This window comes from Streptomyces sp. NPDC037401 (assembly GCF_055602345.1).
On record NZ_JBVJWO010000039.1, the window covers coordinates 1 to 51,446 of the forward strand.

Annotated in this window: 46 protein-coding genes and 2 pseudogenes; 23 read left to right on the forward strand and 25 right to left on the reverse strand. The window is 73.6% G+C overall.

From position 1 onward, the window contains the following. Positions 1–1,262, forward strand: a pseudogene (locus ACZ7H1_RS31240) (hypothetical protein); the annotation flags it as partial. Between the two features lie 9 nt (positions 1,263–1,271). Next, positions 1,272–1,505: a hypothetical protein gene (locus tag ACZ7H1_RS31245; protein ID WP_470791172.1), complete on the forward strand. Its 234-nt coding sequence runs from the start codon at positions 1,272–1,274 to the stop codon at positions 1,503–1,505. 118 nt (positions 1,506–1,623) lie between these two features. On the opposite strand, the gene ACZ7H1_RS31250 is transcribed toward ACZ7H1_RS31245, so the two are convergent. Beyond that, positions 1,624–1,968, reverse strand: coding sequence for a hypothetical protein (locus tag ACZ7H1_RS31250; protein ID WP_470791174.1), 345 nt, complete (start codon positions 1,966–1,968; stop codon positions 1,624–1,626). Beyond that, on the reverse strand, positions 1,961–2,521 hold the full coding sequence (locus ACZ7H1_RS31255; protein WP_470791175.1) for an RNA polymerase sigma factor: 561 nt from the start codon (positions 2,519–2,521) through the stop codon (positions 1,961–1,963). The genes ACZ7H1_RS31250 and ACZ7H1_RS31255 overlap by 8 nt, the downstream gene beginning before the upstream one ends. Before the next feature lie 309 nt (positions 2,522–2,830). On the opposite strand from ACZ7H1_RS31255, the gene ACZ7H1_RS31260 reads away from it, so the two are divergent. Beyond that, positions 2,831–3,457: a TetR/AcrR family transcriptional regulator gene (locus tag ACZ7H1_RS31260; protein ID WP_470791177.1), complete on the forward strand. Its 627-nt coding sequence runs from the start codon at positions 2,831–2,833 to the stop codon at positions 3,455–3,457. A gap of 18 nt (positions 3,458–3,475) precedes the next feature. Continuing rightward, positions 3,476–4,072, forward strand: a complete 597-nt coding sequence (locus tag ACZ7H1_RS31265; RefSeq protein ID WP_470791178.1) for a DUF2867 domain-containing protein — start codon at positions 3,476–3,478, stop codon at positions 4,070–4,072. On the opposite strand, the gene ACZ7H1_RS31270 is transcribed toward ACZ7H1_RS31265, so the two are convergent. After that, the gene (locus ACZ7H1_RS31270; protein WP_470791179.1) at positions 4,059–4,385 is read right to left on the reverse strand and encodes a chromo domain-containing protein; all 327 of its coding nucleotides are present in this window, start codon (positions 4,383–4,385) and stop codon (positions 4,059–4,061) included. The genes ACZ7H1_RS31265 and ACZ7H1_RS31270 overlap by 14 nt on opposite strands. A gap of 128 nt (positions 4,386–4,513) precedes the next feature. Between ACZ7H1_RS31270 and ACZ7H1_RS31275 the strand changes: the two genes are divergently transcribed. The 3 genes from ACZ7H1_RS31275 (at position 4,514) to ACZ7H1_RS31285 (ending at position 8,169) form a co-directional block, all read left to right on the forward strand. Further along, the gene (locus ACZ7H1_RS31275; RefSeq protein WP_470791181.1) at positions 4,514–4,921 is read left to right on the forward strand and encodes a DUF3224 domain-containing protein; all 408 of its coding nucleotides are present in this window, start codon (positions 4,514–4,516) and stop codon (positions 4,919–4,921) included. Positions 4,922–5,224: 303 nt separating this feature from the next. Further along, positions 5,225–6,733: a N,N-dimethylformamidase beta subunit family domain-containing protein gene (locus ACZ7H1_RS31280; protein ID WP_470791183.1), complete on the forward strand. Its 1,509-nt coding sequence runs from the start codon at positions 5,225–5,227 to the stop codon at positions 6,731–6,733. 68 nt (positions 6,734–6,801) lie between these two features. After that, positions 6,802–8,169 (forward strand): LCP family protein, encoded by a 1,368-nt coding sequence (locus tag ACZ7H1_RS31285; RefSeq protein ID WP_470791184.1) that lies wholly within the window; start codon positions 6,802–6,804, stop codon positions 8,167–8,169. 128 nt (positions 8,170–8,297) lie between these two features. On the opposite strand, the gene ACZ7H1_RS31290 is transcribed toward ACZ7H1_RS31285, so the two are convergent. The 3 genes from ACZ7H1_RS31290 to ACZ7H1_RS31300 all read right to left on the reverse strand — a co-directional run bounded on the left by ACZ7H1_RS31290 (position 8,298) and on the right by ACZ7H1_RS31300 (position 10,485). After that, positions 8,298–8,522: a hypothetical protein gene (locus ACZ7H1_RS31290; protein ID WP_470791186.1), complete on the reverse strand. Its 225-nt coding sequence runs from the start codon at positions 8,520–8,522 to the stop codon at positions 8,298–8,300. Between the two features lie 127 nt (positions 8,523–8,649). Further along, the gene (locus ACZ7H1_RS31295) at positions 8,650–9,162 is read right to left on the reverse strand and encodes a DUF5709 domain-containing protein (RefSeq protein WP_470791188.1); all 513 of its coding nucleotides are present in this window, start codon (positions 9,160–9,162) and stop codon (positions 8,650–8,652) included. A gap of 99 nt (positions 9,163–9,261) precedes the next feature. Then, complete coding sequence (locus ACZ7H1_RS31300; protein WP_470791190.1) at positions 9,262–10,485, reverse strand: cytochrome P450; 1,224 nt, start codon at positions 10,483–10,485, stop codon at positions 9,262–9,264. Positions 10,486–10,709: 224 nt separating this feature from the next. On the opposite strand from ACZ7H1_RS31300, the gene ACZ7H1_RS31305 reads away from it, so the two are divergent. Beyond that, positions 10,710–11,066 (forward strand): hypothetical protein, encoded by a 357-nt coding sequence (locus ACZ7H1_RS31305; RefSeq protein WP_470791191.1) that lies wholly within the window; start codon positions 10,710–10,712, stop codon positions 11,064–11,066. Positions 11,067–11,163: 97 nt separating this feature from the next. On the opposite strand, the gene ACZ7H1_RS31310 is transcribed toward ACZ7H1_RS31305, so the two are convergent. Next, positions 11,164–12,759, reverse strand: coding sequence for an FAD-binding oxidoreductase (locus tag ACZ7H1_RS31310; RefSeq protein WP_470791192.1), 1,596 nt, complete (start codon positions 12,757–12,759; stop codon positions 11,164–11,166). 64 nt (positions 12,760–12,823) lie between these two features. Between ACZ7H1_RS31310 and ACZ7H1_RS31315 the strand changes: the two genes are divergently transcribed. The 7 genes and pseudogenes from ACZ7H1_RS31315 to abc-f all read left to right on the forward strand — a co-directional run bounded on the left by ACZ7H1_RS31315 (position 12,824) and on the right by abc-f (position 20,014). Beyond that, a complete protein-coding gene (locus tag ACZ7H1_RS31315) occupies positions 12,824–13,456 on the forward strand; it encodes a TetR/AcrR family transcriptional regulator (RefSeq protein WP_470791193.1) in 633 nt (210 codons plus the stop codon). A gap of 595 nt (positions 13,457–14,051) precedes the next feature. Then, complete coding sequence (locus tag ACZ7H1_RS31320) at positions 14,052–14,819, forward strand: NPP1 family protein (RefSeq protein WP_470791194.1); 768 nt, start codon at positions 14,052–14,054, stop codon at positions 14,817–14,819. Positions 14,820–14,956: 137 nt separating this feature from the next. Then, entirely contained in the window at positions 14,957–15,241 is a 285-nt protein-coding gene (locus tag ACZ7H1_RS31325; protein ID WP_470791260.1) for a ferredoxin, read from the forward strand. Continuing rightward, positions 15,234–16,625 (forward strand): NAD(P)/FAD-dependent oxidoreductase, encoded by a 1,392-nt coding sequence (locus ACZ7H1_RS31330; RefSeq protein ID WP_470791195.1) that lies wholly within the window; start codon positions 15,234–15,236, stop codon positions 16,623–16,625. The genes ACZ7H1_RS31325 and ACZ7H1_RS31330 overlap by 8 nt, the downstream gene beginning before the upstream one ends. A 25-nt stretch (positions 16,626–16,650) precedes the next feature. Continuing rightward, on the forward strand, positions 16,651–17,919 hold the full coding sequence (locus ACZ7H1_RS31335; protein ID WP_470791196.1) for a cytochrome P450: 1,269 nt from the start codon (positions 16,651–16,653) through the stop codon (positions 17,917–17,919). Between the two features lie 45 nt (positions 17,920–17,964). Next, positions 17,965–18,216 carry a DUF6296 family protein gene (locus ACZ7H1_RS31340; protein WP_470791197.1) on the forward strand — a complete coding sequence of 84 codons (252 nt, stop codon included), beginning with the start codon at positions 17,965–17,967 and terminating at the stop codon, positions 18,214–18,216. 183 nt (positions 18,217–18,399) lie between these two features. Continuing rightward, positions 18,400–20,014: pseudogene (gene abc-f / locus ACZ7H1_RS31345) on the forward strand (ribosomal protection-like ABC-F family protein). A 99-nt stretch (positions 20,015–20,113) separates the two neighbouring features. On the opposite strand, the gene ACZ7H1_RS31350 reads toward abc-f, so the two are convergent. Together ACZ7H1_RS31350 and ACZ7H1_RS31355 are read right to left on the reverse strand one after the other, a co-directional pair. Further along, entirely contained in the window at positions 20,114–20,566 is a 453-nt protein-coding gene (locus tag ACZ7H1_RS31350) for an SRPBCC family protein (protein WP_470791198.1), read from the reverse strand. Between the two features lie 173 nt (positions 20,567–20,739). Further along, complete coding sequence (locus ACZ7H1_RS31355; RefSeq protein ID WP_470791200.1) at positions 20,740–20,961, reverse strand: hypothetical protein; 222 nt, start codon at positions 20,959–20,961, stop codon at positions 20,740–20,742. Positions 20,962–21,173: 212 nt separating this feature from the next. Between ACZ7H1_RS31355 and ACZ7H1_RS31360 the strand changes: the two genes are divergently transcribed. Next, positions 21,174–21,527 carry a PRC-barrel domain-containing protein gene (locus ACZ7H1_RS31360; RefSeq protein WP_470791201.1) on the forward strand — a complete coding sequence of 118 codons (354 nt, stop codon included), beginning with the start codon at positions 21,174–21,176 and terminating at the stop codon, positions 21,525–21,527. Positions 21,528–21,539: 12 nt separating this feature from the next. On the opposite strand, the gene ACZ7H1_RS31365 is transcribed toward ACZ7H1_RS31360, so the two are convergent. Beyond that, positions 21,540–22,565, reverse strand: a complete 1,026-nt coding sequence (locus ACZ7H1_RS31365; protein ID WP_470791202.1) for an ArsR/SmtB family transcription factor — start codon at positions 22,563–22,565, stop codon at positions 21,540–21,542. Positions 22,566–22,683: 118 nt separating this feature from the next. Here ACZ7H1_RS31365 and ACZ7H1_RS31370 point away from each other — a divergent pair, with 118 nt between their 5' ends. After that, positions 22,684–23,952 (forward strand): MFS transporter, encoded by a 1,269-nt coding sequence (locus ACZ7H1_RS31370; protein ID WP_470791203.1) that lies wholly within the window; start codon positions 22,684–22,686, stop codon positions 23,950–23,952. Positions 23,953–24,089: 137 nt separating this feature from the next. Here ACZ7H1_RS31370 and ACZ7H1_RS31375 read toward each other — a convergent pair whose 3' ends face one another. The 3 genes from ACZ7H1_RS31375 to ACZ7H1_RS31385 all read right to left on the reverse strand — a co-directional run bounded on the left by ACZ7H1_RS31375 (position 24,090) and on the right by ACZ7H1_RS31385 (position 28,671). Further along, positions 24,090–25,451: an FAD-dependent oxidoreductase gene (locus tag ACZ7H1_RS31375; protein WP_470791204.1), complete on the reverse strand. Its 1,362-nt coding sequence runs from the start codon at positions 25,449–25,451 to the stop codon at positions 24,090–24,092. Positions 25,452–25,563: 112 nt separating this feature from the next. Beyond that, positions 25,564–27,855 (reverse strand): WD40 repeat domain-containing protein, encoded by a 2,292-nt coding sequence (locus tag ACZ7H1_RS31380; RefSeq protein WP_470791205.1) that lies wholly within the window; start codon positions 27,853–27,855, stop codon positions 25,564–25,566. A 60-nt stretch (positions 27,856–27,915) separates the two neighbouring features. After that, positions 27,916–28,671 (reverse strand): hypothetical protein, encoded by a 756-nt coding sequence (locus tag ACZ7H1_RS31385; protein ID WP_470791206.1) that lies wholly within the window; start codon positions 28,669–28,671, stop codon positions 27,916–27,918. A 171-nt stretch (positions 28,672–28,842) separates the two neighbouring features. Between ACZ7H1_RS31385 and ACZ7H1_RS31390 the strand changes: the two genes are divergently transcribed. Further along, entirely contained in the window at positions 28,843–29,412 is a 570-nt protein-coding gene (locus tag ACZ7H1_RS31390; RefSeq protein WP_470791207.1) for a SixA phosphatase family protein, read from the forward strand. Between the two features lie 26 nt (positions 29,413–29,438). Here ACZ7H1_RS31390 and ACZ7H1_RS31395 read toward each other — a convergent pair whose 3' ends face one another. Next, positions 29,439–29,690, reverse strand: a complete 252-nt coding sequence (locus ACZ7H1_RS31395; protein WP_470791208.1) for a DUF6213 family protein — start codon at positions 29,688–29,690, stop codon at positions 29,439–29,441. Between the two features lie 212 nt (positions 29,691–29,902). Here ACZ7H1_RS31395 and ACZ7H1_RS31400 point away from each other — a divergent pair, with 212 nt between their 5' ends. Together ACZ7H1_RS31400 and ACZ7H1_RS31405 are read left to right on the forward strand one after the other, a co-directional pair. Continuing rightward, positions 29,903–30,328, forward strand: coding sequence for a CBS domain-containing protein (locus ACZ7H1_RS31400; RefSeq protein WP_470791209.1), 426 nt, complete (start codon positions 29,903–29,905; stop codon positions 30,326–30,328). Between the two features lie 64 nt (positions 30,329–30,392). Continuing rightward, on the forward strand, positions 30,393–30,968 hold the full coding sequence (locus ACZ7H1_RS31405; protein WP_470791211.1) for a DUF2231 domain-containing protein: 576 nt from the start codon (positions 30,393–30,395) through the stop codon (positions 30,966–30,968). Between the two features lie 72 nt (positions 30,969–31,040). Here ACZ7H1_RS31405 and ACZ7H1_RS31410 read toward each other — a convergent pair whose 3' ends face one another. Next, entirely contained in the window at positions 31,041–32,300 is a 1,260-nt protein-coding gene (locus ACZ7H1_RS31410; RefSeq protein ID WP_470791212.1) for an amidohydrolase, read from the reverse strand. Positions 32,301–32,464: 164 nt separating this feature from the next. Here ACZ7H1_RS31410 and ACZ7H1_RS31415 point away from each other — a divergent pair, with 164 nt between their 5' ends. Beyond that, positions 32,465–32,638 (forward strand): thiazolylpeptide-type bacteriocin, encoded by a 174-nt coding sequence (locus ACZ7H1_RS31415; RefSeq protein ID WP_007268044.1) that lies wholly within the window; start codon positions 32,465–32,467, stop codon positions 32,636–32,638. Positions 32,639–32,728: 90 nt separating this feature from the next. On the opposite strand, the gene ACZ7H1_RS31420 is transcribed toward ACZ7H1_RS31415, so the two are convergent. The 10 genes from ACZ7H1_RS31420 to ACZ7H1_RS31465 all read right to left on the reverse strand — a co-directional run bounded on the left by ACZ7H1_RS31420 (position 32,729) and on the right by ACZ7H1_RS31465 (position 49,114). Next, the gene (locus tag ACZ7H1_RS31420; protein WP_470791214.1) at positions 32,729–34,690 is read right to left on the reverse strand and encodes a TOMM precursor leader peptide-binding protein; all 1,962 of its coding nucleotides are present in this window, start codon (positions 34,688–34,690) and stop codon (positions 32,729–32,731) included. After that, on the reverse strand, positions 34,687–35,442 hold the full coding sequence (locus ACZ7H1_RS31425) for an ABC transporter permease (protein ID WP_470791216.1): 756 nt from the start codon (positions 35,440–35,442) through the stop codon (positions 34,687–34,689). The genes ACZ7H1_RS31420 and ACZ7H1_RS31425 overlap by 4 nt, the downstream gene beginning before the upstream one ends. Then, positions 35,439–36,455 carry an ABC transporter ATP-binding protein gene (locus ACZ7H1_RS31430; RefSeq protein ID WP_470791217.1) on the reverse strand — a complete coding sequence of 339 codons (1,017 nt, stop codon included), beginning with the start codon at positions 36,453–36,455 and terminating at the stop codon, positions 35,439–35,441. The genes ACZ7H1_RS31425 and ACZ7H1_RS31430 overlap by 4 nt, the downstream gene beginning before the upstream one ends. Before the next feature lie 68 nt (positions 36,456–36,523). After that, positions 36,524–37,648, reverse strand: coding sequence for a M50 family metallopeptidase (locus ACZ7H1_RS31435; RefSeq protein ID WP_470791218.1), 1,125 nt, complete (start codon positions 37,646–37,648; stop codon positions 36,524–36,526). Next, entirely contained in the window at positions 37,645–38,730 is a 1,086-nt protein-coding gene (locus ACZ7H1_RS31440; protein WP_470791220.1) for a lantibiotic dehydratase C-terminal domain-containing protein, read from the reverse strand. Before ACZ7H1_RS31440 ends, ACZ7H1_RS31435 begins: the two co-directional genes overlap by 4 nt. Continuing rightward, positions 38,718–41,474 carry a lantibiotic dehydratase gene (locus ACZ7H1_RS31445; protein WP_470791221.1) on the reverse strand — a complete coding sequence of 919 codons (2,757 nt, stop codon included), beginning with the start codon at positions 41,472–41,474 and terminating at the stop codon, positions 38,718–38,720. Before ACZ7H1_RS31445 ends, ACZ7H1_RS31440 begins: the two co-directional genes overlap by 13 nt. Positions 41,475–41,487: 13 nt before the next feature. Then, positions 41,488–43,047, reverse strand: coding sequence for a SagB family peptide dehydrogenase (locus ACZ7H1_RS31450; RefSeq protein WP_470791223.1), 1,560 nt, complete (start codon positions 43,045–43,047; stop codon positions 41,488–41,490). A 41-nt stretch (positions 43,048–43,088) separates the two neighbouring features. After that, entirely contained in the window at positions 43,089–45,023 is a 1,935-nt protein-coding gene (locus ACZ7H1_RS31455) for a TOMM precursor leader peptide-binding protein (RefSeq protein ID WP_470791224.1), read from the reverse strand. Beyond that, positions 45,013–47,295, reverse strand: coding sequence for a TOMM precursor leader peptide-binding protein (locus ACZ7H1_RS31460; protein ID WP_470791225.1), 2,283 nt, complete (start codon positions 47,293–47,295; stop codon positions 45,013–45,015). Before ACZ7H1_RS31460 ends, ACZ7H1_RS31455 begins: the two co-directional genes overlap by 11 nt. A 109-nt stretch (positions 47,296–47,404) precedes the next feature. After that, positions 47,405–49,114, reverse strand: coding sequence for an AfsR/SARP family transcriptional regulator (locus tag ACZ7H1_RS31465; protein ID WP_470791226.1), 1,710 nt, complete (start codon positions 49,112–49,114; stop codon positions 47,405–47,407). A gap of 534 nt (positions 49,115–49,648) precedes the next feature. Between ACZ7H1_RS31465 and ACZ7H1_RS31470 the strand changes: the two genes are divergently transcribed. Together ACZ7H1_RS31470 and ACZ7H1_RS31475 are read left to right on the forward strand one after the other, a co-directional pair. Continuing rightward, on the forward strand, positions 49,649–51,022 hold the full coding sequence (locus ACZ7H1_RS31470; RefSeq protein ID WP_470791227.1) for a S8 family serine peptidase: 1,374 nt from the start codon (positions 49,649–49,651) through the stop codon (positions 51,020–51,022). Positions 51,023–51,046: 24 nt separating this feature from the next. Continuing rightward, positions 51,047–51,313, forward strand: coding sequence for a hypothetical protein (locus tag ACZ7H1_RS31475; protein WP_470791228.1), 267 nt, complete (start codon positions 51,047–51,049; stop codon positions 51,311–51,313). Positions 51,314–51,446 lie beyond the last annotated feature (133 nt).

Sequence of the window (51,446 nt, forward strand, 5' to 3'; positions counted from 1 at the left end):
GTGCTGCCGCGGCCCGCGCCAACCAGGCCGACGCCCAGGCGCAGGCCGACGCGAAGCTCGCCCGCCAGGCCGCCAACCAGGCCTTCGCGGACGCGGCCGCGGCCCGCAACGCCGCCAACCAGGCGGAAGCGGAGGCGTCCCGCGCCCGGGGCGCCGCGGCCGAGGCCGACAACCACGCCGTTGCCGCCAACAGCGCCGCCACCCTCGCCGAGAACGAGGCCAGCGTCGCCCGGGGCGCAGCCGCCCAGGCGGAGAAGGACGCCGCGGACGCCGGCAAGTTCGCGGATTCCGCGGAGGGCCACGCCAAGTCTGCGGAGAACGCGGCGAAGAACGCCAACACGTACGCGCGTGAGGCCGACGAGGCCGCGACCAAGGCCGAGGAGTGGCAGCGCGAGCAGGAGCGCAAGGCCCGCGAGGCGGCGGCGAAGCAGGCCGAGAAGGAGGGCAGCCCCCCGGAGCTGCAGGACCACGAGCTCCGGGCGCTGGAGGCCGCCGGTATTTCGAAGGAGGAATGGGAGGCCGCCCTTGAGATGGAGCAGAAGGGACTCGCCGACTTCCTCATCGAAAACGGCGGTCAGCTGATCGTCGACCTCCTTTTCGAGGACATCAAGAAGTGCTTCAGCGAAGGCAACTTCGAAAGCTGCTTCTGGGCCGTCGTCGGCGCCCTCCCCTGGGGCAAGGCGCTCAAGATCATCAAGGAAACCCCGAAGATCGTCAAGGCCCTCAGCCGTATCGTCGGTGGCCTTGGTGAGTTCCTCGACAAGTCCGCTGCCGCCAAGAAGCTGCGAAAGCGGGGCGAGGAAATCATCGACCAGGCCGCCGCGGCATGCGGGGTCTCCACGAAACCCAAGAGCAGCCCGCTGCGTGCGATGGCCAAGGCGCCTCTGCGGGCCCAGAGTGCGGAGCCGCCGAAGAAGTGGTGCGGCCGCGTCAGCGAGCACCCCGACGTGCAGCAGGCCCTGCAAGACGCCTACGACATGCTGGAGAAGAACAAGAACAATCCCGGAAACCTGGGTCGGCTCGGCAACGACAAGAACCACATCCAGCTTTGGCAGCGCAAGGACGGCAGCCTCGAGGAAAAGTTCAAGAAGCCCGACCACATCGCCAAGGTCAAGGAATACTTCACTCGCGACGAGCTCCTGGTCCTGAAGAAGTACTTCGACAAGGTCGACGAAGTGTCGACCAACAGGGAGGGCGGTACGCCGAGCCCGAGCGCACAGCAGCGTGCGGCGGCCATCCAGTACTACCTGGACAATTGGTAAGGTGATCGTGTGAAAATTACCCTCAGGAATGACGGCGGTGATCCGCTCAATGTGATGTTCGAGCCCGCCGCCATGGAGCACGACATCCCTCCGGGCGATTACATCGTCGTGGAATGGCCCACCCACGACGACGAAACCCAGCTCGGGAGCGTCGACTACACGGAGGCGGGCATCGTCCTGACCCCGCCGTGGGCCGAACCGCTGCGGGCATGGGATTCCCGGGGAAACGAGCTCGACGTCTGAGCGGCAACGGACCGTGACCGCCAAGTAGTCCACGACTTTGGTCGCTGACCTCCCGTCAGAGCAGAGTGGTCGGCACTCGCACGAGTGCCGACCGCTCCGTGGTTTTCGGTCGTTCCGCTCAGGTGCGGAGACGGCCGGTGTCGCCCGGGCCGACGACCGGGTGGCTGTAGACCGGGGCCCCGGCCTTCCGGTCGCCGGGCGGGGCGGCCCTCGTCAGTTCGCACCGGCCGTCGTCCGTGCAAGTTCTGCGCAGACGGCCGGCGGACAGCGTCTGGACGAGCCCGATGGTCCAGCACAGCGGGCAGCCGCGCAGGGCGAACAGGCCTGCTGGTGCCAGGAGGAGGCTGCCCGGCCCGAGGAGCGGGAGGAGCAGGACCGAGCCGGCCAGTGCGCCGAAGCCCACCGTCCCGCGCACGAGGTGCCGGGGCAGCGACCGGCTGGCGAAGCCGAGCGGATCACTCACCGTCGCCTCCCGGGGTGAGGCCGTCGGGGTCCTGCAATGCTTCGCGGACGGCCGAACGGGCGCGGTGCAGCCGGGATTTCATCGCCGCCGTGCTCAGGCCGAGCGCGCGGGCGACCATGGGGCCGCTGTAGCCCTGGACGTCCCGCATGATCAGCACGCGCCGCTGGTCGTCCGGCAGGGCCGCGATCGCCGCCGCCACACGCCCCGCCTCGAGCCGTAGCAGCACCTCGTCCTCGAACGACGGGGCGGCGCCCTCCGGCACCGGCCCTCCGCTGCGCAGCGTCAGCCGTGCCCGGCGCAGGCACTCGTTGCGCACGATCCGGAACATCCACGACGCCAGCGCCCCGGACGCACGCAGCATGCCGATCTTCCGGTAGAGGATGATCAGCGCTTCCTGTGCGGCGTCCTCGGCGTCCTGCGGTGAGGAGCACAACGAGCGGGCGAAGCGCTGCACATGAGGGTGCGAACCGGCCAGCACGGCGGCGGTCGCGTCCACATCGCCGCTTTGAGCAGCCACGATCAACTGCTCGCCCGGCCACCTGACCTCAGCCACGCGCACGCCCCCACCGACGCAGCACCACCACGGTGCACGTGCACAGCATGACGGCTCCGGCAATGACAAGTCCTACGACCACGACAACCTCCCGTGAGGAGCGGACACTCGCGTCCGCACACCTATGAGAGGCGCCACCCACCGTAAAGGATTCGGCCCCGCGTGATCCTTCTTCGGTTCCCGCCGGGCCGCTGCACCTCACAGTTACATACGTGCATGCATGTATGTATGCTCGGTCCGAGCGATCCGACCATTGCGGGGAGTGCGCATGAAGAACCAACTCGCTTCACAGGTAAGGCGGGTGGCGGGGTGACCGGCCCGGCTCCGCAGAGGCAGACCCAGGCCGACCGCCGCCTGCGCACCCGCGCCGCGCTGCTCGAGTCGGCCGCGCGCGGCCTGTCCCGCTACGGCTACGGCAAACTCGTCCTCGAACAGGTCGCCAAGGACGCCGGGTACACGCGCGGCGCGCTGTACCACCAGTTCAAGGACAAGCAGGAACTGACCCTTGCCGTGATCGAGTGGGCCATGGAGACCTGGGACGAGGAGGTCGGCCGGCTCGTCGAGCAGGAGGCGGATCCGGTCGCGGCGCTGCTCGCCCTGGCGCGCGGTCACGCCGTCTACTGCCGGCGCGACATCGCCCGCATGGCGATCGCGCTGCGGCTGGAGTTCTCCGGGCAGGACCACCCGGTGGGGCGCGAGATCGAGCAGGGCTACCAGGAGCTCGTCGCGCTGTGCACCGGTCTCGTGGAAGCGGGCCGCGCAGCCGGCTCGATCCCCGGGGGCCCGCCCGTCGGCACGGTCGCACTCGCCTTCGTCGGCGCGCTCGAGGGGACCGTGATCGCGCTGGCCGGTCACCTACGGCACGACGAGCTGCTCGCGGCCCGTACCGCCGCCGGCGTGCTCGGGATCGACCCCCTCGCCGCCACGCGTCACTGACCCCCGGAGGACCACGCCATGAAGCTCCCGCCCACCGCACACACGTCGCGTCCCTGGCGCATACACGCGATCGCGCACGACTTCCGGCTCGAGGACGTGTGGGCGCTGTCGACGCCCGGCGGCCCGGACGACTTCCCGCGCCTGGTGCACCAGTTCGTCGCGGGCGACGAGTCGGACAACCCCTCGCGTTTCGCGCGCATGCTCTTCGCGATCCGCTGGAAGCTCGGCGAGCTCTTCGGCTGGGACGACGTCGGCTCCGGTCCCGGCTCCGGGGTGCCGACCCTGCGCGAGCGGCTGCCCGCAGACCTGCGCGACGCGCCGTCCGGCCCCGAGTTCCGCGGAGTGCCGTTCACTTCGCTCTACTTGACCGACGACGAATGGGCGGCGGAGGCAGCCACCCGGATCGTGCGCGCGGTGCTGCACATGAGCTGGGTCCAGGACGGTACGGGCGGCTACCGCGGCCAGATGGCCGTGCTGGTGAAGCCCAGCGGTCTGATGGGGAAGGCCTACATGGCCGCGATCGCGCCGCTGCGGAACCTGGTGGTGCTGCCCGCGATGCTGCGCGGGATCGAACGGGACTGGCTGTCCGGCCCGACCGGTCCTAGCCGGCGGTGAAGAAGCCCTCCTCTACGTCGTCGAGGACGAAGCCGTTGTCGAGGCGGACGCGGGCCGTTACGCGCGGCCCCCGGGACTGGTGGTCGATCCACTCGGGCTCCAGGGAGCGGATCTGCTCTTCCAGCTGTCCCTTGCTCCCCGCGGGCATGTCACGGCCGAAGGCATCGAGCAGTGACGTGAGCCTCAGGTACTCGCGGACCCCCTCGCTCTGATCCCGGTGCTCGACCACCCGCTCGACGGTGCCCTCCGTGCCTGCGGCGAGCGACAGGGATCCGGCAAAAGCCACGGCGGGTGTCGGGGAGTCGTCCGTCATCGCAGCGGAATCCATCAGTCTGATATCGGTCGCCAGACGCACCCGCCGGCCTTCTTTCAACGTCATGGCCCCAGTTTCGCAGCCGGCACTGCCGGGGGTTGTCAGACCCCGTTGGTACGGTCGGGCGCATGAGAGCCACGGGCACTTTTGCCGTCAAAGCGTTCGTCCCGACCGATCTGACCCCCGAGCCGGCCGTGTCCACGGGACTGCCGGTCGGTGTCGCGACGATGGAGAAGCACTTCGAGGGGGAGATCGCGGGGCGGTCGGCCACCTTGTTCACGTCTGCGTTCGATCAGGCGACCGGTGTCGGCACCTATGTGGCGATGGAGTCCTTCGAAGGCTCGGTGAACGGCGCAGGGGGCTGCTTCAACTTCGTGCACTCGGCGACGACCACCGGCAGCGACCGCACCGCCGTGTTCTTCACCATCGTGCCCTCGAGCGGCACCCGCGAGCTGGCCGGGATCTCCGGTACCGGAGGGATAGCCGTCGATGCCGACGGGACGCATCGCGTCTGGTTCGACTACGACCTCGGCTGAACACCCGCCCCGCGCTGCGGCTGCCTGCCCGAGCAGATCGCCCACCGCTCCAGCGGCGCGCCCACGCGCCGTCGGCTGCCGGGATGCCGCGTGCCGTTCGGTTACACAGGGGGAACCGGGTTCCGCGGCGAAGCGGCTCCGTGCGGTGGAGGTGATGTGGTGGTGGATGCTCCTGGGGACGCCGGCGGGCACCGGCAGGGCGGCCCGGCGCGCAGGAAGGTCCTGGGGATGGGGCTGGCGTCCGCGGCGGCGCTCGCATCGTCCCAGCCGTGGGCTGCGTCTGCTGCCCCTGCCGCCTCTGCTGTGACCGCCACGTCCGCACCGGTGCAGGGAGGCGCGGCGCGCGGCGCGCCGCCGGACGGCTGCCCGCTCGACGTACGGGCCGAGAACGCGCTGCCCGGGGCCGCCGACTGGCGGATCACCCGGCCCGGGGCGGCGGGCGCCATCGAGGGCTTCGCGGACCGCGTCAGCGTGCGCTCCGGCGAGACCTTCGGGCTGCACGTGTCCACGACGTCCCCGTCCTACACCGTCTCCGCGTACCGGATGGGCTGGTACGGCGGGGCCCGGGCGCGGCTGGTGTGGCGTTCGGCCACACTGCCCGGCGAGCGGCAGGGAGCGGCGGTGACCGACCCGGGGACGCGGATGGTGCGTACCACGTGGCGGCGGACGGCCGCCGTGGACACCGCGGGCTGGCCGGAGGGCAGTTACCTGCTGAGACTCGACGCCCGCGGCGGGGCCGCACAGCGCTTCGTGCCGGTGACGGTACGGGGCCGGTCCGCGGAGGGCCGGATGGTGGTGGTGGCCTCGGTGGGAACCTGGCAGGCGTACAACCGGTGGGGCGGGGCCGACCTGTACAAGGGCACCACCGGCAAGAAGGCCTCGCGCTCCCTGACCGTGACCTTCGACCGGCCGTACAGCGGCGGGCACGGCGCCGGGCAGTTCTTCGTGTACGAGGCACCGCTGGTGGCGCTGGCCGAGCGGATGGGGCTGCCGCTGGCGTACGCCACCGGAGTGGACGTGGCCCGCGATCCCGGGCTGCTGTGCGGGGCGGTGGCCATGCTGTCCCTGGGCCACGACGAGTACTGGAGCCCCGAGCAGCGCACGCACGTCACGGCGGCGCGGGACGCGGGCACGAACCTTGCCGTGTTCGGCGCCAACTGCTGCTACCGGCGGATCCGTTACGAGCCCTCTCCGGTGGGGGAGGACCGGGTCGTGGTCTGCTACAAGGACGACTACGCCGCCGACCCCGGCTTCCGGCGGGGGAGTCCGCCGACGAACGACTTCCGCCGCAAGCCCGCGCCCGACCCCGAGAGTTCGCTGCTCGGAGTCATCTACGACGGCTACCCGGTGGACGCGCCGTACGTCGTGTCGCATCCCGGCCACTGGCTGCTGGCGGGCACCGGGGCGCAGCGCGGCGACTCCTTCGCGCACCTGGTGGGTGTCGAGTTCGACCGGGTGAACATCGCTCACCCGACCCCCCGGCCGGTCGAGATCCTCGCGCACTCGCCGGTGGTGTGCAAAGGCCGCGCGTCGTACGCGGACACGGCGTACCTGTCGCTGCCGGGCGGCGCGGGGGTGTTCGCAACGGGCACCATGCGCTGGGTCGAGGCCCTGGATGCGAAGGGCCCAACGGGCGGCAAGGGGAACCACGGGCTCGGGGCGGACGCGGCCCGCTTCACCCGCATCGTGACGGAGAACGTCCTGCGGGCGTTCGCGCAGGGGCCCGCCGGCCGGTCGCTGCCCGCGCAGGACAATCTGATCGCCCATTACGGGGAGGGTGCTGCGCCTCGCGGCGTCCCGTCCGGCGTGTAGGCAGCCGCGGCGATCCGGAACCACTACGGTCTGGGTTTGCCCGAATTCTCCCTATCTCTGGAGTTCTCTTGCGCCGTCTCGCCGTTGCCGTGACCCTGCTCGCCACCACGCTCGCGTCCGGCACCTGGCTGGCGGACGCGCACAGCGGTACGGACGACAAGCCACCGGGCGGCAGCGGCACGAACATCCTCGTGGTGGGCATCGACAGCCGTACGGGCCTGTCCGCGGCCGAGAAGCGGCGGCTCCACGTCGGCGGCAAGGGCTGCAACTGCACCGACGTGATGATGCTCCTGCACCTGTCCGAGAACGGGCGGCGGGCGAGCGTCGTCTCCATCCCGCGCGACTCCTACGTCGAGTACGCGAACGGCACCGGCCGGCGTGGCAAGATCAACGGCGCGTACGCGCTCGGCGGCGGCCCGCTGGCGGTCAAGACCGTCGAGAAGGTCACCGGCCTGCACATCGACCACTACCTGGAGACCGGCTTCACCGGCTTCGAGCAGGCCGTCGACAACCTCGGCGGCGCAACGGTCTGCACGGACAAGCCCCTCAAGGACGAGAACTCCGGCCTCGACATCACCGCCGGCGTCCACCACTCCAACGGGGACAAGACGCTGCGCTACGTCCGGGCGCGGCACATCAACCGGCCCGGAGACCTCGGCCGGGTCCGCCGCCAGCAGCGCGTCGTGGCGGACCTGCTGGCCCGCCTCGTCGCCGACGGCTCCCTCGCGGGCCCGGTGAGCACGGCCCGCACGGCCCGTGCGCTGCTGAAGTCCGTACGCACCGATGCCGGGACGGACGTGTTCGACCTGGTCCGCATCGGCCGGACGCTGGGCAAGCTCCGCGGGAACCAGACGGAGTTCGCCACCGTGCCGATCCAGGTCTTCGACCACCGGGTGCCCGGCGTCGGCTCCACCCTGCTGTGGCACGAATCCCGCTCGGCCGCGCTGTGGGCCGCGCTGGCCGCGGACCGGCCCATCACGGGCGACACCCGCATCCAGCCCGCCCCGGAGACACCGGCCCTGACCAACCCGGCGGGGATCGCGGTGCGCGTGGACGACGCGGCCGTCGCAGCGGCGCTGCGCAAGAACAAGTTCGTGGTCACCGACACCTCGGCGTCCGCGCCGGCCGTCCGTCCCCCGGGCCCGCCCGTCATCCGGTACCAGCCCGGCCGCGAGGAGAACGCGGCCACCCTGGCCGCCGCCCTGCCCGGCGCGCGCCTTCAGGCCGTTCCGGGCCACGGCGCGGCCTTCGTCGTCACCGTCGGCACCCGGCCCGTCCGGGTGAAGACCGTCACCTACGACCGCAACGTCGCCGAGGGCGCCCCCGTGTCCGGAGAGCGCCTCAGCTGCGCGGGTGCGGGTGCATCCGCGGGCGGGGCCGTCAAGCCCGCTCAGGCCGTCGCGCCCCCGGCCCCGGCTCCTGCCCCGGCACCGTAGGGCACAGCGCCGCGCCGGAGCCCCCGTGACGGGACTCCGGCGCGGGCGGCGGACCGAGTCGGGGCCCGGCCTGCCGCGCCCGGCCAGTCGGGCCCGCCAGTCGGGGCGCGGCCGGGTGTCGCCGGGCGTCAGTCGCGCACCGACCCGTCCCCGAAGACCGTGAGGTGCTCGAGGACATCCTCCAGGGGGTCGTCGATCTGTCCGGTGTTGACCAGGGCGACCACCGGGGCGTTGTGCGAGTCGCGGTGGTTCTCGTCCCCGTGTGCCGCCGAGGCCTGCAGGGCTCCCGCCGTCGCGACGACGGCGCCTGCGATCACCCAGCGACCGGCCCCCCGTGCAAAGCTGCCGTTCATCCTCGACTCCTCGTTCGCGCCTCCCCGAGCGGCGGAAGCCGCAGCGGGCTCCCCCTGCTATCGATCAATCGATCAAGAAGTCACGCAGCGTGACCCGCAATCACGGGTACGGGGTCGACACGGCGTTTCAGGCCTGCTCGTCGGCGTCCCGGTCGTCGGTCTGCTCGAGGTCGATGACGTGCATCGCCGCCTCCTCGGCGCTCGCCGCCCCGCCGTCGACGCCCACGTCGCGGGCCAGGACGTGCGGGCCCGGGGCGGACGTCAGGCGTCCGGCACGCCGGCTGCCCGCCTGCGGGTCCACCGGCTCACCGGCACCTCCGACGAGGTCTCCGATCCCGTCGCCGACCTGCGTGGCACCGGCCTGCCCGCCCCGCACCTCCAGGTAGCCCGCCTGCGGGTCCTCGCCCGGCAGCTCGCGGGCGAGCCGGCCGTCGAGGCTCTCGCCCCGCGCCTGCTCCCGGGCGGTGGTGCCGTGCTGCTCGCTCGCGTACGGCCGCTCGGGCGGCGAATAGCCCTGGTCCAGGACCTGGTCCGTGGTGGGTTCGCCCACGCCGTCGTCCATGTCCGGCTGGGCCTCGCCCGGCTCGTCCTCGGGCTGGGGCTGGTACACGTCGTCGCCTCGGGGCGCGGAGGTGTCCATGGCCGTTCCTCTCGCTGCCGGGTCCTTCGGGCCCGGGACTTCCGCCGACCGGTCTGATGGGCGCCTCCCCGGTCCCGGCCGATTCATGCGCCCGCGTGCTCAGCAGGTCACGTACAGCGTCTGCGGGGAGCGGTGGATCAACGTGGGGCGCATCTCCGGTGCGGGGCGGTCCGGGTCCAGACGCAGGTCCGGCAGCCGTCGGGTGAACAGGTCGAGCGTCAGGCGCAGCTGTTCGCGGGCCAGCTGTGAACCCGGGCAGCCGTGCGGTCCGTGGCCGAAGGCGAGGTGGCGGCGGTTCAGGGGGCGGCCGATGTCGAACCGGTCGGCGTCCTCGTACCGTTCCCCGTCCCGGTTGGCCGATGCGTACGCGACCAGTACCGCGGCCCCGGCGGGGAGTTCCGTGCCCGCCAGTGTCAGCGGCCGGGTGGTGATGCGGCGGAAGGCCTGGATGGCCGTGTCGTACCGCGCGGCCTCTTCGACGGCAGCTGGTACCAGCGCCGGGTCGGCGCAGAGCCTCTCCCACTGCTCCCGGTCGCGCAGCAGGTGCAGCAGAGTGGTGCCGATGAGCGCGGCGGTGGTGAGGAATCCGGCGATCAGCAGGTTCTGGAGGCTCGCGACCAGTTCGCGGCGCTGATCGGGGGTGAGCGCGCAGTCGCCGGGCGCGAGGGCGGCCACCATCGCCGAGCACAGGTCGTCGCGGGGCGCGGCCCGCCGGTCGACGGCGTACCTGTCCAGCAGCTGCTGGAGCGCGACGACCTCCGAGGCGGCGGCGACCTGCGCGTGCGGCGCCATGGGCCGGAACAGCAGCTCCTCGGCCCGGTAGCCGCCGTGTACCGCGACGGGCACGTCCGCGGCGTCCAGGCCGATCAGCCGGCCGACCACGAGACCGGGCAGCCGACGGGCGTACGCGTCCATCAGCTCCGCCGAACCGGCCGCCGCGATGCCGTCCACCAGCTCCTGCGCGCATGCGCGGGCGTACGGGACCAGGGCGGCGACGCGGGGCGTGGAAAGGCCGCTGTTCAGCACGGCCCGGTGCCGGCCGTGCTCCGCGCCGTCCGAGGTCACGACGGTCGGGCTCGGCCCGAAGCCCTGCGCCAGGACGCCGAGAGCCGCCTGCGAAGGCACGACGTCGGGCACCAGCGAATTGGCGGAGGAGAAGTCCTCGGGGTGCAGCAGCACTTCCCGTACGTCCCGGTCGCGGGCCACCAGCCACGCATCGCACTCGGGGACGTACGTCAAACCCCCGGCCCGGCGGGCGCGGGCGTAGAGCGGGTACGGGTCGGCGTACAGCTCATCGCGCCTGGCCTGGTCGTGCGACGGCACACGGACCTCCGAGTCGGGTCGGGGCCGGGTCCGGCAGCGCGCGAGCGCGGCCCCCCCGCCCGGGTGAACTCCGGCGTCGGCCATCATGCCCCGGCGCCGCCGTACCGGGAAGTGGGCCTCGAGCGCGTCGTCGGCGGACAAACCGGTTGCACCGGGCGCGGCGGTCGAGTCTCCTGGCCGTCGGATGTCAGGGCTCTGCCGGGCGCTCACGAAGGGCTGGTGCCGTGGGGACACGCACGCTGAAGTTCGGTCTGTACGCGGACGAGGAGGGGCTGGCCCGGGTCAGGGAGACCATCGGCCGCGAAGTGGCCTCCCGCAGCGCCCGCATCACGCACGACACCGTCATACGTGCCTACCCGCACAGCGGCCTGACGACCGCCGAGCTCTACGACATCCTCGCGGAGCAGTGGGCCGTCGAGCACCCCGGCCGGGGCAGCGGTGCACGGGAGGCGGTCGAGCTGCAGGTCCGCGTGACGTGTTCGCTGCGCACGTACCGGTCGGTGCGCAAGGCGGTGCTCGGCGCCCTGTGCCCGGAGGGCGAGGCGCCGCACGCCTGCCGAGTGCCGTGGTTCGCCAGGTGACCCCGTGACCCCGTGACCCCGTGACCCGGTGACCCGGTGACGGTGGCCCGGCGGGCGGACCGCGCCGTTCCGTCCGCCGCGCCCCCGCTCGCCCGGCTCAGTCGACGAGTACGCCCGGATTGAGGATCCCCCGCGGATCGAGGGCCCCCTTCGCCGCACGCAGCGCCAGGGCGAAGGGCCCGGGGCGCTGCAGGTCGTAGCCCGGACGGTGGTCCCGGCCCACGGCGTGGTGGTGGGTGATGGTGGCCCGGTGCCGGTGCAGGACCTCGGCGGCGACCGCCTTGAGGTCGTCCCAGAGGGCGACCTCGTCACCGGAACGGCCGGCGGCGAGGACGGTGAAGTAGGGCGCCGCGCCGTCCGGATACACGTGTGTCAGACGGCAGTTGACGGTCGCCGGATGTCCGGTGGCCTTGCGCGCCGCCTCCCCGACCTCGGTGCGCACCGCGTCGATCAGGCCGGGGACCCTGTCCCAGGTGGCTGCCGTCTCGAAGGTCTCGGCGACGGCGCCCATCCTTGCCAGACCGTCGCGCAGGTAGGGCATCCGCAGGAATGCCGAGCGCCAGGCGCCCACGGCCGCGTCGCCGGCCGGCGACGCGGCCGTGGCGCTGTACCGGCCGCCGTGCGAGCGGGCCAGGCCGACGGCCCGGTCGAGCAGGGCGGTCACCGGCTCGTCGGCGGACTCGAACCCCAGGACCAGCACGGCGCAGCCATCGTGCGCCGCGCCCGACAGCGCGGCCTCGCCGGCGTCCAGCAAGCGGCAGTTGGCGGGGGAGAGGTCCGACTGCGCGATGGCGCGCACCGCCCCGAGGGCGTCGTGGAAGTCGGCGAAGGCCACTGCGGCGGACGCCTTGTGGCGGGGGCGTTCCTGAAGGCGGACCCAGGCCTCCGTGATGACGCCGAGGGCGCCTTCGGAGCCCAGGAACAGCCGGTCGGGAGAGGGGCCCGCCCCGGATGCCGGCAGCCGCCAGGAGCTGCTCGTGCCGGCCGGGGTGACGACGCGCATCGACTGCACGAAGTCGTCGATGTGCGTGCGGCCGGTGGCGTAGTGGCCGCCGGCGCGGGTCGCGAGCCAGCCGCCCAGGGTGGAGAACTCGAAGCTCTGCGGGAAGTGCCGCAGGGTGAGGCCGTGGGGCCGCAGCTGGTCCTCCAGGGCCGGCCCGAGCGTGCCGGCCTGGATCCGCGCGGCCCGGCCCTCGGCATCGACCTCGAGGACGCGCCCCATCGCGGTCAGGTCGAGGGAGAGCACCGCCCGGTGGGCGTCGCCGCGGTACTCCACGCCCCCGGTGACCGACGAGCCCCCGCCGTACGGGACGACGGCTACCTGCCGGTCACCGGCCCACTCCAGCAGGTCGGCCACGCCCCGCTCGTCCGTCGGGCGGGCGACGAGATCGGGGATGCGGCCCGGTCGCCCGCGCAGGGCGCGTACGACGTCGCGGTACGCCTTTCCCATGGCGTGGGCGGCGCGGTCGGCGGGATCCGCGGTCACGAGGCGGGCGAGGCTCTGCGGAGCTTCGACGGCCGGGCTCCCGATGCCCAGGTCGCGGACGCGGGGCACGGGGAGGGGGCGGGCGAGGGTGCCGGGCAGCAGGGCGCCCATCGCGGTGCACTCCGCGTCGCCGGGATGCGCGTCCGTCCAGCCCCAGCCCCACCAGGAGCGGGTGCGGGACGTCGGCTGTGCGGTGGTGCCGGCCATGGATGCGCTCCAGAGGTCGAGGTAATTTACCTAGCGGTAAATTACCTACTGATAATATCCGCTCATGGCAACCCCTCCTTCGAAAGCCGGCACCAAGGGCGTCCCCCGGCACCACCGTCGGCAGCAGATGCTGGACGCCGCCACGGAGGAGTTCGGCACCCGCGGCTATGCGGCCGCGTCGCTCCCCGCCATCGCCGCCCGTGTCGGCGTCACCAAGACGCTGCTGCACCAGTACTTCGGGACCAAGGAAGACCTGTACGTCGCCTGCCTCGTCCCCGTCGGGGACCGGCTCCTGGGCGCGATCCGCACGGCGATGGGCCCGGACGGGACCACGCCGCACACGCCGCTGCGCGTACTCGACAGCGTCTTCACCGCGCTGGAGGGGCAGCGAGAGGCGTGGTTCGTGCTGTACGACACCTCCCTCCCGCCCGGCGGCGAGGCCGCGCAGCGGGCGGCGGAGTACTGGTCGGCCATCGACCGGCTCGCCGCGGGCGGCACCGCCGAACTGCTGCGCGCGGCCGGATCCGCCGACCCGCTGGACGCCGATGCGCTCAAGTACGTCTGGCGGGACCTGGTCGCCACCCTGGTCCGCTGGTGGGTCAAGCACCCGGAGCAGACCCCGGCGGCCATGACGGAGCGCTGCGCCCGGCTCTTCGCGGCCGCCGCCACCCTCGCCCCGGACGGCCGCGCCGGCTGACGTCGCGCCCCGCGCTGCGAGGCCCTCCGGCGGTCGCCCCCGCGGGCCGCCCGGCCTGTGCTCTGCGCGGAACCGGGTCATGATGGCCACAGGCCCGGGGCCCTGCGTACGGCCGCCGCCGGGCCCGCGTGCGGCGGCGCGCCCGAGTCGGGAGGAGGTGGCTCGCGCATGGACGAATCGCGCAGAGCCTGGCTCATGATCGGCACAGTCGTCGCCGTCATCCTCTTGAACCTCGCGGCCATCGTCCTGATGAACGCCCTCTGACGACGACCGCGCGACGACCCGCCCGCGGCACACCCCCTGCCCGCGGCACGCCTCCCGCCGGGCACGCCCCCCCCGCCGGGCACGCCTCCCGCCCCGCGGCAAGCCCACCCGCGCTCGATCCACCCCCTGTGCCGACTTCGTCGTCCCAGGGCTGACATTCCGTCAATTCCCTTTGTCCGGCGGCTGTCCGGCGCTCTCGGTGCGCCCAAAATCACGGTCGCCGGACCCTTGCTGCGCCGCTCCGGTTCGCGAATGATGCTCCCGGCGCGTCGGCCGACGGTGGTCGCGGTCCGCCCGCCACCCCCGAACCCGACCGGTCAGGAGCCCTGCTTTGCGGACGAACCGTCACATCCGGAGATCCGTCGTGGTCGTCGGCGCAGCCCTCGCGCTGGTCGTCGGCGTCCCCCAGGCGGCCTTCGCCGCACCACCGCCGGCCCTGCCGAGCCAGGCCGACGCGATCGAGCTGACCTACCAGCCGGCCTACGACTACGACACCGACGGCTGTTACCCGACACCCGCCATAGGCCCGAGCGGGGTTCTGAACGGCGGGCTCAAGCCCACCGGCGCCCTCAACGGCAACTGCCGGGACGCCTCGGACCTCGACAACACCAACGGCTACTCCCGCTGGAGCTGCAACAACGGCTGGTGCGCCGTGGTCTACGCGCTGTACTTCGAGAAGGACCAGGCCGTCCCCGGCATCTCGCTCGGCGGTCACCGCCACGACTGGGAACACGTGGTGGTGTGGATCCAGGGCAACGAGGCCAAGTACGTCGCGACCTCCGCCCACGGCGACTTCGACATCCACACCCGCGACCAGATCCGCTGGGACGGCACCCACCCCAAGATCGTCTACCACAAGGACGGCGTCGGCACGCACTGCTTCCGTGCGGCGAACGGCAACGACGACCCGCCCGAGAACCACCGCCGTGCCTGGCAGTACCCCGCGCTCGTCGGCTGGTCGGGCTACCCCGCCACCCTGCGGGACAAGCTCAGCCAGGCGGACTTCGGCAGCGCGCACTTCGGCCTGAAGGACGGCTCCTTCGCCTCCCATCTGGCCGAGGCCAAGCCGGCGGGCATCCCCTTCGACCCGTACGCGTAGTCGGCAGGTCCCCGGTGGAGTGACGGCGGATCCGGCTCCGCCGTCACTCCACCGGCCCGGCCGGGCGGGCCCCGCCGCGCTCCGCGGCTCAGGCTTGGCACGTGGGAAACGCCAGGCCACGAAAGGACCGCACCTTGCTGAGGCTCGTCGTCGATCTCAACCGCTGCCAGGGGTACGCGCAGTGCGCCTTCCTCGCGCCCGACGTCTTCGCCATGCACGGGGACGAAGGACTGCTCTACGATCCCCAGGCGCAGGAGGCCCAGCGCGCCCGCGTCGCCCAGGCGGCCGCCGCCTGCCCCGTCCAGGCGATCCTGGTCGACGAACCGGACCTGGCGGCCACGGCCGGCGGACCGGAGGCGCACGCCGGCGCCGAACCCGCCGCCGCGGGGCCCGCGCCCCACCGGGCGGCCCGCGATGCCTGACAGTGCCCTCGACCAGCTCAAGCGCGGAGGCCGCATCGTCGTCGTGGGCGCCTCCCTCGCCGGCCTGCGCGCCGCCGAGACGCTCCGCGAGAAGGGCTTCGCGGGATCCCTCGTCATGATCGGCGACGAGCCGTACGAACCCTACGACCGCCCGCCGCTGTCCAAGCAGGTCCTCCTCGGCCGGGCCGCAGCCGAGCACACCGCCCTGCCCCGCCGCCGCGCCCTCGACGCCGACTGGCGGCTCGGCGTGGCCGCCACCGGCCTGGACATGGCCGCCCGACGGGTCCGCCTCGCCGACGGCGACGAGGTCCCCTACGACCGCCTCCTCATCGCCACCGGCGTGCGCGCCCGGCCCTGGCCCCACCAGGCCGAGGCGGAGCTCGACGGCGTCTTCGTCCTCCGTACCCGCGACGACGGCGCCGGCCTCGCCCGCCGCCTCGCCGACAACCCCCGCCGCGTCCTCGTCATCGGCGCCGGATTCACCGGTTCCGAGATCGCCTCGGCCTGCCGCGAGCGCGGCCTCGACGTCACCGTCGCCGAACGGGCCGCCGCCCCCCTCGTCGGCGCCCTGGGCGGCGTGATCGGCGAGGTCGCCGCCGAACTCCAGCGGGAGAACGGCGTCGACCTGCGCACCGGAGTGATGGTCACCGGCCTCGACGGCGACTCCTCCGGACGGGTCCGGGCCGCCCACCTCTCCGACGGCAGCACCGTCGAGGCCGACGTCGTGGTCGTCTCCCTCGGTGCCATCCGCAACACCGAATGGCTCGCCGGCTCCGGCCTCGGCGCCGGCCCCCGCGGCATCGCGTGCGACGCCGGCTGCCGCGCCTTCGACATCCGCGGAATCGTCACCGACGACATCTACGTCGCCGGTGACGTCGCCCGCTCCCCGCACCCGCTCTTCGGCTACCAGTTCCTCTCCCTCGAGCACTGGGGCAACGCCGTCTCCCAGGCCGAGACCGCCGCCCACAACATGCTCAGCGAGAGCACCGACCGCCGCCCCCACATCTGGGTCCCCGCCTTCTGGTCCACCCAGTTCGGAGTGAACATCAAATCCGTCGGCGTGCCCTCCATGGGCTCGGAGATCCTCATCATCCAGGGCTCCCGCGCGGAGCGCCGCTTCGCCGGCGTCTACGGCTACCAGGGCCGGATCATCGGCGCGGTCACCTTCGACAACGCCCGCTGGCTGGAGTTCTACGAGCGGCAGATCGAGACCACGGCGCCCTTCCCGCCCCCGTTCGACACCGTCGACCGGCGCTCCGAAGGCCGGCGCCCGGTCCCCGCGGACTTCCCCGACCCGTCCGTCCCCACCCACGGACCGACCATCACCCTCAGCGGATACTCGCCGGCCGATCGGCGGATGACATTCACCCCCGCCGGGCACTGACCCGCCAGGCCCCGGAGGAGCCGTCATGACCGAAGACATCCTGCACCGCATCCTCGACCCCGCGAGCCGCGCCGACCCGTACCCGCTCTACGAGGAACTGCGCAGGACCCCCGTCCACCAGAACGGCGAGGGGCCGTACGTGATCAGCCGCTACTACGACATCCGCGCCCTGCTCCACGACCCGCGGATCAGCTCCGACTCGCGGAACCTGACGGCCGCCGCCGGCGACCCGCTGGCCGAAGCCGAAGCCGAAGCCGAAGGAGCGGAGTCCACCACCCTGCCCCCGAGCTTCCTCAAACTGGACCCGCCGGAACACGACCGGCTGCGCCGCATGACGAACCGCCCCTTCGGCCCACCGCACTCCCCGTACCGCATCGACTCCATGCGCGGCGAACTCGCCGTGATCGTCAAGGAACTCATCGACGGCATCGACGGCGTCGGAGACCCCGGCGGCATCGACCTGGTCGACCAGGTCTCGTACCCCTTCCCGGTCACCGTCATCTGCCGCCTGCTGGGCGTGCCCCGCGAGGACGAGTCCCGCTTCCACGGCTGGGCCGACACCCTCGCCGCGAGCCTCGACCCCGACCCGGACGCCGACCCCGCCGCACGGGCCGAACGGGCCGAGGTCGGCCAGAGCGCCCGCATGGAACTGGGCATGTACCTCGCCGGGCTGATCGAGGAGCGCCGCAAGGACCCCGGCGACGACATGCTCTCCCAACTGGCCGCGGGCCACGGCAAGGACGAGACGATGACCACGATGGAGCTGCTCAGCACGGCGGCGCTGCTCCTGATCGCCGGTCACGAGACGACGGTCAACCTCATCACCAACGGCATGCTCACCCTGCTGCGCCACCCGGAGGTCCTGGCCGACCTGCGCGCGAACCCCGGCCTCGCGGTCCCCCTGGTGGAGGAACTGCTGCGCTACGAACCCCCGGTGCAGCTCCTGCCGCAGCGCACCACCCTCTCCGACATCGAGGTGCGCGGGGTCACCATCCCCAAGGGATCGTCGCTCTGGCTGGTCCTGGCGTCGGGCAACCGCGACCCGGAGCGCTTCGCCGACCCCGGCCGCTTCGACCCGTACCGCAAGGACGTGCAGCACCTCGGCCTCGGCAGCGGCATCCACAGCTGCTTCGGCGCCCCCCTGGCCCGCCTCGAAGCGCAGCTCGCCCTGTCGGAACTGGCCCGCCGCCTGGACAACCCCCGCCTCGTGGCGGACCCGCCGCCGTACCGCCAGAACGCCGTCCTGCGCGGCCCGCGCCACCTGCACATCACCTGCGACGGCATCCGAGCGTAGCGGCGACGCCGCACCCTGCACCTGGAACGGACGGGAGAACCCCAGATGGCCGCACGCCGATACGAACTCCTCTTCCCCGACGGCCCCGAGGCCGGCGAGGACATCGTGGAGGTCACCATCACCGATCAGAAGGGCCCGGGCGGCCACCCCGTCTACGCGGACGCCACCGGCATCGTCCGAGCGGAGATCAGCGACCGCGGCGAGGTCCGCATGATCCCGACGGGCGGCGGCCAGGCACTCCCGCACCACGTCCGCGCCCGAGCGCTCCCGGAGCCTCCGGACGAAGAAAAACGGTGAGCACCCCGGCGGAGCCCGCCGGTACAGTCGCCCGTATGGGTTCTTACTACTTCTTTCTCTGATTCCGGGGACGGGCAGGCGCCGCCCGTCGGCTGAGCGGCCGGCGGTGTGCGGGCGCCGCCCGTGACCAGGCCCATGACCCCGGCCTGCGACCCCAGGCCCTCGCATTCAGGGAAAGAAGCCATGCGCGCTCGCGCCCCCTTCCAGCTCGCCGTGAAGGAAATCGGGAAGTCCTACGGCGCCCGAACCGTCCTCGACCACGTGTCGTTCACCGCCCGCCCCGGCGAGCGCGTCGCCGTCGTCGGCGAGAACGGCTCGGGGAAATCCACCCTCCTGCGCCTGCTCGCCGGGACCGAAGCACCGGACTCCGGCGACATCACCGTCTCGGCGCCCGGCGGCCACCGGCCACCTCACCCAGACCCCGTCCCTGCCGCCCTCCAGGACCGTCCAGGACGCCGTCGACACCGCCCTCGCCCCGCTGCGCGAGCTCGAACGGCAGATCAGGGCGCGCGAAACCGTCCTCGCCGCCGCGAGCCCGGAGGAGCTCCGGCAGTACGGGGAGCTGCTGGACGCCTTCGCCGACCGCGGCGGGTACGAGGCGGACGCCCGCGTGGAGGCGGCGCTGCACGGCCTCGGCATCGGTCACCTGGCACGCGACCGGGCCCTCGGGAGCCTGTCGGGCGGCGAGCAGTCCCGGCTGGCGCTCGCCTGCGTCCTGTCGGCCGGCGCGGAACTCCTGCTCCTGGACGAGCCGACCAACCACCTCGACGCGCAGGCCGTCCGCTGGCTCCGCGAACGGCTGGGCGCCCACCGCGGGACGGTACTGGCCGTCACGCACGACCGGACGTTCCTGGACGAGTTCGCCACGGCCGTCCTGGAAGTCGACGGCGACACGCACACCGTGAGCCGCTACGGCGACGGCTGGGCCGGCTACCGCACGGCCAAGGCCGCCGAGCGCCGCCGGCGCGATCAGGAGCACCGCGAATGGCTCGACGAGACGTCCCGGACCAGGGAGCTGGTCGAGGCGGCCGGCCAGCGCCTCGCGGGCGCCGGCAAGGACCCCCGGCAGGGCTTCGGCAAGCACCGCCGCTCCTCCGAGGCCAAGCTGTCCGGGCAGGTGCGGGCGGCGCGGACGCGCCTGGAGGTGCTGCTGCGCGAGCCGGTGCCGGCGCCTCCCGAGCCGCTGCGGTTCACACCCGGCCTGGCGGCCGTGCGGACGGACGGCACCCTCGCGGAGCTCACCGACATCGGTGTCGGGGACCGGCTGCGGCTGCCCCGCCTGACGATCGAGGCGGGCAGCCGACTGCTCGTGTCCGGACCCAACGGCGCAGGGAAGTCGACGCTGTTGCGCGTCCTCGCCGGTGACCTCCGGGCCGACCGCGGCACCGTACGCCGGCCCGCCCGGGTCGGGTGGCTGCCGCAGGAGCTGAGCCCGTTCCCCACCGACGCCACGCTGCTGCGCGTGTACGCCGCCGGGCTGCCGGGGCCGGATGAGGAGCACGCCGACGGGCTCCTGGCGCTGGGGCTGTTCCGCGCGGGGGACCTCGAGACGCCGGTCGGTTCGCTGTCGGCCGGTCAGCAGCGCCGGCTGGAGCTGGCCCGGCTCGTCACCCGCCCGGCCGACCTCCTCGTCCTGGACGAGCCGACCAACCACATCGCCCCCGCGCTCGTCGACGAGCTGGAGGAGGCACTGACGCGCTACGAGGGCGCGGTGGTCGTCGTCTCGCACGACCGCCGCTTCCGCGACCGCTTCGGCGCCGACCGGCTGGAACTCCGGGCGGGGCGCCCCGTGGGGTGAGGCCGTTGCCTCTCCCGGCAGCCGAGGGCGTCCGAGACGTTCTGCACCGCCGGCCGCCGCGCGGTGTTCCGCGCGGCGGCCTCCGGGAGGCCGGGCCGGTCAGACCTCTCCGCGCCAGGCTCCGGTGGCGGAGCCGCGGTCTTCGACGAAGTGCTTGAACCGCTTCAGGTCGCCCTTGACCTGTCGGTCGATGAAGCCGAGCTTGTCGCCGATGTTCTCCGCCATCCCCTCGGGGTCGAAGTCCATCCTCAGCGTCACCTCGGTGCGGGACGGGTCGATCGGGTGGAAGGTGACCAGTCCGGACTGCTCGATATCGCCGCCCACGGTCACCCAGGCGACCTTGGTGTCGGGGATCTGCTCGGTGATCTCCGCATCGAACTCACGCTCCACACCGCCGATCCTCGTCACCCAGTGCGTGAGCGTGTCCGTACGCTGTTCGATCCTCTCGACACCGTCCATGAACTGCGGGAACGACTCGAACTGCGTCCACTGGTCGTACGCCGTACGCACCGGGACGCCGACTTCGATCGACTCCTCCTTGACCTGCGACATGAGGGGTCTCCTTGAACTGGAAGTGGCGCGGAGGCCGGTGGCCTCGGGCCGTCCGGCGCCCGCAGGGGCATCGCATCCGTGCCCTCGTGGCGAGCGCCTGCCCCGGCAACCGCTCCGTGACCCCCCGAACGAGACCCTCTCCCGGACCAGCCGCCGGCGACGTGGCGGGGCGGCTACGGCTCGCCGTGCAGGTCTTCCTCACGCAGCAGATCGTCGTCACGGCGACGTGTGGACTCCTCGTCCGCGCGTCCCTTGCCGCGGGACGGCTTGGCGGGCTGGCCGGGCTTCTGATGGTGCGACGGCTCGTGCCCGGTCGGCTTGTGCTGCGTCCGCAGTTCGTCGGGGCTCTTGCCCGACTGGCCCGGCTGCTGACGCTTGTCCTGCGTACCGCCCATGACGGTGGCTCCTTCGTGCGTGGGTGTGGATTGCTTCCCACCACGCTGACATCCGGCGTCACATTCCGCACCATTTCGGCTACGGACGATGACGGGAGCGGGTGGGGTGGTGACGCGGCCGGCCACGGCGTGGCTTTTGCGCAGACGCCTTTCAGGGCAGGAGCAATCTGGAAGATTCTTCGGAATAACCCATAAAACGGAAAGGTGTTGCCGTGACTGATTTCGACATCTGGGGCTACCACCCGGACGCGGGACACGAGCAAGGAGTCGACATCGTCGGCTACAAGGTCGAGGCCAAGGACGGTCACATCGGCAAGATCGACAGGCATTCCGAGGACGCCGGTGCCTCCTACCTGGTCGTGGACACGGGAGTGTGGATCTTCGGCAAGCACGTACTGCTGCCCGCCGGAACCATCGAGCGCATCGACACCGCCGAGGAGAAGGTCTACGTCAACCGCACGAAGGACCAGATCAAGGACGCACCGGAGTTCGACGCGGGCAAGAACGCCGGCGAACCCAGCTACCTCGAGCAGTTCGCCCGGTACTACGGCCAGCCGCACATGTAGGAGCGGCCGCACTCAGGACGCGCAGCCGCCCGCCTCCGCGGCGAGCCCGTCGCCGAGGGGGCTTCGGCGGTACAGCACCCGGCGGCCGTCGCGGGCCCGGGTGAGCAGACCGGCGGCGTGCAGGACGCCCAGGTGCTGCGACACGGCGCTGGGCGTCACGCCCAGGCGGCGCGCGATCTCGACCGTGGCCAGCGGTTCGGCGAGCAGCGCGAGCAGCCGCGCCCGGGCCGCGCCGATCAGCGGCACGAGGGCCGCCCGCCCGGCCGTGCCGCCCCGGCCGCTGCCGGCCTCGGACTCCCACAGCGTCGCCACTCCACGACAGGGATAGAGCAGCGAGGGCGGCTCCTGCGGACCGACCGGCGGCGCGCACTTGTGCGCGAAGACGGACGGTACGAGCAGCAGCCCCTGCCCGGAGGCCGTCGTGCGGTAGCCGCCGATGGTCCGGTCCACGTGCAGCACCCCGCGGGAGCCGGCGTCCTCCCACCGCAGTTGGGGGTGCATGTCGGAAAAGAGCAGCCGGGCGCCGCCCCGGGCGAGCTGCCGCGCCCGGTAGGTCATGTCCGCCTCCGCGACCAGCCGGATCTGCGGCCAGACCGGCCGGACGGCGACTTCCCAGTAGCGCTGCAAAATCGCGCAGATGCGGTCGCGGAGCTCGAGCACGGGCCCGTCCCCGGCCGCGGCCGCCGCCCGCAGCGGCTCCGGCAGGAGGTCCGGGGCGTGCGCGGCCGCCAGGTCACGGCGTACCAGACCGGCCGGGGCGCGGCGTACGGCGGCCAGTTCGGCGTCGAAGTCCGGCTCGAACGCCGTGGGGCGCGGGGTGAGGAAGTCCGGCAGGGTCAGCCGGTCCGCCACCAGAGCCGTCAGGAGGGCGGTGTCGAGGCCGCCGAGCCGGCCCAGGACGCCCCTGCGCCACGGGAGGTGCAGGGGGGACAGCCCCGGGTCGCGCAACACCCGCAGGCTCAGCACGGTCTCGCCCAGCGGCGAGAGGGCGAACCGGGTGTCGGCGAGGTCCTCGACGCCGAGCTCGAAGCTGATCATTAAGCCGTACGCTACATCAGTTGGCAGAGGGCCCCCGGTGCCGTGGACTGGCTGCCATGACCTCCCCCCTTCCCCCTGGCCCCGTTCCCCGCGACCGCCCGGCCGCCGGGGCGGCCCGATGAGCCGCCGGCTGGTGCTGCTCCTCGCCGTGGCCTGCGCCGTTGCGGTGGGCAACCTCTACTTCCCGCAGGCGCTGGGGCCGCTGGTCGCCGAAGGGCTCGGTGTCCCGGCGGGTACGGCCACCCTCGTGGTGACCGCCACCCAGATCGGCTACACCGCGGGGATGGTCCTGCTGGTGCCGCTCGGGGACCGGTTCCGGCACCGCTCGCTGCTGGTCGTGCTGCTCACGCTGACCGGTCTGGCGCTGCTGGGCGCGGGCTGTGCTCCGGCACTGCCGCCGCTGGTCGCGGCCAGCGCCCTGGTGGGGCTGACCACGGTGGCCGCGCAGATCATCGGTCCGCTGGCGGCCGGCCTGGTGGAACCGGGCCGGCGGGGCGCGGTGCTGGGCACGCTGCTGAGCGGGTCGACCGGCGGCATGCTGCTGGCCCGTACGTTCGGCGGGGTGCTCGGCGAGCGGCTGGGGTGGCGGGCCCCGTACCTGGTGGCCGCGGTGGTGGCCCTGCTGCTGGCAGCCGTCCTGGCGTACGCGGTGCCGGTCACCTCCCCGACCGCGGCGCACCGGCCGTACGCGCAGATGCTGGCCGAGCCGCTGCGGCTGCTGCGCGCGGAGCCGGAGCTGCGCCGGTCCTGCCTCTACCAGGCCGCGGCATTCGGCGGGTTCTCCGCGACGTGGACGTGCGTGGCCCTGCTGCTGACCGGCCCGGCCTACGGGCTGGGCGCGGAGGCCGTCGGCCTGCTCGCGCTGGTGGGCGGGGCGACCATGCTGTGGACCCCCGTCGCGGGGCGTCTGGTGGACCGGCACGGGCCGGGCCCGGTCAACCTGTCGGCCCTGCTCGGTCTGCTGGGAGCGGCCGCGGTCCTGGCGGCCGCCGCCGGGGGCGGGACCGCCGGCCTGGCGGCACTCGCCGCCGGCGCCCTGCTGCTCGACGTCTCCATGCAGTCCGGGACGGTGGCCAACCAGGCGCGGGTGTACGCGCTGCGCCCGGACGCCCGGAGCCGGCTCAACACCGCGTTCATGACATGTGCGTACACCGGCGGCACGGTCGGCTCGTGGCTGGGCGTCCGCATGCACGCCGCGTACGGCTGGACCGCGGTGTGCGCGCTGGTCGCCCTGCTGGCGGCGGTCGCCCTGACCCGCCACCTGTGGCCGTCGCGCACCGCCGCCGACAAGGCGCACGGCCGGGGCGGCGCCGGGACCCGGGACGGCGACGTTGCCGAGGTGCCGTCCGTGGAGGACAAGCCGAAGCCGCGCGGCTACCGCGCCTGACGGCCCCGGGCCGAACCCCGCTGAGCGGGATTCCCGGCGACGCCCCGGCGCAACGGCACGACGGGACGCCCCCGCAAGAGCGGGGGCGTCCCGTCATCGGCCTTGCTGCGGCCGCGCAGCCGGGGACGGTGTTGCGGTCAGGCGCCGCTGGCGCGGAGCATGTCCTCCCGCTCGACGATCTTCACGCGCTCGCGGCCCTGCGGCTCGCCCAGCGCACGCTCGGCGGCGTCGAGGCGGTGCCAGCCCTCCCAGGTGGTGTAGCGCACCCCGCGCTCGGCGAAGAACGCCTCCACCGCCTCCGGGGCGGGAGCGGACGGCGTCCGCAGGCGGCCGTGCGCGTGGTCGTCGAGCAGGCTCGCGACGGTCTCGTTGGCATCGCCCTTGGTGTGGCCGATGAGGCCGATCGGACCACGCCGGATCCAGCCCGTCACGTACGTCGACGCCAGGTGCCGGTCGCCCTCCATGACCCGCCCGGCCTGGTCCGGCACGGTGCCGGAGGCCAGGTCCCAGGGCAGCTTGGGCAGCTCGTCGGAGAGGTAGCCCACCGCCCGGTAGACGGAGCTGACGTCCCAGTCGTGGAACTCGCCGGTGCCGGCCACGTTGCCCGTGCCGTCCAGCTGCGTCCGCTCCGTGCGCAGGCCCACGACGCGGCCGTCCTCGCCGAGGATCTCGACGGGCGATTCGAAGAAGTGCAGGAACAGCTTGTGGGGGCGCTCGCCGATGTCCCGGATGGCCCAGTTCTCCAGGGTCTTGGCGACCATGTCGACCTGCTTGTTGGAACGGCGGGATTCGATCGAGCCCGCGTCGTAGTCGATGTCCTCGGGGTTGACGATGACCTCGATGGTGGGGGAGTGGTCCAGTTCGCGCAGCTCCATCGGGCTGAACTTGGCCTGGGCCGGTCCCCGTCGGCCGAACACGTGGATCTCCCGGGCCCGGTTGGCCTTGAGACCGTCGTACACGTTTGCCGGGATCTCGGTCGGCAGCAGCTCGTCCGCCGTCTTGGCGAGGATGCGCGCCACGTCCAGCGCGACGTTGCCCACGCCGAGGACGGCGACCTTCTCGGCCTCCAGCGGCCAGGTCCGCGGCACGTCCGGGTGCCCGTCGTACCAGGAGACGAAATCGGCCGCGCCGTACGAGCCGTCGAGCCCGATGCCGGGTATGTCCAGCGCCCGGTCGGCGGTCGCGCCCGTCGAGAAGATCACCGCGTCGTAGAACGCGTGCAGCTCGTCGAGGCTGATGTCGTTCGGGTAGTCCACGTTGCCGAAGAGCCGGACCTGCGGCTTGTCGAGGACCTGGTGGAGGGCGGTGACGATGCCCTTGATCCGCGGGTGGTCGGGAGCGACGCCGTAACGGATCAGGCCGAACGGCGCGGGCATCCTCTCGAAGAGGTCGATGAGGACCCCGGGGTCGGTGCAGGCGTCGGACTTCAGCAGCGCGTCGGCGGCGTAGATCCCGGCGGGGCCGGCACCGATGATGGCTACCCGCAGGGGGCGGGGCATGGTGGTTCCCTTCGAGTGGTGTGGACAGCTGTCCGATGGACTCGAAGATCAACCTAACTTAGGCCATCCTAACTCGGTAGTCGGCCCCCGTTTATGACCTCATAAGCCGGCCTTATGAGGTGCCAAACCTTTGCTTTGTCTGCCGTTCGCCCACTGCGGGTGCGAACACCGCCGTCTCGTTGCCGAAACAGACGACGAGCCCGTCCTGCTGCCAGGACAGGGCGGACACGCGCTCCGGCAGGTGCAGCGCGGGCAGTGGGGTGTCGGAGTCGCAATCACGCACGTGGACCGTGCTGTCGTACCCACCGGTGAAGGCGATGGTCCGGCCGCCGATACGGCCCAGTGCCAGGGCCTCCAGCCGGTCGTGGGCGTGCTGGAACCGGAGGGCGCACTCGCGGGTGTCCAGGTTCCAGAGGCGGACTTCTCCGCCTTGGTACCCCGAGGATTCGGTCAGCGCGAAGGTGGCGTCGGGGAACTCGCCCACCGCGATGCACTGGACGGGGCGGCCGTGACTGCCCAGGCGAACGGGCTCGCCGCCGTTGGTCAGGTCCCGGACGTGCACGCCGCCGTAGGAGTCGGTGGTCACGGCGGCCGGTCGTCCCCGGACGTGCGTCGTCGCCACAGCGGTCGTTCTGCCGTCCTCGTCGTCCCCGAAGACGCCTTGGCGTTCGTTGCCGGAAACGGCACTCCACAGCTGGGTGCGACGGTTGCCGGTGCTGATGATCCAGGAGTGCCCGTCGAGCCGGGCGACCGCCACGTCCACGACCCAGGTGCAGTCGGTGACGACCCGGGCGAGTTGGTGTCCGGACGGCAGGTCCCAAAGGCGGACGTCCTCCTCGCCGGTGCAGGTCGCGAGAGCGTCACCGCCGGCCAGAGCGACGGTCGCGATCCGGGGGAGCCGGTATCCACCGTCACCGATGGAGAACGGCCGCCCGACCGGGGCGCCCGTGGCCTGGTCCCACATGCAGACCGTGCCGTCCTTGCCGCCGGTCACCAGCACCGGCTTGCCCTCGAACCGGGCCTGGGCCACGGCCGTGGCCGCATCGTGGTGACCGTGCCGGTCGTCGGTCACGACCGCGTCGAGATCCCACATCCGGGCGCCCAGGTCGACTCCGTCGACCGTGACCGCGACCCGTCGGTCGCCGACGCGCGTGCACGCGATGCCGCCGGCGAACATCGGCAGGGGCGCCGGCGTCACCGTGAACGGCCCGGCACCGGCACCGGGAGCGTCGGGCAGCGCGAGTCGCTGTACGGGCGCGTCGCCGATGCGGGGGAAGGTGCCGGCGAGCACCTCCCAGCCCTGACCGGTCCGGGAGGCGGCGAGCGAGTCCACCTGCATGCGCTCCGGGAGAAGCCCCTGCCCGACGAGCTCGCAGCGCCGGAGGTCCCACATCCGCACCGCACCGCCCGCCGCGATCAGGGCCGTGGGGACGCCGCCCAGAGCGATCACCATGACCGCCTCGACGACGGCCGGAGAGCCGGGCCGCAGCAGGGCGAGCGGTTCGCCGCGTGTGAGGTCCCACAGCCGCACGGTGCCGTCCAGGCAGCCGACCAGTGCCGTCGGCACGCCGTCGACCTCGGCCGTGGCCACCGCCGTCACGCCGATCGGATGGGGCAGTGCGGCTCCACGCCGTTCCCAGTCCGCAGCGTCGCCCCGGATGCGGAGTCCGTACAGGTGAAGGGATTCCGAACCGGCGACGGCCACGAGCTGCTCGCCCCCGGCCGATGCTTTCGCCAGCGCCACCACTTCCTGGTCGAGGCGGTCCAGCCCGCCACTGAGCGGCTTCCTGGTCTCAAGATCCCAAGCGCGCAGGACCGAGTCGAACCCCACGCTGACCGCCGCGAGACCGCTGTCGAGCTCCAGGAGGACGAGACCGTTGCGGCAGCCGCCGGGTCCCAGCAGGTCGCCCTCGAGCGCATGCCCGTCCTCGACGCCGTGCTCGAGATCCCACACACGCATGCCCTGGATCCCGTGGTCCCGGACCACGGCCACGGGGCGACCGTGCAGACGACCCACGGCGACGGACTCCACCTCGGCCCTGCTGGGAGCCGGCAACTGCGCCAGCAGACCGTGCGGAGCGGATCCGCCCGTGGTCCACGAGCAGGTCCATGTCTGCGGCGCGAGCGCGTCGAAGTCCTCCGCAATCCCGAACCTCAAGGCCTGGAGCGACAGCACCTGGGCCCGGTCGGAAGGGCCGAGCGACGCCAGCCTGTGCGCCACCGTGCGGTACACCGCCAGCATCCGCCCGCTTCGGCCGGACCCGGGCCGGTGGTCCGTCGACACCGCGCGACGCAGGACACCGGGGTCGATGTGGGTGAGGAATCCGGCATCACCCAGCAAGGAGTCCATGCGCTCGCCCGTGGCGGTCTCGAGCGCCTGCGCCGCGGTCTGAGCCGTCCACATCCATGCCTCGCAAAGGGAGTCCGGTCCTCGGGCCACACGATGCCACGAGGTTCCGAACCGTCAGGAACGGCGGGGCGCCGTGCTGTGCGGGAGGGAGGAGGAAGCGGCGCGGGTGTGGGCGTCGGTGTCCACCGCGGCCACCATCAGCGGGGTGCTGCCGGTGGGACCGGCGGCGGTCGCCCGCAGGCGGAAGCGCTCTGAGCGGACGGCGTTCCGTTCGAGCGGGGTGCCGCCGCCGAGCAGCGCGTACGGCATGACGTCGTTGGCGATCCGCAGCCGGGCCGGGCGCCAGGTGCCGGTGGTGGGATCCCGGCGCTCCAGGACGAAGCCGTCACCGGCGACGGGTGCGGCTCCCGCTTCCGGGAGCAGCGCCTCCATCTGGAAGGCGAGCAGGAGGTGCCCGTACGCGCGCGTGTTGCCGTTGGTGAGGGTGACCGTGAATTCGCGTGCCGGGCCGCCCCGGACCAGCGCGAGCCGGCCGGCGGGTGCGGACACCGCCATGGTCAGGCGGGTCGCGGGTGCGGGTGCGGGTGCGGGTGCGGGCGCGGCCGCGGGCGGGGCCGTCGTCGGCCGGGTGGTGCTGGGGGCCGCCGTGCTCGGCGTCTGCCGGGCCGGAGCCGTCGGCGAGGACGTGGCCGAGGGGTTCGCGGAGGGGGCGGCGGCCGTGGTGGCGGCGGCCGCGGGCGCCGTGGGGGACGCGGCGGGCTCGTGAGCGGCCGGGGCGGAGCTGCGGGGGGCGGTCTGCGGAGCGCAGCCGGCGAGTGCGGCGGCGGTCAGCAGGACGGCGAGCGCGGGGACGGTTCTGACGACGGGCATGGTGCCGGACGCTATCGAGGCGCGGGCGCGGCCGGGCACCGGATCGGTAACGCTTCGGCGTCACCCCTTCCCGCCCTGCCTGCCCTCACGGGTGCCTACCGGCCGTGCGTGCGCGTGCGTGCCCCGGGGGACGGCCGCACCATGGGCGTGTATCGCCCCGCAGCGAGGGAGATGACCACGACCATGCCCCCGGAGCCTCCGCCCCACGCGACGCAGTCCGCCCCAGCCGCAGGTGAGGGGTGTCGACTCCTCCTGGTCCGGCACGCGAAGGCCGTGCCCAAGGGCGGGGTCGAGGACTTCGACCGTCCCCTGAGCGACCGCGGCCGGCAGGACGCGACCGCGACCGGCCGGTGGCTGGCCGGGTCCGGCCTCAAGGCCGACCTGGTGCTGTGCTCACCGGCCCGAAGGACACGGCAGACGTGGGGGCTGATCCTTCCCGCGCTGACGGGCCCGCCTCCGGCCGTGTACGACGACCGGCTCTACAACGCCGCTCCGAACGACCTGGTCAGCGTGGTGACGGCACACGGAAGCGGGCTCGCCGGCATCCTCGTCGTCGGTCACGATCCCGGCATCCACGAGCTGGCCTCGGCGCTGTGCGGCCACGGCCCGGCGGAACTGCTGGAACGGCTCCGTGCGGGTTTCCCCACGTCGGGCGTCGCGGCGGTGGACCTCCCGGGCGGATGGGACGGCCTGACCCCGGGACGCGGCAGCCTGACGGCCTTCTGGTCCCCGGCCGGATGACCCCGTACACCGGCATGCCCGCCGCGTCATTCCCCCTCCGGTGCCTGTCCTTCCGGGGCCGACGCGAAGGCGATGCACTCCACGTCGATGCTGTCGGCGAGCTCGTCCAGCACGCCGGCCAGGCTGTCGACGGTCCGGCGGTCGACCGACGGGTCGTCGGTGTCCGCCGAGCGCACCCAATCGACGGCGAGGGTGCGCAGCAGTGCGGTGACCCGGTCGGCGGGAATCAGCGGGCCGCGGTCGCCTCCGGGGATCAGCGGAATCGTGAGGTGGATCATGAAACCGCCTCCCGGGGAGCCTGTGAGCGCGCACTCGCGCCTGCGTGCAGGGACCGGCGAGGTCACCCGCAAAAGGGTCGTCAGCGGAGCGCATACCCCCGGTGCCGGTGGTCAACCACCCGGCGGCCGCCGGGCGCCGGAGCGCGTGCTTACGCCCGTACGACGGAGGGTAGGCGCCCCGCGCGGGGCTGCTTCCAGCAGCAGGAGGAGCGATGACCCGACAAGTGCACGAGGTCATGACGGGCAACCCGGTGGCGGTCGAGCGGCTGACCTCACTGGCAGAGGCCGCGCGGGTGATGCGGGACGCCGGCATCGGGGACGTACTGGTCGTCGACCGGGGCAGGCTCCTCGGCATCGTCACCGACCGGGATCTCGTCGTGCGCGCGCTGGCGGAGGACAAAGACCCCGCCGAGACGACCGTGGGCTCGATCTGCACCACCGAACCGCTCACGGTCAGACCCGACGACGACGTCGACAAGGCCGTCGACCTCATGCGTCGGCGCGCGCTGCGGCGCCTGCCCGTGCAGACGGACAGCGGCGAACTCGTGGGCATCGTCACCCTGGGTGATCTCGAGGTCGAACGGGATCCGGGATCGCCACTCGCCTCCATCGCGGCGGCCGAGGAGAAGGAACGGTGAAGAACGGGCTGCCGGCTTCCGGCAGCGGGGGCATGACGGCGTGAGGCTGGGTAGGCGGACCCGTATGGACACACAAGACGACTCCACGGAACCGGGCCCGGCCGGGGTCCTCGGCAAGGCGTCCGCGCAATGGCTGAAGTCCCTGGAGCGCATCGAGCGGACCACGGCCGCGGATCCTGCGATCCGCGCTCTCCAGCGGGGCATCCGAGCCCTTCCGCTGGGCGGCGCGCGCGACGTGCTGCGCGGCAGGCCCCTGGGGCACCCGCTGCATCCCGTGCTGGTGCAGGTCCCGATCGGCTGCTGGCTGTCGGCCGGGGTGCTGGACGTGGTGCCCGGGGGGCATCCCGCGGCCACGACGCTCACGGCCGTCGGGCTGGCGGGGGCCGGTCCGGCGGCCGTCTCCGGCTGGGTGGACTGGGCGGACCTGCCGCCGGTCCAGGCCCGGGTCGGACTGGTCCACGCGGTGACGAACGTGGCCGTGATCGCCTGCTACACGGCGTCCCTCGCGGCGAGGGTGCGAGGTGATGCGGTCAAGGGCCGGGTCTGGTCCCTCGCCGGGCTGACGGCGGTCGCCGTGAGCGGCGCGTTCGGCGGACACGTGGCCTACTGGCGGGCCGCCGGTGCGGCTGCCGTGCCGTAGGCGCGGGCAACCCGAGCCGACGGACCACGCGCAGTTACGCGGACGGACCCCGACCCCGCCCCGTCGCCTCCGCTACGGGGAGCCGAGCCGGGCCAGGGCCGCCGCCGTGAGGGCGCGGATGCCGGCCGGCAGGGCCGTGCGGGCGTCGGGGGCGAAGTCCGGGGCGTGGTTGGCGGGCAGCGCGGCCAGCTTCTCGGCCGCCGTCGTGCCGGGTGCGCGGGACCAGGCGGCCGGGCCGGCCGTACCCAGCATCCAGTAGCCGAGCCGGATGCCGCGCTCGCCGTGCACGTCCAGGCCCGCGTCGCCGAACAGGGCGAAGTCCTCCGTCGCGAGCGACGGCGGCCACATCGCCACCCGCTCCGCCCCGAACTCGGCCGCGTGCGCTTCCCTCAGCGCCGCCGTCGTCCCCGGGTCGGGGTGGGTGACCGGGGAGGCGGACACCCGGACGACGTCCGGTTCCCGGGGGCAGGCCGCGGCGGCGCACTCGGCGCGCACGATCCGCTCCACGGCGTCGGCGGCCCGCGCGAGCGAGGCCTCGCTCACCGCCCTGACCGTGAGGGCCAGTTCGGCGCGGTCCGGGATGACGTTCGCCCGGTCTCCGGCCCGGAACGATCCGACGGTCACCGCCACCTGCTCCGCCGGGGCGGCCTCGCGCGCCACCACCGTCTGCAGCCGGGTCACCACGTGGGCCGCCGCCACCACCGGGTCGACGGCGAGGTGCGGGGCGCCGGCGTGCCCGCCGCGGCCGTGCACCACCACCCGGAAGGTGACGCTGCCCGCCGTCATGGGCCCGTACCCGTGGGCGACCATTCCGGCGGGCAGCGGCGCGGCGTGCTGGGCCAGTACCTCGTCCGGGCGGCCGCACCTCCGGTAGAGGCCGTCGGCGAGCATCGCCCGCGCCCCTTCCAGCGTCTCCTCGGCCGGCTGTCCGGCCACCACGAGGGTGCCGCGCCAGGCCTGCGGGGTCTCGGCCAGCAGTGTGGCAGCCCCCGCGGCCGCGGCCAGGTGCAGGTCGTGCCCGCAGGCGTGCGCCGCCTCGCCGTCGGCGGCGTACGGCAGCCCGCTCGTCTCCCGCACCGGCAGCGCGTCGAGTTCGGCCCGCAGCAGCACGGTCGGCCCGTCGCCGTTGCGCAGCACCCCGGCCACGCCGTGTCCGCCGATGCCGCGCACGGTCGCGTACCCCGCCGACTCCAGCCGTCCGGCGAATCGGTCCGCCGTACGACGCTCCGCTCCCGACAGCTCCGGATCCCGGTGCAGTTCCAGGTAAAGGGTCGTCAGGTCGTGCAGGTGCGCGTCCAGTCGGGCGAGCGGTGCGGGTGCGGGGCCGGTCATGCCGCCATGATCGGCCGCGCGGCCGGGAGCGCGGACGACAGACCACTGACACGTCGTGTCAGAGGAGTGTCAGCGGTACGACGGGTGGGCTGACGGCGGCACCGGCTCTGATGGGGGCGGGCACAGCACAAGCCGGTGCCGGCCCCGCACCAGAAGGAGTCATCATGGAGAAGTCGCCCCTCGCCTCGCTCGCGGACGAGATCCTGGAGCTCGAGTCCGAGACATTCGAGATCTCCGACTACTCGGACGCCAGCGAGGTCGTGCTCGCCGGTTCCACGAGCTGCAGTTCCACCTCGACCTGTTCCTCGACCACCAGCACCACCTCCTGCTCCGCCTGACCCGAACCGTCAGTCAGGCCGCAGACACGCGGATGCCCCGGCCTCGCCCGCGCGAGGACCGGGGCATCCGCCCGTGAAGGCACCCGGCCCCTACGGGAACGGGTGCGGGACCCAGCGGATGTCGGCGTCGGAGAGGTCGGTCGCCCGCAGCCCCGCCCGCCTCGGCGCGCTCCGCAGCCGGGGCAGGTACGGCGCCCGCTGCCGGGACCAGCCGAAGTCGATCGGCAGCAGCCCCGGCACCACGGCGCACACCGTGTGCAGCCCGATCCGCCGCTGCTCGGGCGTGGTCTGGTCGACGACGATCACGTCGTGCCCCGCCCGCACCAACTCGTCCACGCAGCACTGCAGATCGTCCCGGAGATCACCGGTGCGCGGCCGCCCTTGCCCGGTCCAGGACCGGTACACGTCGTCCATCGCGCGCACGGCCACCGGCTCCCGGTAGGGCCGAACGTGCTCCGCCATCGCGGGCAGCCCGTACAGCTGGGCGTGGTCCTTCAGGTGCAGCACACGGCTGAAGTCCCCGGCCATCGCCTCCAGTTCGCCCCGGCGCTCCTCGACCTGCCGCGGCAGGTGCGGAATGTACGTGAGCACCTCCGACAGCGCCGCCTCCACGGCCGCCGCCGGATCGAGCGCGGCGCCCGCACCGAAGGAGAACAGCCCCGGGCCGCCGTCGCGCCGCACCGCGAGCCCGGTCACCACCGGCACCGCCAGATCGATGCGGTTGTCGAAGGCGTGCACGTCGTACCCCTGGAGCGCCGCCCGGTCGGCCATCGTGCGCACTGCCGTCCCCGGCACCGTCGCCAAGTCGATCTCGGTCAGCGGCAGTCCGCCGTACCAGGCGATCAGGAACGCGTCCCGCTCGACGAGTTCGAGCAGCGCGCCGAGCAGTGCTTCCTCCGGGCAGCTGCCGATCGCGCAGCCGTTGGAGCACTCGAAGACGAAGTTGTCCGCGGCGAGCCCCGCGCTGTAGTGGACCAGCCGGGCAGGGACCAGGACGGGACGGTCGTCGCGCAGCGAGTGCCCGTACACCCACGGGATCGGCCGCTGCGGGTCGAAGGGGGACACCAGCGGGTCGTCGCGGTAGGTCTCGGGGGCGTAGAACCCGCACTCTGCGGGGTCGAGCGCCCGCTCGCCCAGTTCGGAGTACGAGGCGGTGAGCAGCGTGTTCCCGGTGCGGCGGTGGGTTCCGGCGTACCGTTCCAGCCCCTCCAGGTAGGCGAGGTCGCGGCTCGCGCCGAAGCTGTTGGCCTGCCCGCTCCACGTGACGTCCGTCAGCCCCGCGTAGCCCCGCATGAAGACGCTGCCCGCTACCGGAGCGGTGGTCGGCGAGGTGACGTTGAGCCAGGTGCCGCCGCCGAGCACCCCGGTCACCGGATTGGCCAGCGCCGCGTACGGCATCGGGTACGAGGACGCGGCCCGCAGCCGTTGAGCGCCGGGGTCGGGCTTGGGCCGGGACGCGGGAGCGAAGCGCCGCGGCGCGTCGGTGCCCCGCGGGCCGCAGTCCGGGCACAGCGGATCGGCCAGCAGCGGGTACGTCCGGATCCGCAGCGTCTCCAGTTCCAGCCGGGACACCTGCGGCAGCGCCCGGTCGGCCTCCGCGCCCGCCGGTGCACCCACCCGGCCGCCGTGGACGGCCTCGTGCAGCGCGTGGACGGCGTCGTGGACGTACGGGGCCAGCCGCGGCCACTCCGGACCGGCGGGCGTGCCCGGTCCGCTGCCGGTCTCCAGCGCATCGCGCTCGCTGCGGCTGCGCAGCCGCTGGCGGCGCATGGCCAGGCACTGGCCGCAGGCGGGCGCGGTGCCGTCACCGCCCCACGGGCCGACGAGCACCTCCCGCGCACTGAGGTGCACGGTCGCGCCCGGCCGGACCGCGGCGAACGGATCGGCGGTGCGCGGCCCCAGGGCGTCGTGGACGCCCAGGGTCACCACGACGGCGCCGAGCGGCTCCAGTACCCGGGCGAGGTCGCGCCGGGCGGCCTCCAGCGGAGTCCCGTCGGGTGCGAGCGGGCGTACCGGCGGGCGTACGGGCGGGCGTGCGGAAGCCGTCGTCATGTCCGGTTGCTCCAGCGGAAGGTCTTCAGTCCGATCGCGCCGAAGACGACGGCGAAGCCGATCAGTGCCGCGCATCCCGTCCAGATGGCGGTGAGGGAGCCGGTGCCGGTGAGCGCGCCGGTCGCGGCGTCGTTGAGGTAACGCAGGGGCAGCGCCCGCGAGACCGACCGGAGCCACGACGGCATCATGTCCAGCGGCAGGAACGAACCGGACAGGAACGCCATCGGCACCATCAGGCAGTTGGCGATGGCGGCGACGGCCTCCGGGGTGTTCGCGTACGTGCCGACGATCACGCCGATGGCGAGGAACGCCGTGATCCCGAGCACCAGCGCGGGCAGCACGAGCGGCCAGCGCCCGTCCAGGACCAGCCCGAAGCCGGGGAGCATCGCGACCGCGATGAACACCGCAGCCTGCACCACGCCGACGGCCAGGGCCAGTACGTACCGCGAGGCGAGCACGGTCGTCAGCGGGGTCGGCGTCAGCCGGATCAGCCGCAGCAGGTCGTCGCGCCGCCACTGCATCAGCGTGAACGCGATGCCGAAGACCGCGGCGTTCGCGACGCCCCACGACATCACGCCGGGCGCGATGTACGAGATGTACGGGCGGCCGGTCTCCTCCACGTCCTGCCCGCTGAAGATCAGGCCGAAGACGACCAGGAAGAGCAGCGGGAAGGCGAAGGTGAAGAAGAGGGTGGCCTTGTCCCGGACCTGCGCCCGGTAGCCGGCGACGGTCAGGGCCGTGTATGCGCTCATGCCTGGTGCTCCGTCTGCGTGGGGAACCCGTCGTGGGGTCCGGGCTGGGCTCCGGGCCGGGGTCCGGCCGGGTGGCCGTCCTCACGCCCGGGGTGTGCGGCGCCGGTCAGTTCGAGGTAGACGTCCTCCAGCGTGGCCGTACGGGTCATCACCCCGTCCAGCCCGGTGAGCGCGTCCACCGCCTGGAGCACCTTTCCGGTCGCAGCGGTCTCCAGCACCAGCGAACCGCCCTGGAGGGTGGCCCGGTCCACGCCGGGCAGCGCCGCGGCCTGCTCGAGGCCGATCCGGCCCACCGGCAGCAGCAGGCGCGACGGCGCCCCGGCCGCGGTGACCAGCCGGTGCGGCGAGTCGAGGGCGGTGAGCCGGCCGCCGACGAGGATCGCGACGCGGTCGCACAGCGCCTCGGCCTCGTCGAGGTGGTGGGTCGTGTAGACGATCGTGCGGCCCTCGCTCTTGAGGGCGCGCAGCACCTCCCACAGGTCGCGGCGGGCCTGCGGGTCCAGGGCGGCCGTCGGCTCGTCGAGGAAGATCAGCTCGGGGCTGTGGACGAGGGCGGAGGCGATGGCCAGGCGCTGGCGCTGGCCTCCGGAGAGGTTCTCCACCAGGACGTCCCGCTGCCCGGTGAGCCCCACGCTCTCCAGCGTGCGGTCCGCGGCCGCCGGGTCGCAGCGGTACAGGCCCGCGACGGTGACCAGGTGCTCGCGCGCGCTCTGCCGTACGAAGAACGCCGAGGCCTGGGTCTGCACCCCCATCCGGGGCAGCAGTGCGGTGTTGCGGGGCCAGGGGCTCTGGCCGAGGACGCGCACCGTGCCCCCGTCTGCCTGCCGCAGCCCCTCCATGATCTCGACGAGCGTGGTCTTGCCCGCGCCGTTGGGGCCGAGCAGCCCGAAGAACTCGCCGCGGCGCACGTCGAGGGACACCCCGTCCACCGCCCGGCGGTCGCCGTAGCGCTTGTGTACGTCCTGGACGGCGATGGCCGGTGAGTCGGGCGGCTGGGTGCTGTCAGTTGTCATGGGTCGTGCGTCCCTCTGTGTCTGTCTCGGGACCGGCGGTGGAGTGCCGGTGGTTCGGGGTCGGGGGGTCAGGTGGCGACGGCGTACCAGACGGCCCCCGTGAGGCCGGCCGCCAGCAGCAGGACGAGGACGGCGGAGCCGATGCCGTATCCGAGGTAGAGCCGGCGCGCCCGCGGCGGGTACGCGGCGGCGGCTGCCCGGTCGCGCATCCGCAGGCGCAGATACCCCGAACTGGCGGGTGCCAGCCGTGTCACGCGCAGGCCGTGGCCGAGCATGGCGTAGCCGTCCAGCGGCGGCAGAGGGATCAGGTTGACCAGCGCCTGCGCACTGCCGAGGAGCAGCAGCGCGGCGAGTACCCGCCGGGTCGGGTCGCCGTCGGGCAGCGCGGCCCACCAGCCGAAGAACGGCAGCAGGAACAGCAGGTTGGCGAAGGCGCCCGCGGAGGCGACCACCAGCTGGTGCCGACGGCGTGCCAGGAAGCGGTAGTTGTCGACGGTGCAGTACATGATGGCAACGGGAAGCCGCCAGCGCAGCCCGATCTCGCCGACGGTGCCGCCGACATGGCGGGCCGCGACGCCGTGCGCGAACTCGTGCAGCGCCGTGCTCAGCCACATCAGCGTGGCCACCGCCGTCAGGGGCACCGGATGGCGCAGCAACCACCCGAATCCGTCGGCCAGTTCGCGGAACGACAGGGCGAGTACCGCCTCCATGGCGAGGCAGCCGAGCAGCAGCACGCCGAGCACCGCGGGATGCAGCAGCGGCCGCAGCGCGCGGTGCAGCCGGGCCGTGGTGGCGTCGGCGTCCGCGACCAGACGCAGCGTGCCCCGCAGCAGGGTGCCCTCCAGCGGCTTGCCGGGCGGCGCGGGTACGGGTGGCGGCGGGCCGCCGGCGAGCAGCCGGCGGGTGCCGAGCAGGCCCAGCAGCTGCTGCCAGTTGGCCTCGCCGAGCCGCCGCCCGAAGGCGTGTCCGTACTCGGCGCCGATCTCGGCCAGGCTGCGGGAGCCGTCCAGACGCGAGACGAGGAAGTACTCCTTGGGCCCGATCTCGAACGACGCCCCGGACACCGGGTCCTTGACCAGGTGGACCGTCGCCGGCCCGTCGAGCAGCGGCGCGGACAGCAGGACCTCCGGCCGTAGCGCGGGCCGGTGCCCCAGCAGCCCCGCCGGGCCCGGCGCGGGGGAGGGGCCGGTCACGGGGCGACCGCCGCGCCCTCGGTCCGGCCCGCGCGCTCGCGCAGCACCCGGCCCAGCAGATGGGCGAGGTACGCCTCGTCGCGGATGGTGACGTGGAGCCGGTTGTTGGTCATGTGCATGTACGGGGAGAGCAGCAGTGGCAGGGCCTCGGCGGGATCCGTCACCTGCTCGTCGCGGGTGCCGTCCCAGGAGCGGAAGACCAGGTCACCGGCGACGGCGAGCGCCTCGGCGCGCTCGCGCAGCTCCCGGCAGTGCTCCGCCCACCCGGCCAGGAAGGCCGGGAGCCGGCCGGTCTCCCCGGAGGCGAGCGCCTCGCGCACGGCGGCGAAGCGGCGGCCGAGCCCGGGGGCGGTCTGCCCGTAGGTCCGGTCGTACTCCTCGGACCCGATGAACCCGGTGCCCGGAAAGGCCTTGTGCCAGAACTCGTAGTACCGGTCGAGGTATCCGGCGAGTTCCTCGCGCTCCGGCAGGAAGACGCCCGCCATGACCATCATCAGCTGCGCGGAGGTGCCCAGCAGGACGGTCCGCAGGTGCAGGTTCATGCGGTGCAGGGCGTCGATGACCAGATCGCTGGAGCGGGCGAAATGCCATTCGGCCAGTTCGACGCCCGCGGGGCCGCCGTACTTTCCGAATTCCGGCTCGTACGCCTCCCGGGAATACGAATTGTTCGGCCGCAGGTTCATCCGGCCGTCGGGGCCCATGAATGCGGCCCGGTCGCCTTCCGGGAATTCTATGTCGAACAGCGTGTTGTAGAACTCGTTGAGGAATCCGGAGTCGACCTCGTACAGCGCCGGGCGGGCCTTGAGGAACGCCGCGACGGCCTCCTCGGCGCGGCGCCGCACTTCGGGCCCGGCCCCGGGCGTGGCCGGGCGCAGCCGCAGCCGCACGTGCGGGCCCTCCAGCCAGTAGTTGATGAAGAAGTGCCCGGCGAGCAGCCCGTCGGCGGTGAGCCCGGCGATCAGCGGCCGGACGCACTGCACCAGCAGGGGCTGCGGGTTGGCGGCGTAGAAGACGTGCAGGGCCTGCCAGTCGCCGCGGGTCTCCGGGCGTGCGCCGGTGGTGGACGGGGTCAGCTCGGACATCGCGTGCCGCCTTCCTGGTCTCGGGTGGTCGTGGTGAAGGTCTCGACGGCCAGTTCGGCGACGTGGGCGCCGCGCGCCGAGTGCACGTGCAGGCCGTCGGGGTCGGGGAGCATCTCGCGGAAGACGACCCGGTGCGCCGGATCGCGCAGCAGCGTCTCGAAGGCCGCGAGCGACAGCAGGCTCGCGAAGTCGACGTACTGCGGTTTGGCCCCCGCGGCCGGGGGACCGGCCGACACGGTCGCGAACACCTGCTCCGGCAGGCCGTGCGTGCGGCGCCAGCGCTGCCAGTCGAGGAAGTGCCCGGCCTGCTGCGCCCCCTGGACGGGCAGCGTGCCCGCCGTGGTGGTCCAGCTGCGGCGGCTGAGCACGACGTCGCCGTGGACCACCCGGGGCCGCGAGGTCACCCGGTCGCGCGCAGGGCCCTCCGGTACGCCCGCCCACACGTCGAGCGGCGACATCGACGACGGGGACAGCAGCAGGAGCGTGCGCGGGATCGCGGGCAGCGCGAGCGGTACCAGGTAGCCGAGGTAGACGGGGATCACCTCGCAGCCGAGCCGCCGTGAACGCAGGCCCACCCGCCCGGTCTGCGGCACGTGTTCGGCGTACAGGTCGTCCAGGAACAGCCGGCGTTCCGGGGGGAGCGTGCCGCTCTCGCCGGGGCACACGATCTCGTAGTCGGTCAGCCGGCCGTGCAGGTTGAGGTTGGTCGTGACCGGCCCGCCGGTGACCTCCGCGAAGACCGCACCGGGCGGGGTGACGCGGCCCGCCGCGGCCCGCAGCTCCCCGGAGAAGCCGGTACCGGTGCCGCCCGGCTCGTCGTACACGTGCGTGAAACGGCTGAAGGGGAAGGACAGCCCGCCGTACGAGCGGTTCAGCACGGTCAGCGGGGTGCCGTCGGCGGGATCGCGGGCGAACTGGAGGTGGTGGCAGCGCGGCGCGAAGTCCGGTGCCACCGGCTCGAGTTCCGCTGCGACGGCGTCCAGGTCCGGCCCGTCGAGGCGGAGGACGTCTGTCCCCGCGTCCGATCCGTGCACATCCCCGTACGCCGCCCAGGCCTGCCGCATCCGGCCGATGAAGGCCCGGCGCGCCGAGTCCAGGGCCCGGATGCCCGGCAGACCGAGCCAGTTCTCCTCGGGAACGTACTCGCCGCGCTCGTCGAGCGGCTTGCGCCGTGCGGTGAAGGACAGGTACTGGTCGAAGAAGTCCTCGTGGAAGTCGTGCACCAGCCCCAGGAGGTCGTCGCAGCGGCCGCCGGCGCCGTACCGCGCGGTGAAGAACCCCTCGAACGTGATCCGCTGGGCCAGCGTGAGGTCGAAGGCCGGCAGGATCCGCTCGACCGAGCGCAGCGCGGCCCAGTCCCGGGGCGGACACGGCAGCTCGCGCCCCGCGCTCACGTCCTCGTACAGCAGGGTCTGCGGCAGGGCCGCGTCCGGTGCGCCCAGTTCCTCCTGGGCGCGGTGCAGCCCGCTGCGCAGCACCCGCAGCAGCCCGGCCCGCTCCGCGTGCCCGGCCGACGGGTAGCCCTCCAGGGCCGCGGCGGGCGCTTCGAGCAGCGCGGCGAGCCGGTCGGCCCAGGGCCGCTCCAGCGCGGCCAGCGACTGCCGGAAGGACCGCAGCGGGTCCCCGCTGTGCACCTCGGTGTCCAGGCAGGGCACGCGCACCATGCCGAGCTGGAGCAGGGCGGAGACGTACGCCTCGCAGTCGGCGGGGTCGGCGCCGTGCTCGGCGGCTAGCCAGTCGGTCAGCTCCCGGTGCCGCAGTTCGGGCTGCTCGGCGAACAGGCCGAGGAGGCGGTCGAGGGTGCCGCTGCGGCGCAGGAAGAACAACCGGTCCTTGACCGCGTCGAAGGTGACGGCGGCCGCGTCGTCGCCCGCGGTGACCGAGCGCCGCACGTAGCGGATCCGGTCGTCCTCGCGGCCCCAGCCCGAGGCCAGGCGCAGCGGCAGGTCGCGGCGGCGCGCGGGATCGGCCAGGATCAGCTCCGCGAGCCGCGCGAGGACGACGACGTTGAGCCGCACGTGGCTGCTCCACGCGTCGGCCACGCGCATCCCGTCCGTCCCGGCGCCGTCCGTCCCGGCGCCGTCCGTGAAGCGGCCGGTCGCCACCGCGGTGAAGGTGCTGAACGGGCTCGTCTTGCAGGCCGTGCGGTACACGTACGACAGGACCGACCGCTCCGCCTTGCGGGCCCGGCCGTTCGGCACGCCCTCGGCACGCGCGTACCCGTCGAGCTGCCCCTCGAGCACCGGAGAGGCCAGCAGCAGGCCCAGCCGCAGCCGGTCGTCGGCCACCAGCTCACGCAGCGCGGCCCGGTTGCGCGCCAGGTCCGCGGTGAGCAGCGGCGGCCCCTCGGCCAGCAGCTTGTCCAGCAGCCGGCGCCGGTGCAGCCAGCCCGCCAGGTGCTCGGCGGCGGCCTCGTCCACGGCCGCCACGGCCTCCACGGCCGTCTCCGTCGACGCGTCCGGCCGGGCCGGCAGCCGGTCGTTGTGGATCTGGCGGCGCAGCCGCAGCAGCGCACGGCGCTGGGCCGCACCCGGCCCGTCGGGCGCCGGATCGGTGGCCCCCACGGCCGCGTGGAGCACGTCGCCCAGCCGCTCGGCCCCCTCGCGCAGCCCAGCCTCGGCGGTGAGCACGTCGGCGGCCCAGCGCCCGGTGTCCGGGACGCGCAGGGCATCGACCGCGGACAGCGGAAGCCCCGCGACCCGCAGCATGAAGCGGTCGCCCGCATGCCACTCGGTGGTGTTCATCGTCCCGCTCCCTTCAGGCTATTTCGTGACGGAAGTCGGCCGGCTGCGGGCGCTCGTGGCCCAGCAGCATGATCAGCAGGGGTGCCTCGTCGGTCCCGCTCAGCCCCAGCTCCTCGGTGTACGAGATGTTGTCGAAGCCCAGTGCCACGCCCGCGCCCAGGCCGAAGGCCGCGGCCGTGGTGTAGAAGGTCTGCGCGACGGCGCCGATGGCGCCGCCCACCAGCCGGTAGCCGCGGTCGCCCACCGCGTCGAGCACCGCCGTGGTGCGCACCGTCGGAACGATCACCGCACCGGCCTGCTCCAGGTTGTAGTTGGACAGGAAGTAGTTGCGCTGGAGGAAGGGGCCCGGCGGACCCGGCTTCACCAGCCGCAGGGTGTGCGCGGCCGGATCGTAGGCGTACGCACCCGGGGCGATGCCCTCGACGTGGTTGACGAAGGCGTACAGCGAGGTGAGCGGCGGGCCGCCGGGGCGCTCGGCCTCCGTGCCGTACCCGGTGGCCGCGCAGTCGGCCAGCGCGGCGGCCAACTGCCCGGCGGCGACCGGGCGGGAGGCGTCGAATCTGCCGAAGCTGCTGCGGCGTTCGCGCAGGGCCCGCCCGGTGGCGGCCGGCGGCTCTGGCGGCACCGGCAGCGGCAGCGGACCGGCGCCCCGCGGCGGGAAGGCGGCCGCCGCGTCCAGCGCGCCCGGCGCCGGCCGGTCGGCCGACCGCCCGGTGGTGGCCTCGTGGATGCGCAGCAGCGTCTCGAAGACCAGCACCCGGCGGGAGCGTTCGACGTCCCGGTGCCGGACCGCGGCGTCCGTGCCGCCCCCCGCCCCGGGCGCCGGCCCACCCTCCCAGGCCAGCGGCACGACCGCGAAGACGCCCTCCTCCTCGGGCGCCACGCCCAGCAACCGGGCCAGGCGCTCCTCGTCGAACCACAGCACCGGGTCGATCCGCAGCCCGTACTGCGCGGCCCACAGCCGCCAGGTCTGCACGAGCGCGCCCACGTCCATGCTCACGGCGTGGAAGGAGAAGCTGTTGTACTTGAACGCGTTCTGCCAGTACTTGACGCCGAGCACGAGGTACTGCGTCGCCTCCGCGGCCGCACCCGCCCCCGGGCCGAGGGCCGCGCGGACCTCCCCGGTGACGTCGCCCGTCAGCAGCCGCCGCAGCCCGTGCTGGTGCGGCGCGTAGTGGTAGAGCCCCGGCGCCAGCGGCCCGCCCGGCCCGGCCGCCCAGTGGATGCCCACCGGGTAGAGACCGCCGCCCGACGCGCTGCCGCGCGACCAGTTCGCGTGCGTGTAGTGCGGCAGCGCCGCCAGGTCGGTGTTCGCCTGGACCGCGAGCCGCCGCCCGGTAAGCCCGTACGAGTCCCGCAGCATCCCGGACAGCAGCGGCAGGGTGAACCCGGGCACGGACTGCTGCGGACACGGGTGCGGCGGCTGCGTCACCGGCAGCGGGAGCGTCTCGGCATCCGGATGGAACTTGGCCTTGCGGGGCCGGTCGGCCCAGTCGGGTACGAAGTCGACGGGCTCCATCGGCACCCGGCCGCGGTGCATGATCTCGTGGGCGTAGACATGGGCGTAGCCCATGGGTCCTCCTGCGTGGGGGTGGGACGCCGGCGGCGGCCGGGTCAGGGGAAGGGGTGGGGGGCCGGGTTCAGATCGCCGGGCTCCAGCACGCGTGCGCGCAGCCCGGCGGTGAACAGCGCCGTCCGCATCCGCGGCATGCCGAGCGCCCGCTGCCGGGACCACCCGAAGTCGATGGGGAGCAGCCCGGGGACGAGCACGCTGACGGTGTGAAGGCCCAGGGCCCGCTGCTCGGGCATCGTCTGGTCGACGACCACGACGTCGAAGCCCTCCGCCGTCACCGCCGACACGCACCGCTCCAGGTCGGTGCGCACGTCGTCGGACACGGCCGCACCCTGCCCGTCCGGCCATTCCAGCTCCGCCACGGCCAGCCGCCGCCCGTCGCCGTGCGGGCGCAGCAGGAACTCCGCGTGCCGGCCCATCTCCGGGACCCCGTACACGAGCGGGTGGTCGTGCAGCGCCGTGACCAGGCTGAAATCGGCCGCCATGGCGCGCAGCCGGGCTTCGTCGCGCTCCGTGCGCCCGGCCAGGTTGACGGCGTCCGTGGCGATCTCGCACAGCGCCGAGTCGAGGGCCGACTCCGGGTCGAGACCCGCACCCGCACCGAAGCACATCCGGCCGGGGCCGCCGTCGAACCGCTCGGCCACCGCCGTCACCACGGGGATCGGGAACGTGATCCGGGTGTCGAAGAACCGGGCCCGGTAGCCGTACATCGCCAGCCGGTCGACCATCGCACGCGTCGACGGCCGCGCACTGCTCGCCGGGTCGATCTCGGGCAGCGGCTGCCGCCCGTACCACGTGAGCAGGAACGCGTCGCGCTCCACGACCTCCATCAGCCCGAAGTACAAGGCCTCGGCCGTACTGCCCCCGGAGGCGCAGCCGTTGGAGCTCTCCTGCACGAACCGGTTCTCCAGGCCGGGCGCGTGGTAGTACGTCAGGATCTCGGGCACCAGGCGCGGCACCCGGTCGCGCAGCGACCAGCCCCACACCCACGAGATCTCCCGGTCCGGGTCGAAGGGACGCACGCGCGGGTTCGCCCGGTGGAACGCCTCGCTGTACAGGCCGACCTCCCGCGGGTCGACGGCATCGGCGCCGAACTGTTTCAGCGAACCGGTGACGCTCGTGGTCCGCGCCCGCGCCCGCATCCCGGCGTAGCGCTCCAGCCCCTCCAGCACCCCGACGTGCGCACTGCGCGCGAAGGAGTCCGTGTGGCCGCCCCAGAACGTCTCGCGCAGGTACTCGCCCGAGCGCATCGAGAAGCAGCCGATGGTCGCGGACGTGGAGGTCGAGGAGACGTCCTGCACGAGGGAGGGCCCCAGCGCCCCGCACAGCGGGTTGGCGAAGGCCGCCACGTCGATGCCGTACGACTCGACGGGACGGGTACGGAAGACCCCGGGCCGGTACTTGGGCGCGGGCGGCAGCTCCAGGACGGCCCCGCCGGCGGTGTCCTCCTCCGGGGCGGCGCACGCCGGACACTCGGGGTCCGGGACCAGGGGGTACCGGCGCACGCAGCCGCTGCGCAGGTCCAGCAGCCGGACCTCGGGAAATCCGCCGGCGGCCACCGGAGCGCCGGGCCGGGGCTGCGCGGCCGCGGCGACCACGGCAGCCAGCGCCCGGGCGGCGAAGGGGTGCGCGTACGGCCAGTCGCCGGCGGGCCGCGTGCCGCCGCCGAGCTCCAGGGCGTCCCGGAGCGCGACGGACCGCACCGCCTGCCAGCGGCGCTCCAGGCACCGGGCACAGCCGCCGGGCGGCCCGACGACCGCCTGGTGGCCGTACAGGTGCACGGGCACGGCAGCGCTCTCGCCCGTCCCGGGGGCGGGCCGGGTGAAGGCGTCCCCGAGCCCGAGGACCGACAGCGTCACCGGGGGACCGCCGAGCGCCCCGAGGGCGCGGCCCAGCAGCGCGGTGAAGCGGGCCGCAGCGGCCGCACCGAGCGCAGTGGCGACCTCGGGACCGGCCGTGAGCGGATCAGTGGTCATCGCCCGGCTCCTGGGCACGGGTGAGCAGCACCCTGACGGTGTGCAGCCCGGCCGAGGCCAGGTCCGAGGACCCGGTGGGAACGGCGTAGGCGTCACGTCCCGCCGCCCGCAGCCGGTCCAGCACCTCGGACCAGCCCGCGGCCACCGCGCTGCCGTCGGCGGGCTGTGCATCGGCGGAGACGGTGAGCGTGCGGGCGTCGAGGTCCCGCAGCAGCGGATCACCGGTGTCGGCCGGCGCGCCCGGGGCCGCGGTGTCGCGGTCGTTGTGCTCGTACTGCACGGCGCCCAGCAGGTCCCGCAGTGCGGCCGCCGTCGCCGCCTGCCGGTCCAGGCCGGCGCCCACGGCCCAGCGTGCCCCCGCCCGGGCGAGCAGCACCTGCACTCCGGAGCGCGCGGCCTCGCCGAGGTCGAGGAGCTCGACGGCGAGCCCGAGGCGCTCCGCCGACCGCACGAGGAAGGCGAGCTCGGCATCGCCCGTCCTGCCCGTCTCGTCCGTCCCAGCTGTCCTGCCCGTCCCGGCTGTCTCGTCCGCGTCCGTCGGCATCGGGACGGGCGAGGCCGCGGCCCCGCGTACCGTCCGCATCAGTGCGTCGTGGGCGAGCGCGGACAGCAGGCCCGCGGCGGCCGCATCGGCGGGGGAGGGTCCGGCGCCGGCACCGGCGCGGGTGCGCTCGAACAGCCGGTCGCCGTTGTGCGGCCCGAACGGGCGGACCGCGCCCGCCGGAACCAGCGCCGGTTCCTTCGTGACGAGCGAGACGGCCTGCTGCCAGGCGGTGGCCGCGCCCGGCAGACCGGACGCGATGGTCAGCGAGTGCTCCGCCACCGCCCCCTCGGCCCGCCCTGCCAGTCCGCGCGCAGGCACGACGTGCTCGGCGTAGACGACGGCCGCGGCGTCCAGTGCCCGCATCCGCGCCCCGGCGACGTGGTGGACGTCGAAGGCAGCGATCGCCCGGGGACCTGCGTGTCCGATGCCGAGCTCGACCACGCTCAGCTTCAGCGGGATCTGCGTGAGCGGCTCGTCGGCGTAGCGCGTGAAGACGCCCGCGTACGGACGGACCAGCGCCGAGCGCCGGTTCAACTCCTCCACCAGGGCGTCCGCTTCGCGCGCGGTGTCCAGGGTCGGCAGGGCGGGTGCCCCGGAGGTGCCCGCCGCGGCGAGGTCCACGGGCGCCACTGCCTCCCGTCCGGCCTCGCCCTCGCCCGGGGCGCAGAACGGGCACCGCGGGTGCGTGAGCAGCGGCTCCGCCGTGACGTCCAGCGAGGCCAGGTCCTGCACGATCACCTGGCCCGCGGTCTCGGCGGGCAGGGCTCCCGAGGTGGTGCGGAAGACCTCGTACGCCAGCAGGTTGCCGATCATCGCGGCCAGCGGCCGCCCCGGCTCCGGGCCGGCGGCCGCGGGACTGCCGGGCAGGGCCAACGCGCTCCACAGTTCGGCGGCGGCGCCGGAGTCACGGCCGGCGGCGGCACCGAGCCGGAGCGCGGCGCAGGCCCAGCAACCGGGCGTGCCGTGGGCCATCAGGGGGCCGATCACGGCGTCCGAGCCGTACGACCACGCCGGCAGCAGGGTGCGGCCGGCGGGGATCCCGGCGCGCAGCAGCGGCAGCAGCCGGGCGGGCGCGGTCCGGCCGCCGGTGACGACCACGAGGTCGTAGTCGGACAGTTCGGCCCAGGAAGGCTCCCGGCCGGTGGCGGGCGTGCGGAGTTCGACGGGACAGCCGTCCGCGACGGCCTCCGAGACCTCCGCTTCGAGCTCCGCGGCGTCGGGGCCCGCCGCCACGCCGACGACCGCGCAGCCGTTGCGTATCAGGCTCGAGGCGCACCAGCGGGCCACGTCGTCGTCGCCGAGCACGGCCACCCGTGTCTCCCGGAAGCGCAGGAACCGCGCCTCGGCGTCGTCGGAGTAGTGGTCGGCGTACGCGATCTGCGGGGCGTACCGGCGCGCGACGTCCGGGGCGAGCGCGACCTGCCCGGCGGGGTTCTCGGCGGGGGCGGCCACGGGGCGGGCGAAGTCGCGTTCGTACAGGGTCCGGACGAGTTCGCCGACCATCGCCTGCTGTGCCTCGCCGAGGCCCCGGCACAGGTCGGCCACCGAGTGCTCGCCGGTGAGGTGGGGGACGATCAGCGTCGCGAAGCGGTACGCGGACTTGGCCGTGAGGCGGAAGCCGCCGTCCGCGTTGTGGAACAGCACGCCGTCCGGCGTCTCGGTGAAGAGCACGTCCCGGCGGATCCGGGGACGGGTCGCGGCAACGGCTTGGTAGCTGGCGTGAGCCATGGGGACACCCCTGGGTGCGGTCTGGGCGGGATCGGGGAGGAAAGCTGACGCGGGGGAGGGGGAGGAGGAGAGGGGCAGGGAGGGGTTGGGGTGCTGCGGGCCGGGAGGGTCAGCGCGGTGCTGCCGCGGCAGCCGTCTCGTACGTGCGGACGTGCCAACGCGCGTAGATGCGAAGGAAGTCGTGGAGGCGGTAAGGGCCGGGCGGCCCGTCCTCCAGCAGACCCGTCTCCACGAGCTGTTCGAGTACGGACTCGCCGGCCTCACCCGACAGGTCGCCTTCCGGGGCGAGGCCGCCCAGCCGGAGGAACGCCTGCCGCAGCGGCGGAGCCAGTGCGTCGAGCGCCTGCCCGAACACCACCGGCACCGAGAGCCGGTCGTCCTCCGCGAGGGCCAGCCGCGCGGGGGGATCCTCGGCGAGCCAGGCCGCGCAGTGCGCGACCGACAGGCCGGGCCGGGTCAGCAGTCGTCCCGCGGCGATCCGCAGGGCGAGCGGGAAGTGGCCGCACACGGAGGCCAGTTCGCGGGCCGCCGAGGGCTCGGCCGCGATCCGCTCGGTGCCCACGAGCCCGGCGAGCAGGCCGTACGCCTCGGCAGGCCCGAGCACGTCGAGCCGGTGCACCGCGCCGCCGTGCGTGGCGACCACGGCGGCCAGGTCGCGCCTGCTGGTCACGACGACGGAGGCGTCCCCCGCCGCGGGCAGCAGCGGCAGCACCTGCCAGGCGCCCGCCGCGCCGTCCAGCACGATCAGCCGCCGGCCGGTGCCGGGCGGCGGCAGCAGCTGCGCCGCCTCCTCGACGGCGACCGCCGTCCCGTCCGGCCGGGACAGCTGGAGGGTGAACACCCCGCCGGGGAAGTCCGATTGAACCTCGTGGGCGGTCTGCCGGGCCAGTGCCGACTTGCCGATGCCCGGGGCCCCCGAGACGACGACCAGGCGCGGGCCGTCGGCGGAGGTGAGCCGCGCGGCCATGGCCCTGCGGTCGCCCTCGCGTCCGGCGAAGGCGGGAACGGGCAGCACCGCCCCGGCCGGTCGGGCCCGGACGGCGGGCAGTGCGGGAACCTCGGCGGCGGTTGCCGTCCGGGGGGCGGGCTGCGGCCGGGCGGGCGCCAGGTCCTCGGCGCGCAGGATGGCGAGCTCCAGCCGCCGCAGTCCCGCGCCCGGGTCGATGCCCAGTTCGTCCCGCAGCCGGTCGCGCACCGTGCGGTACTCGGCGAGCGCCTCGGCCTGCCGCCCGGTGCGGTAGAGGGCCTCGATGAGCTGCTCGGTGAAGCGCTCGCGCACCGGGTGCCGACGTGCGCTCTCGTACAGGTCGACCAGGACCTGATGGCAGTTACCGGCGGCCAGTTCGAGGTCGCAGACCCGCTCCAGAACCCGCAGCCGCTCCTGTTCGAGCGCGGGGACCGCGTCCTGCTGGAGCATGCGCGAGGCCACGTTGGCGAGTGGCTGGCCCTGCCAGAGCGTCAGCGCCTCCCGGAGCCGGTAGAGCTCCTCTCCCGCTCCGGCCGCCGACCCGGCCTCGGCCGTGAGCGTGCGGAAGAGCACGAGATCGAGGGTCTCGGTGTCGTTGTGCATCCGGTAACCGCCCGGCACGGCCTCGATGGTGGTCGCGGATATGCCGTACTTGGCGAACAGCCGGCGCAGCCGGAGCACGCACGTCTGCAGTGCGGCGCGGGCGGTGGCGGGCGGTTCCTCGTCCCACACGGCACGCAGCAGGTAGTTGGTCGAGACCACGGTGCCGGGATGCAGCAGAAGTGCGGCGAGAAGACTGGTCGGCTTGGACGGTTTGAGAACGACGGTTTCGGGGCCGTGCGCAATGCTCAAAGGCCCCAAAAGCTGGAACCGGATGATTGATCCCCCGTGTCGGGACACGCATTCCCCCAATAGGGAGCGTGGCGGGGGCGGTGGTCTGCCGGTTCTGCGGGCCCGTCACACGCCGGAATTAGTCCGGACCAAGCCTGCAGTCGCTGTCCGCCCCCCGTTGGGCGGTGAATAACTGGAACACTACATAACGGATCTTGCATAAGTCGAGCCGGTGGAAGGCCTATTCGACACCCGCCGGCCGTTTCTCCCTTCTCTGTGACCTGGACGCTTCGGGGAGTTACCGCCGGTCCGTCAAAACCGTTCAGCCGTAAACGAATTACGGTGGCGGCGCCATCCAAGCGCGATGTCGTGATCCAATTAAGGTGCATATCGCGCCACTGATATGGCCGATCCTCACCCCGTCCCGGAGTCGGGGAACTACGCGCTCCGGCACCGGGCCGGGCTGGGCCGTTCGGCCGCACCGACGTGCGGTACCGCGATACCGGAACGAGCATGGGACGGGCGCCTGGATCCCGTCCCCCCTCGAGGAGAAACATGCGTGTCCTGATTCTGATGCGGCCCGAACGCGATCTCGTGGAAGCAGTCACCAACCCGCAGCTCACCGCGACGACCAGGGACGTCGCAGGGCGGATCGCCGGCGTGGACCTGGACGACTCCTTCACCCCGGTGGCGCTGCCCAGGCCGCTGCCGACCACGAGGGACGGCGATCCGCTGTCCCTGGAGCAGCCGCTCCGGTTCTCCATGGCGCCGCAGGACGCCAGCGTGATGGTCCGTGGCGAGATCCACGACTTCGACACCGCCGCCAGGATCGCGATGCTGGCCGTCGCCAACCCGGACATCGTCGGCATCGCCGCAGACCCCGTCATCCAGGGGACGCCCACGTGCGGCGGAGACGCCCCCGTCGGCGACTGGCAGGAAGTGCAGGGCCTCCTCGCCGAGCTGGGCGCGGACAACCTGGACGGTTCCGGTGTCGCCCTGGCGATCACCGACACCGGCATCAACACCCAGCACCTGAGCAGCGAATTCGGCCGCCCGATCACGGTCGACGCGGCGCGGAGCTGGAACCCGCCCGGAGTGAGCGGACGGCCGGGCCGGTTCCCCGTCGACCACGGAACCATGTGCGCCTTCGACGCGCTCATCGCCGCGCCCGAGGCGACTCTGCTCGACGTGCCCGTGCTGCTCTCGGAGAGCCACGGCCCGACGCTCGTGAGCGGGCTGCTCTCGGACGCGGTGGCGGCCTACTCCCACCTGTGGAGCCTGCTGGAGACGATGCCCGAGGACAAGAGGGCCCTCGTCGTCAGCAACAGCTGGGGCTCCTACTCGCCCCGGTGGGACTTCCCGCCCGGTCACCCCGGGAACTACTCCGACAACCCCGGCCACCCCTTCAACCTGATGGTGACCGCCCTGGAGAGCGCGGGAGCCGACGTCCTGTTCGCGGCGGGCAACTGCGGCCGCGACTGCCAGGACGGCCGCTGCGAGTACCCCGACCGGCCCATCGCCGGCGCGAACTCCCACCCCAAGGCGCTGTCGGTCGGCGGGGTCGACACCCGCGGCGACCGGGTCGGCTACTCCTCGCAGGGCCCCGGACGGCTCAGCAGCCGCAAGCCGGACATCTGTGCGTACACGCACTTCGAGGGCTCGCACGCGTTCGGCGCGAACGCACCGGACTCCGGCACCTCGGCCTCCTGCCCGGTCGCTGCGGGCGTCGTCGCCGCCGTACGCACCCAGTGGCCCGCCAGCGTCCTCAAGCCGAGCGAACTCCGCATCCTGCTGCGCCGGACCGCCGACGACCTCGGTGCCGCGGGGTTCGACCACGACCACGGGTACGGGGTCATCAACCCACCCGGGATCATGGACGCGCTGCGCCGCCGCAAGAAGAACGGCCACCGCGGCCGAAGCCGCCGCTAGTCACCCCCGTACCGGAGGAGACCGATGACCGGCGACGAGCCCGTCAACCCCCTCACCGTCACGCTCCCGCCGGGGGCCACGCTCGACGACGCCGTGCAGCAGCTCGGCCTGTCACGCGAGGAGGTCGACACCGAGTACGGCCTCGTCGACCTGCACAACGGCACGTACACCCTGCTCGTCACCGCCGCAGCCGCCGAGCGCGTGCGCGGGGCGGGCGAGGCCGAGGGGCCCTACGCCAACCCGAGGATCGAACCGTACGGGCCGCCCCGGCCCCGTACCGACCGCGGCTGACGCAGGGCAGCACGGGGGGGGGGGGGGGGGGGGGGGGGGTGGGGCCCCCCCCCCCCCCTGGCCGGGGCGAGGGAGAAAGAAGAGGCGTCGGCAACAAAAAAATCCCGCCCGTTCCGCCCAAGGGGAGGGTCGC

Excerpts from the sequence above, each read along its gene's own strand:
- ACZ7H1_RS31270 (WP_470791179.1), bottom strand. The coding sequence starts at position 4,385 with ATGACGGACGACTCCCCGACACCCGCCGTGGCTTTTGCCGGATCCCTG.
- ACZ7H1_RS31370 (WP_470791203.1), top strand. The coding sequence starts at position 22,684 with ATGAGCCGCCGGCTGGTGCTGCTCCTCGCCGTGGCCTGCGCCGTTGCG.
- ACZ7H1_RS31415 (WP_007268044.1), top strand. The coding sequence starts at position 32,465 with ATGGAGAAGTCGCCCCTCGCCTCGCTCGCGGACGAGATCCTGGAGCTC.
- ACZ7H1_RS31295 (WP_470791188.1), bottom strand. The coding sequence starts at position 9,162 with ATGGACACCTCCGCGCCCCGAGGCGACGACGTGTACCAGCCCCAGCCC.
- ACZ7H1_RS31400 (WP_470791209.1), top strand. The coding sequence starts at position 29,903 with ATGACCCGACAAGTGCACGAGGTCATGACGGGCAACCCGGTGGCGGTC.
- ACZ7H1_RS31410 (WP_470791212.1), bottom strand. The coding sequence starts at position 32,300 with ATGACCGGCCCCGCACCCGCACCGCTCGCCCGACTGGACGCGCACCTG.
- ACZ7H1_RS31365 (WP_470791202.1), bottom strand. The coding sequence starts at position 22,565 with ATGATCAGCTTCGAGCTCGGCGTCGAGGACCTCGCCGACACCCGGTTC.
- ACZ7H1_RS31265 (WP_470791178.1), top strand. The coding sequence starts at position 3,476 with ATGAAGCTCCCGCCCACCGCACACACGTCGCGTCCCTGGCGCATACAC.
- ACZ7H1_RS31405 (WP_470791211.1), top strand. The coding sequence starts at position 30,393 with ATGGACACACAAGACGACTCCACGGAACCGGGCCCGGCCGGGGTCCTC.
- ACZ7H1_RS31430 (WP_470791217.1), bottom strand. The coding sequence starts at position 36,455 with ATGACAACTGACAGCACCCAGCCGCCCGACTCACCGGCCATCGCCGTC.
- ACZ7H1_RS31290 (WP_470791186.1), bottom strand. The coding sequence starts at position 8,522 with ATGAACGGCAGCTTTGCACGGGGGGCCGGTCGCTGGGTGATCGCAGGC.
- ACZ7H1_RS31445 (WP_470791221.1), bottom strand. The coding sequence starts at position 41,474 with ATGAACACCACCGAGTGGCATGCGGGCGACCGCTTCATGCTGCGGGTC.
- ACZ7H1_RS31315 (WP_470791193.1), top strand. The coding sequence starts at position 12,824 with ATGGCAACCCCTCCTTCGAAAGCCGGCACCAAGGGCGTCCCCCGGCAC.
- ACZ7H1_RS31375 (WP_470791204.1), bottom strand. The coding sequence starts at position 25,451 with ATGCCCCGCCCCCTGCGGGTAGCCATCATCGGTGCCGGCCCCGCCGGG.
- ACZ7H1_RS31425 (WP_470791216.1), bottom strand. The coding sequence starts at position 35,442 with ATGAGCGCATACACGGCCCTGACCGTCGCCGGCTACCGGGCGCAGGTC.
- ACZ7H1_RS31460 (WP_470791225.1), bottom strand. The coding sequence starts at position 47,295 with ATGGCTCACGCCAGCTACCAAGCCGTTGCCGCGACCCGTCCCCGGATC.
- ACZ7H1_RS31390 (WP_470791207.1), top strand. The coding sequence starts at position 28,843 with ATGACCACGACCATGCCCCCGGAGCCTCCGCCCCACGCGACGCAGTCC.
- ACZ7H1_RS31440 (WP_470791220.1), bottom strand. The coding sequence starts at position 38,730 with ATGTCCGAGCTGACCCCGTCCACCACCGGCGCACGCCCGGAGACCCGC.
- ACZ7H1_RS31450 (WP_470791223.1), bottom strand. The coding sequence starts at position 43,047 with ATGGGCTACGCCCATGTCTACGCCCACGAGATCATGCACCGCGGCCGG.
- ACZ7H1_RS31395 (WP_470791208.1), bottom strand. The coding sequence starts at position 29,690 with ATGATCCACCTCACGATTCCGCTGATCCCCGGAGGCGACCGCGGCCCG.
- ACZ7H1_RS31420 (WP_470791214.1), bottom strand. The coding sequence starts at position 34,690 with ATGACGACGGCTTCCGCACGCCCGCCCGTACGCCCGCCGGTACGCCCG.
- ACZ7H1_RS31310 (WP_470791192.1), bottom strand. The coding sequence starts at position 12,759 with ATGGCCGGCACCACCGCACAGCCGACGTCCCGCACCCGCTCCTGGTGG.
- ACZ7H1_RS31380 (WP_470791205.1), bottom strand. The coding sequence starts at position 27,855 with ATGTGGACGGCTCAGACCGCGGCGCAGGCGCTCGAGACCGCCACGGGC.
- ACZ7H1_RS31355 (WP_470791200.1), bottom strand. The coding sequence starts at position 20,961 with ATGGGCGGTACGCAGGACAAGCGTCAGCAGCCGGGCCAGTCGGGCAAG.
- ACZ7H1_RS31350 (WP_470791198.1), bottom strand. The coding sequence starts at position 20,566 with ATGTCGCAGGTCAAGGAGGAGTCGATCGAAGTCGGCGTCCCGGTGCGT.
- ACZ7H1_RS31340 (WP_470791197.1), top strand. The coding sequence starts at position 17,965 with ATGGCCGCACGCCGATACGAACTCCTCTTCCCCGACGGCCCCGAGGCC.
- ACZ7H1_RS31385 (WP_470791206.1), bottom strand. The coding sequence starts at position 28,671 with ATGCCCGTCGTCAGAACCGTCCCCGCGCTCGCCGTCCTGCTGACCGCC.
- ACZ7H1_RS31475 (WP_470791228.1), top strand. The coding sequence starts at position 51,047 with ATGACCGGCGACGAGCCCGTCAACCCCCTCACCGTCACGCTCCCGCCG.
- ACZ7H1_RS31470 (WP_470791227.1), top strand. The coding sequence starts at position 49,649 with ATGCGTGTCCTGATTCTGATGCGGCCCGAACGCGATCTCGTGGAAGCA.
- ACZ7H1_RS31275 (WP_470791181.1), top strand. The coding sequence starts at position 4,514 with ATGAGAGCCACGGGCACTTTTGCCGTCAAAGCGTTCGTCCCGACCGAT.
- ACZ7H1_RS31335 (WP_470791196.1), top strand. The coding sequence starts at position 16,651 with ATGACCGAAGACATCCTGCACCGCATCCTCGACCCCGCGAGCCGCGCC.
- ACZ7H1_RS31330 (WP_470791195.1), top strand. The coding sequence starts at position 15,234 with ATGCCTGACAGTGCCCTCGACCAGCTCAAGCGCGGAGGCCGCATCGTC.
- ACZ7H1_RS31455 (WP_470791224.1), bottom strand. The coding sequence starts at position 45,023 with ATGACCACTGATCCGCTCACGGCCGGTCCCGAGGTCGCCACTGCGCTC.